The following is a 57,671-nucleotide window of genomic DNA, read 5'->3' on the forward strand; positions in this document are numbered from 1 at the left end:
GGCCTCGGTGTTGATTGCAAATTGCAAAATGAACACTGAAAAATGTAAATTGACCAGCAAATACCGCTTCCCAAGAATTTTCAGTTTGCAATGTTCATTTTGCAATTTGCAATGTTTAACTGGTTCGCGAATACCATCACCCACCGCATTTTCATCAGCCCAGGCGATACCCTCGCGGTTAAACAGTTTAAAAACCCTTCACGGCGTTGCGGAACGCCCCTAACCACCACGGAATTTTGGATGGACGCCAACCTGTTAACCGATCAAGTCGCTGAGCCAACCAGGGTTCGTCAGGCACGGCCGACGTCGGCGTCGCCGGTTCGCGTTCGCTGGGATTACGTGATCGTTTTTGGCGTCACGCATGTCTTTGCTCTGCTGATCTTTTTGCCGTACTTCTTTAGCTGGACCGGCGTCGCGTGTTTTGCGATCAGCGTTTTTGTGTTTGGCTTGTTGGGGATTCCGATCGCCTTCCATCGCATGTTGGCTCACAAGAGTTTTAAGTCACCAAAATGGTTTGAGCGAACGTTGGTGACGTTGGCGATGTGTACGGCTCAGGAAACGCCGGCCCGCTGGGTCGCCTGGCATCGCAAGCATCACAACCACAGTGACGAACGCGAGGATCCGCATTCGCCGCGAGTCAGTTTTTTCTGGTCGCATTTGGATTGGTTGTTCCACGAAAACATTTCGCCGCTGGCAACGTTTTCGTTGTACCAAAAGTACAGCAAGGACATTTTGGCTGACCCGTATTATTTGTGGATCGAACGTTTGCCGCAGGCCGCCGGGATCATCTTTTTTGTTCACGCAATGTTGTACGCGTTGATCGCGGGCATCGGATCGGTGATCGCGTTTGGGTTCACGCCCGAAGCGGTTCAGATGACGGCCAGCATTTTTGTCTGGGGTGTGATCGCGCGAACGGTTTACGTTTGGCATATCACTTGGGCTGTCAATTCAGTGACCCATTTGTTCGGCTACCGCACGTATGACACCAGTGATGACAGTCGCAATTGTTGGCCCGTCGCAATTTTGACGTTGGGCGAAGGCTGGCACAACAATCACCACGCCGACCCTGCCGCCGCAACGGTGCAACACCGATGGTGGGAATTTGACCCGAACTATTACATCATCAAAGTGTTCAGTTGGTTCGGTTTAGCGTACGACATCATCGAACTCCGACACGTCCGCAAGGCGCGGGCAAGTCGTTAGATTTCCTCGGCAAAGTCCACTCGGCGTCTTGCTTTGCCGTTGCCGATCATTGCGTACGCCCATTCACTTTGCATCGTTTCGTCGCCGCCTGCGAATTCGCGGATCAGCCAACCTCGACGGGCGGCGGGTGAACCGGCGGGTGGCGATTTGCGGCGGCGTGCGATTTGTTTGTCATCGACCAAACTCAATTCTGGACGGCTTTCCATCAGCATGTAGTAGTAGCCTTCGTCGGAAAGTTCGTGATACCGCAGGTCCACTTTCTTGCGAGCCGCCCAGTGGTTCGTTGATGACTCGCTGGCGGATGGCGGGTCATGTTCAGAGAGCGTTTCCGGGTCCAGCGAATCCATCAGGTGCCGCTTGGTCAACCAATCGATCCGGCCGATCGCCAGTCCCGTGTCGGTCGCGTTTTTGCGAAAGCGGGCCGCGCCGTCGTAGAGTTCCTGCCACCGATACAGCACCAATTTGGCTTCGCCACGCAAGTTTGCTGGAACCGAATCCACGAACGCTCGGGCCGTCGATAGATACAGCTTTTGAATCTGCAGCGCCGACATCGGCCCCTGGTTCGTTGGCACTTTGGTCACCAGGTTCCAATCGGAAGCTAACCGATGAAGCGAATCGACAGGCTTTTGGACGATCGGTAAACCATGAGTGAAATTGGCCTCGATCATGTCCAGCAACAACGACACTGAACCGACTTTGACGTATTCGGCCAAGTCCGACATGTTGGAATCCGACAACGCGATCTGCATCCGCTGGCGACGGCGGAACATCTGCTTGGTTGACCCGAGCGAGAAGAATGACTTCGCACAAAACTGACTAAGCCAATGACCAAAAACGTAGATCGGTCGCTCGCCGCGAAAGCCGCCCATGTGAGCGATCGAGTCGACCGCCATCGCCTTGGCACTGGTTTGATAACAACCATCGGGGCTAAGGTTTCCCGCACCGCACAACGCGACACGTGAAATCAACATCGCGGTCAAGTACTTACGTTGCCGGCGAAACGCGATGTGCTGGGCCACAAACGTCAACGTGATCACGGTCGGCAAATGAACCAGACGCAACAGCCCAACTAATGTGACCGACAACCATCCTGGCATCGCTTCGTAGAACTCTTCGGACTGGCTGGCGTTTGCGTCAGTGCTGTCGCGGCCAAAATCGCTCTCATCAAAAAAGGAACCCGATTCAGTTTCATCTGCCGCACTTTTGTTTTTCGATTTCCTCAGCCGCGACAATCCCATCATGCCCAAGACAATCATCATCAACGGCATCGCCACCAGCAAGCTGATTGTCTGGATCAACCACAACAACAAAACGAAGCAGCGATAGACCAACAGCATCACCCCGCTGCCGACTTCGGTTTCGTAGTTTTCGTGGCAGCCGTAAACATGCCCCATCGCATCGCTGCTGTTTTTCAGAATTCGCAGATCGAACGATGTTTCAGAATCGGCGGTCGCTTCGGCTGCCAATTCATCGATCGAACGCTGGCACGCCAACAGTTCACTTGGGCTGCGGACTTCCGGCGTCGCGATTTCGACCAAACCACCCGGTTGCGACGACACCGACGGATGCGATTCAAAGCTGACCGCGCCGCCGTTGGCCAGAAACATTTGTTCGCGATCAAAAACACCGGCAACCGTCGGTTGTTCTCGCCGGATCGCTTCGCAGATTTGTTGGTAAACGAATCTGGCCGACGGCAAATCTTCGATTTCCAACATTTGCGGGTCGGCCACCATGGTGGCGTATTCGGTTTCCAGGCCGATTAATCGCGAAACCAGCGGCCGGCGTGGCTGGACATGCAGCCGACGCCTCGCACGCAGATTTCTTTCGTTTCGACGTTTCTCCGCCAAAATCGTTTGCCTGGGAAAAATAAGCTGTTAAACCGCGAGGGCATCGCCCAACGCCGTGAAGGGTTTCTGGACTGTTTAACCGCGTGGGCATCGCCCCGCGCGTCCATGCGGGGCGAAACGCGCGGGGCGATGCCCACGCGGCTAAACGAGCATTCCTTCACCGCGGTGCATTGTAGACGCATTCCAAGCAAGGGGCATCACGGGATATCATCTGTTTGAAAATGAAATGAATCCTTCGACAATCCCTCGCCCGCTTTTGCAATCCAGCGAACATGAAAACTGACGAACTACGCGAAAAGTACCTCGACTTCTTCCAATCCAAAGGCTGCACCCGCTGCCCCAGCGACGTGCTGGTGCCTGCCTGGGACCCATCGGTCCTGTTCACGCCCGCGGGGATGAATCAGTTCAAAGACCACTTTTTGGGCAAGGTAAAACTGGACTTCACCAAGGCCACGACCTGCCAAAAATGTCTCCGCACCGGTGACATCGACAATGTTGGCCGGACCGCGTTCCACCACACGTTCTTTGAAATGCTGGGTAATTTTTCGTTCGGCGATTATTTCAAAGAAGAAGCGATCCATTGGGCGTGGGAGTTTCTGACGGACAAAAAATGGCTCGGCATTCCAGGCGAACGGCTCAGCGTGACCGTTTACAAGGACGACGACGAAGCCCACGGCATTTGGCATAACAAGATCGGACTGCCTGACGCTCGCATCGTTCGCATGGACGAAGACGAAAACTTTTGGCCAGCGTCCGCGCCCAGCGAAGGGCCCGACGGCGTTTGCGGTCCCTGCAGCGAGATTTATTACCAGCTCGAAGGCGGCGGCGAAGTCGAAATCTGGAACCTGGTCTTCACCCAGTTCAACCGCATCGGCGACCCCGTCAAAGGCGACCCGGCGGGCAACCTGCATCCGTTGCCCAGCAAGAACATTGACACTGGGATGGGGTTGGAACGGACCGCCAGTGTGCTGCAGGGCGTGCCGACGAATTTTCATATCGATTCGTTGTTTCCGATCGTCGAAGCGGCCGCGGAAGTCTGCGGAGTCAAGTACGAATACCAGTCCGACAACGGCCGCCGCCTGCGCCGCATCACCGATCACGCTCGTGCCAGCGTTTTCACGATTCACGAAAACGTTTACCCCGGTGCCAAGGACGCGCGTTACGTCATTCGTCGTCTGATCCGACGCGCGGTGTTGGACGGTTACCAAATGAATTTGCGAGAACCGTTTCTGTACAAGTTGACCGAAGCGGTTGCCCAGTCGGCAAAGGTTCCCTATCCCGAATTGTCGCAAACAACGGCGCGGGTTGCCGAAGCGATCCAGGCCGAAGAAAAAGCGTTCTTCGACACGATCGATGGCGGGATGAAGCGAATCGAAAAACTGTTCACGCAGATGAAGTCGGATTCGCAAGTCATGGTGCCCGGCATCGAAGCGGCCGATTTGCAAAAGACTTATGGCGTACCACCAGAATTGGTGCAAACGCTGGCCGCCGAACAAAACTTTACGTTCGATTGGAACGGCTACGGCGAAGCGATGGATCAACACGCCAAAGACAGCGGTGCGGGGCAAGTCGTGCTGTTCCAAACCGGACCGCTGGAAACGCTGAAGGAAGCTCTGCGCGAAACGCCGTTTGTCGGTTACGAGAAAACTCAATCCGATGCGGTCGTCAAAGGCATCATCACGGGCGAGAGCGAAAAGGGCGACGAAGGCAAGTTGTTGTCGCACGTGGGCCGACCGAGTGACACGCCGTTGCGATTGGTGCTGAATCAGTCGCCGTTTTACGGTGAATCGGGCGGCCAAGTCGGCGACGTGGGCGTGATCGAAAGCGATGGGTTCACGTTCCAGGTCACCGATACTCAGCGTCACGCGGCCCTGATCGTTCACCACGGCACTCTGGTCCGCGGCGCGATCCGCGAAGGCGACGAAGTGACGGCGAAAGTCGATATCGATCACCGAACGGCACTCGCACGAGCCCACTCGGCCACGCACATTCTGCATCACGCGTTGCACAACCACGTTGGCCGTCACGCGGAACAGCAAGGCAGTAAGGTCGAAGCCGATCGTTTGCGTTTCGACTTCACCAACCCCAAAGCGATCCCGGACCCAACGCTGGCGTTGATCGAGACTGATGTGTTGGCGATGGTCAATGATTCCAAAGAGATTCGTTGGGACACGGTTTCGCTTGCGGACGCTCGCGAGGCCGGTGCGATGATGTTGTTTGGCGAAAAGTATCCTGATCCGTGTCGCATGGTTTCGATGGGCGATTTCAGCCGCGAACTTTGCGGTGGTACGCACCTGACCAACACGTCGCAGGTCGAAGCGTTCGAGGTCGTCGTCGAAGAATCAGTCTCGACCGGCACACGACGCATCGAAGCCCTGACCGGCAAGCGAGCGTTGGAACATCGCAAGCAAACCCAGGAATTGCTGGCCTCGGTCGCCAAACGAATCGGTTGTGATCCGTCGCAGGCGGAAGCGGCAGTGGTTCAATTGACCACCGAAGTGCGGGCTTTGAAAAAAGAGGTATCGGCTGGCAAGTCGGCGGAACATCCCAATGAGTTCACAGTCAGCAAGTCAGAATCGTCCACGGACACTTCCGATTACCAAGCCGTTCGCGGCAGCGTGCGTGCGATCACTCGTCGTTTGAATGTGTCGATCAGCGATGTGGTCGAACGCATTGATTCGTTGCTGGCCGATCGAAAGCGTTTGATCGAAGAATTAAAGACCGCGACTGCCGGCGGCCAATTGTCAGCCGATGACCTGATCGCCGGTGGCGAAACGATCGGTGATACTTTGGTCGTCGTCGCCGAAACGCCCGGTGCGAACCCGAATATCATGCGAGGTTGGATCGATCAGATTCGCAAAAAGAGCGACGGCGGGTCGGCGGTGTTGTTGGCGTCAGTGGCCGGCGAAAAAGTCGTCCTGGTCGGCGGCCTGAGCAAATCACTGGTCGCTCAAGGCCTAAAAGCAGGCGATTGGGTCGGAGCGGCCGCGTCCGCAGTCGGCGGCGGAGGCGGAGGCCGTCCCGACATGGCCCAAGCCGGAGGAAAAGACCCATCAAAGCTACCGCAAGCGTTAGAACAAGCGAAAGCAACAATGCGAAAAAATCTCGGCTAGGCAAATCTTCAAGTAGCCAAGTAGGCCGTAGCGAGCCAAAGCGAGTTACGGCATTGCGCATTGCCGTAACTCGCTTTGGCTCGCTACGGCCTACATTTGCTACGTCGTGTATTCCGAATTAAACCGGACATAATCACACGTCAAATCACTGGACCAATACTTCGCTTGTCCGGGGCCCGTTCCGACTCGCAATTCGATCTCCACTTCTGGGTTCGACTTCATCGACTCACTTAGCGACTTCGCATCAAACGGTTCGGGTGATCCGTCGCGATAGATCGTGACGCTACAAATTTTCAGCGACGTCTTGGTCGGATCAATTTTCGGTCCGGCGTAACCGGTTGCCGAAACGATTCGGCCCCAATTCGGGTCTCCGCCGGTGATAGCCGTTTTGACTAGCGGGCTGGCGGCGACCGTTTTTGCGATCAGCTCTGCGTCGGCTTCGTTCGCTGCTCCGGTGACGTTGATCGCCATCACATGCGTGGCTCCTTCACCGTCAGCGACCAATTTTTTCGCTAGGTCAATGCAGACTTCATTCACGCGGTATTGAAATTGGTCCAACTCATCGCCGTCCAGGAATTCTCCTTCGCCGCTGGAAAGCAGCAACAGCGTGTCGTTGGTGCTGGTGTGACCGTCCACGCTGACTCGGTTAAAACTCAAATTCGCAGCCGTCTTCAAAACGTCCGCTGCAACGTTGGCTGATAAAGGCGCGTCGGTCAGCACGACGCCCAGCATGGTTGCCATGTTGGGCGCGATCATTCCGGCTCCCTTTGCCATCGCTGCGATCGTGTAGGTTTGGCCGTCGATCTTGATCTGGGTCGAGACGACTTTTCGATCGACGTCGGTTGTTAGAATTCCGTCCGCCGCCGAAAGGAACGACGACTCGGAATCTGACAGAGCCTCAGTGGCCGCGTCGATGCCGGCGGTGACCTTTTCCATCGGCAAAGCGTGCCCGATGATGCCGGTGGACATGACCAACACGCCGTCTGGATCGCAACCGATTTTGTTGGCGACTTGAGCGGTCATTGCGAGGGCATCTTGCGTCCCTTGGTCGCCGGTGCAAGCATTCGCGTTGCCGCTGTTGGTCACGATCGCTCGAATTTCCGATGACGGCGTTCGGCTTTGCGAGATCAAGACCGGAGCCGCGACAATTTGGTTGGTTGTGTAGACGCCGGCACCGCGGACTGGACGGTCGGCGACAATGAGTGACAAATCGAGCTTGCCGCTTTTTTTGATGCCGCAGGCGGTGGCAGCGAAACGGAAACCGCTTGGAATAAACACGGGAAGCGATGGCTTTTGCATGGTAAATGATCAGAATTTGGAAAAGAATCAAATGACGCCCGATATCGTAGTGACTGAAGGTCTAACCAAGCGATATGGGGACTTTACCGCTTTGTCGGATTGTTCGATGTCCGTCGTTCGCGGAGAAGTGTTCGGATTGCTGGGGCCCAACGGAGCTGGCAAAACCACGTTGATTCGCCTGTTGCTGGGCCATTTGCAGCCGACATCGGGACAGCTTTCCATCGACGGCATCGACCCTCGCGTTGACGGCGTCGAACTGAGAAAACGGGTCGCGTACTTGCCTGGCGATGCACGGTTGCCGCGACACATGAAAGGCGGCGCGGTGCTGCGGTTCTTTGCCGACATGCACCCCAGCGGAAATCTGGACCGCAGTTTGGAAGTCGCCGAGATTCTGGAATTGAACACTCGAACCAGAGTCGCATTTATGTCCACCGGAATGCGGCAAAAATTGGCGTTGGCCGTCGTGTTTGGCGTCGATACTCCGCTGTTGATTCTGGACGAACCGACCGCCAACTTGGATCCAACGGTTCGCGGGAACGTGCTGAACCTGGTCATGGACGCGAAACGTGTCGGGCGAACGGTGATGTTTTCGTCGCATGTGTTGAGCGAGATCGAAGACACCTGTGATCGAGTCGCGTTCTTGCGAAAAGGAAAGTTGGCACATCGGCTGGCAATGAAAGATCTGTACCAGCGACATCGGATTACCGCGTTGGTCGATCAGGCTCATGCGAACATGGAAGCACCTGAAACGATCGCCAGCCGAATTCACACAACGATCGACGGCCAATCGGTTGCCATCGTGACCGACGGAGACCTGGCACCGATGTTGTCCTGGGTGGACTCGTTGGCGTTGTCGCAGGTTCGCATTGAACCGCTAGGTTTACGAGCGGTTTACGACGCGGTTCATACCGGTCAGGCGGTGGCGCTATGATCAGTGGCACCTTGATCGATCGAGTGTTAATCCGAAAGTACATCGGTCAGTCTTCGTTGTTGTTTCTGTCCTGCGGCGCGGCGATGTTTGCGTTCGCTTGGGTTCGCGTTTGGGTGGTCAGCTTGCTGGACATGGGACAGTTCCAAACGATCCTGGAACAGTTTCGCGACTTTGAAAAGTTCGCACCGATCAGTTTCGACGCACTGTTCACCTACGTCGGCCGCGTCGGAATGACCTACGACGAACCGATCGTGATTTTGTGTACGGTGATTTGGTGCGTTGCACGCGGCAGCGATGTGGTCAGCGGTGAACTTGGCCGCGGCACGTTGGAAATGATTTTGTCGCAGCCGATCACGCGGAAGACATTGCTGCTGTCGCACGCGACGGTTTCGGTCGTCGGTTTGGCGTTGTTGTGTTTGTGCGTTTGGGCGGGCATCGGGGCAGGCGTTTATGCGACGACGTTGGAAGAGTCGATTGAACAGCCCAGTTTCCGAATTCCGATCATCAACATCGACGTACCGCTGACCACCGATTCGCCTGAAACACAAACGATCCGCTTGCGTGACCGCGTTGAGGTTGAAACGTACGCCAGTTCGACGTTTCATTTGTTCGCGTTCGGTTTTTTCTTGCTGGGATTGGCGACATTGCTTAGCAGTATGGATCGTTACCGATGGCGAACGGTCGGCACGGTCGTCGCGATCTATGTCGCTCAATTGGTGATGTTTGGACTCGGGAAAGCGGCACCGACGTTGGAATGGTTGTTGTCGATGAGTTTTTTCAGTTGCTATAAGCCTCAAAAAATGACGTCGATGGTGGTCAGCGACGGTTTGGCGGCTCCGTGGAGTGTGACATCGATCCCGCCGGACTGTGCGTTACCAGCATTGTTCTATCCCATGATCTTGATCGGATTGGGGTTAAGCTTTTACATTGCAGCCACCATCATTTTCACCCGGCGTGACCTGCCAGCTCCGTTGTAAGGATCGTGGGGAAATTGATAGTCGCCTTTCGCTCCGCGAAAGTGTGAATCGACACACTTTCGCGGAGCGAAAGGCGACTATTAATGAACGCTCTTTTCTAAGGCTAACTTTCCAATGAACATTGATCCTGATTCCATTTCTGCTGGCCGTATGTACCGATGGATAGTCGCCTTTCGCTCCGCGAAAGTGTGAATCGACACACTTTCGCGGAGCGAAAGGCGACTATTAATAAACGCTCTTTTCTGAGGCTAACTTTTCCAATGAACATTGATCCTGATTCCATTTCTGCCGGCCGTATGTACCGATGGATAGTCGCCTTTTGCTCCGCGACAGTGTGATCCGACACACTTTCGCGGAGCGAAAGGCGACTATTAATAAACGCTCTTTTCTAAGGCTAACTTTTCCAATGAACATTGATCCTAATTCCATTTCTGCTGGCCGTATGTACCGATGGATGGTGGGATTAATCACGCCGCGGCCGATCGCTTGGGTTTCGACGCAAGATGATCAGGGTGTTTGTAATCTGGCACCGTTTAGTTTCTTTAACGGTGTCGGTGCCAACCCACCAACGGTGATGTTTTGTCCGGCCAACCGAGGCGATGGGACGCCGAAGGATTCACACGCGAACGTGCTTCGCAATGGCGAGTTCGTGGTCAACATCGTGACCGAAGATTTGGCGGCGGCGATGAACAAGACGTCAGAAGAGCTGAAGCCTGACGAGGATGAATTCGACTGGGCAGGTCTTGCGAAGGCGGATTCGACGATCGTGAAACCACCACGAGTCGCGGTCGCGGCGGCGGCGATGGAGTGCGTTCTGCATTCGTCGATCACGCTGGGCACGGGACCGGGCGGATCAAACTTGATCATCGGCCGAGTGGTACACATGCACGTCGATGATCAATACATCGACGGCGAAGTTCTGGCGGCGGAACGATTGCACACCGTCGGACGAATGGGCGGCGCGGATTACAGTCGAACGACCGATCGGTTCAGGCTGGATCGACCTGGGTAGATGCGATTTTGGTCAACTTCTCTGGCTCCCCTCTCCCCATCATAAAAACGCACGCCGGAACTGCGCTTCGCTTGTTCCGGCCTACTTTTAACTAGCGTTACGCAACTTTTAACTAGTATTCCGCGTCACCTCAATTTTCGGGTAGCGGAACTCGCCAAGAGTTTCGGCTACGAGGGGGACGCCGAAAGTCTACGCGACTTCCGCTACCTCCTAACCGAAGATTGAGCTGACATGGACTACTAGCCTTACGCGGCCGCCAACAGCATGCTGCGTTTCTGTTCGATGTTGTCGATCACTTCGCAAACGTGTTCGACGCCGATTGCTCGCATCGCTGAATTGTCGGCTCGGCGACGTTGTTTACGCGAGCCCTTTTGGTACTGGTTCTGGATCGCGGTGTGTCCGTAGGGGCCTGAATCGCCAGGCTTGGTTGAACCGTACAGGCCGATCGTGTCGGTGCCGACGGCGACCGCCATGTGCAACGGTCCGGTATCGCCGCTGATGAACAGGTGCGATGTTTCGATCAACGCACCGAGATGATGCAAGTCGGTGTCGGGTGCCAGCGATACTGCGCCACCGGATCGGGCAACAATTTGCTCGGCCATCAAACGTTCCTCGAACGTGCCCCAAACCGCGACGCTGTGATAGGCGTATCGATCACGAAGGTACATCGCGGTGGCGGCGAAGCGATCGACTTCCCACAGCTTCGACGCCCAAGTTGCACCGGGGTTCATCACGGCAATTTTGTTGGACCGGATTCCACGTCGCCAACGAACCGCCCACGCTCTTGCGGCCGACGTCAGCGGAAGTTGCCAACGCACTTTTGGCGAATGAATTTCGAGTGGGATCAGTAATTCCAGGCTGCGATCGGTGACGTGATTAAAGACCGGTGTGACTTTGGTGTTGTTGAGCAACTTGGACAGTTCGCCGCCGGCTGGACCTTTGAAACCGATCCGTTGTTTGGCACCGGACAAGTATCCCGCCAGAGCTGATTTGGTCAGCCCTTGGCAATCGATTGAGATATCGAAGTTATGTTCTTGAAGTGTTTGACTGGTGGATTTGATTCCGGAGGGCGATGTGAACCAACCCCGCTCGATTTCGATCACGGCATCGAGTGCTTGATGGCCGCGGACCATCGGTGCAGCCTTCTTTTCGACGACCCAACCGATGTAGGCGTTCGGGAATTGCTCGCGAAGGGCACACGCAACCGGCAGCGTCAAAATGCAATCGCCAATCGCACTCATGCGCGAGATCAGAATACGCGGTTGGTCTGGATCGTGCGTTTTGAGATTCTGGTTCATCGAAAGCGGTCCGTGGGATAATGGGTTCAGTCGCTGGCCGCACGTTACCGAATTGGGAATCGCAATCGCTAGGTCGAAACCGGTGCTGACGATGGATGTTTCACGGTGTTATGATTGTGGATGGCATCGCACTGGCCGGGTGAGGCAGCGATTGCAAGCTGCAATGATCTTCTTGCAAGTTGCAACAAAAACCGGGTTCGCCACCAAACCTTCACGACTTCCTCAACTAACAATCCTGACACCATGAGAGCATTTCGCTTCCTATCACTGATCATGTTTCACACCGTTTTCGCATTTTCTTCGTCATTGTCGCCGCTGGTCGCATCGGGTGACGAAGGCATGTACTTGTTCAACGATCTGCCGACACAGCAATTGAAGGCTGATCACGACTTTGAACCCAGCGAGGATTGGGCGGACCATTTGCGGTTGTCTTCGGTTCGTTTCAACAGCGGAGGATCGGGGTCGTTTATTTCGTCCGACGGCTTGGTGCTGACCAACCACCACGTCGCCAGCGATACGCTGCATAAGCTCAGCACGCCTGAGCGGAATTTGATCGACGATGGTTTTCTGGCGACCAGCACGGACCAGGAATTGAAGGCACCCGATCTGGAATTGAACCAGTTGGTTTCGATCGAAGATGTGACCAAGCAAGTCAACGACGCCGTCGATTCAGACGCATCCGCCGAAGACGCAGCCGAACAGCGACGGGCGGTGATCGCAAGGATTGAAAAAGCGTCGAAGGATGAAACCGGACTTCGCAGCGATGTGGTGACTCTGTTCGGTGGCGGCAAATACCACCTCTACCGCTACAAAAAATACACCGACGTCCGTTTGGTTTGGGCTCCTGAAACCGCGGCGGCGTTTTTTGGTGGCGACGCGGATAACTTTGAATACCCGCGATACAACTTGGACGCGACGATCATGCGTGTCTACGAAGACGGCAAACCGGCCAAGCTGGATCACTTTCTGAAATGGTCTCGCGACGAACTGACCGAAGGCGAATTGGTTTTCGTCAGCGGTAACCCTGGACGGACGCAGCGAATCTTTACCGTCGCGGCGCTGAAGTTCCTGCGCGACGATCGGATGCCGTATGTACTCGATTACCTGCGCCGCAAAGAAATCCTGATGCAACAGTTTGGTCTGGAAGGTGGCGAACAGGAACGTCGGGCTCGTGATGAATTGTTCGGCATTCAGAATTCTCGCAAGGCCTACACCGGGATGCTGGCGGGTCTGCAAAACCCCAAAACGATCGCCACCAAACGCGGGCGCGAAGACCGGTTGTTGCAGGCGATCAGCGAAGATGAATCGATGCAGGCATTGGCGTCCGCATGGGAAGACATCGAACGGATCCAGGCGGAGAATCGCGAAATGCTGGGCAAGACCGTGTCGCTGCGGAGCACGTTGTTCGAGATCGCGATGCAGATCGTGTTGCTGACGGCCGAAGATGCGAAGCCGGATGAAGAACGATTGAAGGGCTACACCGATTCGGCAAGAGAATCGTTGCTGCAGCGGTTGTTGAGTCCGGCACCGGTCTATGCCGACTTGGAACAGGTCAAGCTGGCTGATGAGTTGTCGCGGCAGATCGAAAGTCGTGGTGCGGAAGACGCGTTGATCGTGGAGATCCTGCGAGGTCGCGGGCCGCGTGAGCGTGCGGCTGAATTGGTGACCGGAACTCAGCTTGCCGACGTTGCTGCTCGTCAAGCATTGATCGACGGCGGGCTGGCTGCGGTTTTGGCCAGCGATGATGCGATGATTGAATTGGCCCGAACGGTTGAGAGCGAATACAGGCGGCTGAGAAAACGGAACGAAGAAATCGAAGAGCGAGAACGGCAAGCTTACGCCAAGATCACGCAGGCCACGACCGCAATCGAGGGCACCGGCGGATATCCGGATGCTACGTTTACTTTGCGTTTGGCGTTTGGAACGGTCAAGGGTTACCAGGAAGGCGGGCAGTACGTCGAACCGTTTACGAATTTCGCTGGTGCGTATCAACATGGAATGGATCATGCCGGCCAAAAAGATTTTGATCTGCCCAAATCATGGATGGAAAACAAAGCGGCCGTTGACTTGGACACTCAATTGAACTTCGTCTGCACCGCCGACATCATCGGCGGCAACAGCGGTTCGCCGGTCGTCAATCGCGACGGTGAACTGGTGGGCCTGATCTTTGACGGAAACATCCAAAGCCTGACCAGCGACTACGTCTATTCCGACGAACAAGGCCGAGCCGTCAGCGTGTCGGGCGTCGGAATTCTGGAAGCCCTGCGTTCGATCTACGGTGCCGGCGATCTAGCTGATTCAATCGGCAAGTAGTTTCGGCTGGCTTTCAACGCAGAACGGAATGAATTGCGTTCTACGAGTGAAGGCGTAAAGTCTGCCCAGTTTGCCCCTTCAGCCCGTGGGGGCAAAAGGCTGTTGAAGGGTCGTCTGAAACGCCGATCGTCCTCAATGGTGAACGGCTGTATGTGGCCGCAATGCGACTTCTTTCTCCTCTGTTACGCAAGCGATCGTCGCCATTTGTATTGAGCCACATCTGTCGTCAGTCCTTCCTCGCAGTCCGCAAATGCGGACCCAGCGGCGGTTCGTTAATTGGTGCGGATTGCGGAGACTGTGCGTCGCGGTTGTCTTGCTGTGTGTCACCGGTGCGGATTCTTTCGCTGAGTTTCACGAGCAGTTGCAAAACAGTTTTGTTCAGCGGGATTTGGTCAGCGATTCGATGATGCTGGAAAGTCCCATCATCGATTTCGATTCGGCTTGTGAATCTTGCGAGCCGATCGTTGGCAGCCAAGTTATTGGCAGCCAAGTTATTGGCAGCCAAGTTATTCACGGCCATGACGTACCTACTCAACAACATTGCCGCAACGCAGCCTGCCGCAACGAAGCTTGGGATTGGCATCTGTTGCCCGACGGCTTGCTGTGGCATTCCTACTTGGCCGATCCGCACGACTCGCGAATGTCGTTGACGGTGTTTCAGGATGACAATGACGGCCGGTTCTGGGACGCGGTGTTGGGTGGTCGCTTTGGATTGCTGCGCTATGGAACTGGCGGTGCATCGAACCCACGCGGCGTGCAATGGGATTTGCAAGGCGCGGTGCTGACGCGGTTGGACATGGACCATTCGCAAGACGTCGAATCGATGGACTATCGTTTCGGTACCGAGATCACGGCTGCCGACGGACCTTGGGCGATGAAGCTGGGTTACTTTCACGTCAGCTCTCATGTGGGCGACGAATACATCGAACGCAACCCAACGTTCCAGCGAATCAATTACGTGACAGAATCGTTGATCGTCGGTGGCAGTTTCCGGCCCACCAACGCGACTCGGTTGTACGCGGAATTCGCTAACGCATTCATCATTGCGGGCGGAGCGAAGCGGTATCAATTTCAAACCGGAGCCGAGTACGCGCCGATTGCCAAAGTGGCGATGAAGGGAGCCCCGTTTGCGGCGATCAACCTGAACTTCCGCGAAGCCGTCGACTATGACGTCTCAACGACCGTGCAAGCCGGTTGGTCGTTTTGGAGTCCCGAATCGGAGCGACGTTTGCGTTTCGGCGTTCAGTTCGGTGACGGTCCCACCAGCCAATTTCAATTCTTCGATCGCCGAGAAACCTACCTCGGCCTGGGCATCTGGTACGACTATTAAATAGGACGTAGGTCCGGTTCCCAGTTTAACCGCGTGGGCATCGCCCCGCGCGTCCACGCGGGATGAAACGCGCGGGGCGATGGCTGGGCTGACGAAAACGTTAGCGCGGAGGAAAGTTGGACGGCTCTGGGGGGGTGTGGCTGACCGGCCTCGGTGTTGATTGCAAATTGCAAAATGAACACTGAAAAATGTAAATTGACCAGCAAATACCGCTTCCCAAGAATTTTCAATTTGCAATGTTCATTTTGCAATTTGCAATGTTTGACTGGTTCGCGAAAAACATCACCCACCGCATTTTCATCAGCCCAGGCATCGCCCCGCGCGTTCGGGGCCGCACGACGCGCGGGGCGATGCCCAACGCGGTTAAACGAAAAACAATGCCTCGCGGTGTTCTATGGGGGTGCTGCGAAACCGCCGTAACTCGCTTCTCTCGCTACGGCCTACAAACAAATGGCCGTTTAGGGGGCCCTGACCTCCGTAAATGGGCACTGTGTTCTTCATGCTGTTTTTCGTGCTTCACGAGATCGCCCTTGGTCGCTATAGTGCGGAGCCAGAAAAAACTCAATTCAACACACATCATCTAATTCGGATCAGCTCCATGGCACGCCAATGCGAGATTTGCGCCAAAAAAGTCCAAATGGGCAACCGCATCGAAACACGCGGTAAGGCGAAGTATTTGGGCGGCGTTGGTACCAAAATCACCGGTATCACTCGACGCAAATTTGTTCCCAACCTGCAAAAGATTCACGTCACGTTGCCTAACGGCACCAACAAATCGATGCGGGTCTGCGTTCAATGCATCCGCAGCGGCGTGGTTCGCAAAACGGTCAAAACGAAGCCGTTCGACGTCAGTGGCGCATCAAAGTAGTCGTCATCCAGTAGCTCTCGAAAGCTCTTATGTCACTTTCTGATGACGATGTCCGAAAACTGGCCCTCTTGGCTAGGCTTGAACTGTCCGACGACGAGGTCACTTCGATCCGTCCTCAATTGGAAAGCATTTTCGGATTCGTACAAACGCTATCGGAACTCGATACCGATGGCGTCGAGCCGATGACGATGGCGTTGGAAGTCGACAATTGTTGGCGTCCCGACGCACCAGTCGCCAGTCTGCCCCGCGATGCGGCACTGCGAAATTCTCCCTCCACCGATGGCCAGTATTTCTTGGTGCCACCGGTTCTGGGGTCAAAGTAGACCTACGGGTTAGAAACTGTCTTGAAACGACCTAGGAGGTTGCTGGCAACCTGTCCGTCGCTGATCCCGCCGGGGTTCAGTCGAGCTTCATCCGATCGTGGACTGAACCCTGGCGGGATCAGCTACGCTTTAAAACAGTCTCTTAGAACGATTCATCATGACTAGCGGAGCTGAAAGTTTGCTGCCGCCGCTGGTCGCGATCGTCTTGGCAATTCTCTTTCGCCGAGTCGTGCTGCCGCTTGCTGCGGGCGTCTTTGTCGGCGCGGTTTTGATCGCTTGGAAAATCGATCTTGCTTGGCATGGTTCGCTGACGGTTTTTTACGATGAGATTTACGAAGCGGTGTTTTCATCGTCTCACTTGCAAGCCTTAGCGTTCAGCTTGCTGTTGGGAGCCATGGTCGGCGTCCTGGAAAGCGGCCGATCGATGCATTCGCTGATTCGAATTTTCTCGCGACGAATCCGATCACGCCAAGGCGGCCAGACATTGATCGCGGCATCCGGCTTGGCGATCTTCTTTGACGATTACGCCAACACGTTACTGGTCGGCGGCACGATGCGTTCCAGTGCAGATCGCTACGGAATCTCACGCGAGAAACTGGCCTACCTAGTCGATTCAACAGCGGCACCGATCGCGGGTTTGTCCGTCGTCAGCACCTGGGCGGCGATCGAGATCAGCTACATGGCCGACGGACTTCGCGCCGCCGGGATCACCGAATCGTCGGCCGCGTTCGAGATGTTTCTGCAATCGATCCCGTACCGTTTTTATCCGTGGGTCGCGTTGGCAACGGTGTTTATGATTGCCATCAGCGGACGCGACTTTGGCCCCATGCGAATCGCTGAACAGAAAGCGAGTCGAGGCCATCGGGAATCCGAATTGAACAGTGTCGGTTCGAATCCGGTTGCGGAAGAAGACACGAACGATTATCCCCAGCGTCGATTATGGATCGCCGCTGTCTTGCCGGTCGCGTTTTGTTTGATTGCGGTGGCGGTGGTCCTCGTTCAAACAGGTCTTCAGGCGATCAACTCAACCGCGACGTCGCAGGAGTTGTCAGCCACAAGCGAGGTGTCTCGGTTGCAATGGTTCAGTGATGTGCTGGGCAACGGAGATTCCTATCTGGCGTTGATTGCCGGTGGCGTTGTGGGATTAGCCACGGCGATTTTGTTGCACTTTCTGATTGCCAAGATGTCGGTAAAGCGTCTCGGTTTGGCCAGCGCCAAAGGCGCAGCCCAGATGATGCCCGCGATGTTGATCTTGTGGTTTGCATGGGCGTTGTCGTCGATGACCGAGCCCGATCGTTTGGACACCGGCGGTTATTTGTCGGCTCTGCTTTCTGATCGCATTGCCACCGAGATGTTGCCAACGGTCGTCTTTTTGCTTGCCGGAGCGATGGCGTTTTCGACGGGAACCAGTTGGGGCACGATGGGAATCTTGACGCCGCTTTCGGTTTCCCTTGCCATCAAGCTTGACCCAGTCGGTGGTGCTGGCGGAGCGATCGCGTTGTCAACTTGCGGCGCTGTTTTGGCGGGAGCGATCTTTGGCGATCACTGTTCGCCCATTTCTGACACGACGGTGTTATCAAGTCGAGCAAGCGAGTGTGATCATTTGGCTCACGTCAAAACACAATTACCCTACGCGCTGACCGTGGCATTGGTCTGCATCTTTGCCGGAACGATCCCAACCGCATTTGGAATCTCGCCCTGGTTGTGTTTACTCACCCAAGTTCTGTTGATGGCATTGGTGCTATGGAGATTCGGTCAGCGCCCAGACGACCTACCACTTTCGTGAGCCACGACGCGTAAGCGGCCGGCCCTACTCTGGGCTGATGAAAATCATTGCAACGCAGCAAATTGGGCAAGCGGCACCATGGCAGACAACACAAATTGCAGCGCTGTAAAGCATAGTGGCCACGGCACATTTCCCTATTCGCCAGCATGTAGGCCGTAGCGAGCCATAGCGAGTTACGGCGTTGCGCACATTGCCGTAACTCGCTATGGCTCGCTACGGCCTACTTTCAAGGGGCGTGACAAGTTGACAACAACACATTTTCATCAGGCCAGGCCCTACCTCTTTACCGGGCAACGCGTGCTAACCCGGCCGCTCACGCGTCGCGGCTCACCATTATCGCTGGGATATCGACAAATCGACCGGCCGCCGGGCAACTGGTCATGGAGTGAAGATCTTTCGTGATCTTGTAAGATGTTCAACTCGTACAAGCCAGTTGTGTCACGGCAAGATCGCACTTTGCGGTCACTCGCTTCACTCGCTACGGCCTACTTTTGAACTCGCCGATGAACGTGCCTGAACCAAAATCAACTTCGGCATCAATCTTGCATTGGTAGACGTCCAACGATTACGCCTGTCACAAGAGGCGGTACTTACCTAGGAAGGATATGTGATGAATCGACCTGAGAAATGGATGTTCGCGATTGTTGGATCGGTTGCGATCATGACCAGCAGTACCGCGTTTGCGCAAAACTACTCCCGGCCAAACGATTCACCCGCCGCTCGGATGCGTCCGATCGGATCGGCCAGCGTGGTTGACCAATACCGAAATTCGGCAAAAGCCTCGCCCGCGATCCTGCGTGAAACTGGTTACCAACCATACGGCTCTGGATCGGGATCGGTGCGTCAAACGGCGATGCAGTTTGCGTTTCCCGGTGGTCCAGTTCCCAGTGGTCCAGTTCCCGGTGGTCCGGGGGCCAACGTGGGGCCTCCGGTGACAACACCTGCGCCGAACTTCAATCCACCCAGCGGAACAACGGTCACGCCGATGCCGCCAGGCCCTCTTTCGGCTGGCCCCGTTCCGCAACAACCCGTGCCGCAACAACCGCTACCGCAACAACCTGCCACCCTGCCCTTCCCCGGAACCTCCAGCGCTGTCCCATTGCCGCCTCGGTCTGACTACGCGCCGATGAACGCACCCTCGCTGGGTGATTCAAGACTGGGTGGCGGTTCAATTGCGAACATTAACAATTGTGCAAACGTGACAGGCCCAAGCGGTTACTCGGCCGCATTCTCATCGCCATGTGGCGGTTGTGCGCCGGTCGGCTATCAGGCTCCGGTGCCGCAAGGATTCCAGGCTCCGCAGAACTTTCAAGCTCCGCAGAATTTCCAAGCTCCGCTGGCACAAATCCCAGCGCCGGCCATCATGCCCGCCGCACCTGCCACAGGTCCATCGGCGGCATTGAATCCTGCGCCGGTTGGTTCCTTGCTAAGCTTTGGTCAAGAACGTTACCCAGTCCAAGTCGGACAAGGATTGCTCGGACAGCCGAAAGCCTATGTGCCCGGACAAACGTTTCGCAACTGGCTTCGCTACTTCACTCCGTAGTTCAGAATCGAATGCAAATCACGACGTCTCTGTCGCCTCATGATCCGCTGCCGTCGTTGTCCGTCGATGTTGCGATCGTCATTGATGTGCTTCGCGCGACGACGGTGATGACGACCGCAATGGCGTCAGGTGCAAATCAAATCACAACGGTCGCTGAAATCAGCGAAGCGTTTGCGATCGCCCAGAACGCGCAAACGAGACCGCTGTTGTGCGGCGAACGTCACTGCAAACCAATCGATGGATTTGATTTTGGCAATTCGCCATCGGACTATGTTCGATCAACGGTTGGCGATCGAAATCTTGTTTTGACCACCACCAATGGCACGCAAGCGATTGTGCGAAACGAGTCGGCAAGGCAGATGTTAGCGGTCAGCTTTTTGAATTTGTCCGCAACCGCGATGGAAGTTGCCCACGCCAATACCGTTCACCTAGTTTGTGCTGGGACCAACGGCTCAATCAGCGGTGAAGATGTTTTATTGGCGGGCGCGGTTGTCGAAAAGTTGATGTCAAAGCAGCCTTCGGCACAGGCGTGCGATAGTTCTCGTATTGCCCAAGCGTTTTGGAACAACAATCCAAAACGAATGCCTCTGGAAGATCGTTTAAGAGAGTCGCTAGGAGCACGCAACCTGATTCGGCTGGGAATGACATCGGACATTGGTCTCTGTGCGGCGGTCGATCAAGCCAGTGTAATCGTTCGGCGTGTTCGCCGCGTTCCCGCGACCTTTGTGGGTGAGATGATCAGATAGGCCTCGGGTAAGCCGCTGCCGTAACTCGTTTCACTCGCTACGGCCTACTTTACGGCCTACTTTTGCGTGAAACTGATCTCGACTGCACTCTGATCTTGCCTGGTTTGCCAGCCTCTGGTACTGACCCGTTGTACGCATTGAAGGGCAAACCAACGTGGCTGAACCAGACGACCAACAATCCAACGACATCCCGGCATCCCAGCGGGATCGGTTTACCAATATCGCTTTGGCGTTGACCGCGATCATTGCGGTGGCCGGGTTCGGTGCGATGTTTTCGCGTTGGTGGCAAAGTAGCATCAGCGATCCGCAAGAGATCCTACGAATCGCATCTCAGGAATTTATTGCCGGAAACCCGATCGTTGCTGGTGACCTTGCCGAAACAGTGACGTTTGATTTGGACCCCGAAATGGTTCCAGACAATCCTGATGATCCGGTCACCCCAGAAGAAGATAATCCGCCCGAAGAGAACGCGGCCGACTCAGACGAATCGGCCGATTTGGATTCTGATGAAAACGCCCCAAAAACGGAAGCTGCAAAAGAACTTGCAAAGCAGGCTGAAAAGGAATCGTGGATTCGGTTGCGAGACTTCTTGGTGGGCGCGGGCCTTTTCGCACAGGCTGAAGATGAAAACGAACCGCGTGCCAGACGTGGCTTGTTTCTTGATGCAGCCGAACCGCTGCAGAAATCCGCTATCGGTGGTTTCCCCGACGGCCAAGTGACTCGCGGTCACCAGATGCTTGGCGAAGTGCTCTATGAACTCGGCCGCCATGACGACGCGATCGGTCCACTGACCGATGCCACGCGGCGAGATCCGACACTCCAGCGGCGTCTGCTGCCCAAAACCGCGGATGCCCAACTGCGTTTGCTCTCTCCCATGGCGGGCGAAGCTCTGAAAACAATCGATCGTTACTTGGCCATTCCCGGCCTGCAGGACACCGATCGATGGCTCGGAGAATTGATCCGCATTCGCGCGTTGACTGAACTGCAGCGATACAAAGACGTGGACCAATTCGTCGATCAAATTCGTTCTCGACCGCGATTAAGCAACGCGATGTTAGAGGGAGCGGAGATTGGATTTCGGCATCAAGTGGATCTGCTGGCGGCGATTCGCATCGTCAAACAGGTCATTGCGCGTCAGCCGCGATCCGCGGTTTCGGATTTTGGTCCAACCTATTCCAATTCCCCGGATGTTGGAAACGAAGATTCAGAAAAGCCCGACGTTGACCCTGAACTGCAGCGGGCCATCAGCATCCTTGGCGAACTAGGACGCGAGGCATCGCCACGAACTTCATCGCGCGCCCGTCTTTGGCAGGCGCGAGCGTTGCAGGTTGCCGGTCAAGACGACGAAGCCCTGATTCAATTGACCACGGTTCGTCAACAGCGTCCTTTCAGTGCCGAAGCGATCATTTCTGGCTTGGAAGAAATCGAATGGTTGGCCAAGCGAGGTCGCGGTCGCGAAGTCTTGCAAACAGCTCGCTACATGATTCGTGAACTCGGTGATCAGAGTGGCTTTGATGCCGAACTGGTTAGCTTCGAAGAGTTTCAACGTCGCATGCTTGAAGCCATCGCGGCGCTTCGCGTTGCCGAGGAATATGAAAATGCCATCGATACCGCTCGTAGTCTTCCACCCGTCTTCGAGATTTTCGATGCGTTGACTCAAGAAGGAATTTCGTATCAGCAATGGGCGGAATCGACCCTGAAGGATGGCACGGACATCAATGGCGAAGTTTCTCGTGGATCGTCGGTGCTAGCGCGTTCACGTTTTCGTGCTTCAGGCGACGCGTTCGCCGCGGCCGCCAAAGCGAACTTCAACACCGAGGATTTCTTGCCGGCGCAGTGGGCCGCGATCGAAGCTTATCAAAAAGGCCGACACTTCCGCCGCAGCATCGCATTGCTAAAAGAGTACTTGCGATACGAACGTCGCGGCAGGTTGCCTCGCGGGCTGGTTGCCTATGGACGAGCTCTGTTGGCCGAGGGCAAAGAAGAGGAAGCGATGAAAGCGCTCGTCAGTTGCATTGTCGAATATCCGCGTGACCCGCTCCGCTATGACGCACGGTTGATGGTCGCGATGGCCAAGATCGAAGACAAGAAACCGGACGAAGCGATCGAGTATTTGATGGAGAACCTGCAGGACGGCGAACTCACCCCGGCTAGTCCCGCCTGGAAGAATTCGCTGTTTACGATTGGCGAATTGCATTACGAATTAGCGCTTCAAAAGCAACTGGAAGCCAAAGAGATGCCGGCGGAAGACCGCAGCAAGCTGTTTCTGGAAAACCAAGCGGTGTTGGAACAAGCGATTCGATTCTTGGATCAAGCAGTCGCTCGTTACTGGCCCGAATCGCGTGCCGAAGCAGCGGCCTACATGTCCGCCAGGTCACATGTGCTGGCGGCCCAATTGCCAGAAGCGGAATCTGAATCGCCAGGAATTTTAGAGGCCGCCCGTCGTTCGCTTCGCACTCAGGTTGACCAGGAATTGCAAATCGCGATGGACGGATTTTCAAACCTGAAACGCCATCTGCTTGCCCGTGAAGACGAAGTGCGATTGTCGCCCAAGGAAAAAGCGATGCTGCGAAACTGTTTCATGTCCGAAGCTGAAATGCTTCGCGAAATGGATCGGTTGGAGGAAGCCGCGCAAGCGTACCGAACGGTCGAACTGCGGTACATGAATCAACCCATTGCATTGGAAGCGATCTTGCATCGTGCAAATTGTGTTCGGCAATTGGGGCGAAGCGAAGAAGCTGACTTATTGGTTCGTCAAGCGAGCGTCGTGTTGGATCGAATCCCTGAAAGCTGGAACGGCCGCTTTCAAGAAATTACCCGCTTTGATCGAAACGGGTGGCAACAATATCTGACCTGGATGAACGGCCGCGCCGCCGCTCGCGGGGCTTAGGAAATAACAGGATAACCATTCAATGGACTCTACTACTCTTGCCGATCTGATCAGCGAACGTCACGCGACGCTGGTTGAACTGCTTGACCTTAGCAAAGATCAAGTTGCAGCCATCAAGTCAGGTCGAATGACGGACTTGATGAGCATTTTGTCCACCAAGCAACGGCCGATTAAGAAGCTATCGCAAATCACCGAAAGCCTTCGTCCAGCACTGGCCGACAAACCCGATTCAAGGGCCTGGCCCGATCCGTCACGACGCGAACGTTGCCGGGAACAGCAGAATCAATGCGAAATGATGCATGCGAAATTATTGGAAATCGAAGCGGCTTGCGAAGCGTTGTTGGAAGAAAACCGAACGGACATGACTCAGCGATTGGAACGGCTCAGCAGCGGCACCGATGCAACCTCTGGTTATTCACGAGCCCAAAGCTTTTCACCGCAATCATCCACGCCTTCAAGTTCCGGAAGCCAGTTGGATCTTTCGAGTAATTAGTTTTTAACAACCACCGATCCGTAGGCCGTAGCGAGTGGAGCGAGTTACGGCAGGGATGCAAAATGCCGTAACTCGCTCCACTCGCTACGGCCTACAACTGATTGGCACCGCGGACTCTCCGGGGACTCTCCGTGAAACTCGGATTCCCCTTGCGTTTCGGCTGCTCTTTGGACTATGCGAACGGGTATGACGTTTGTTCGTATTCAATTTGTCGCTGTTCTCATGCTGGTGGTTTCATCAGCGACGAGCGAAGAGCCCGCTGCAACGCCGTTTCGTTTGCCCGAGACTAGCGGTGGACAATTGCTGCCCGCCGGTGAAGAGGATTTGCCATCCTGGTTGCAGGTCGCGGACACGCCGTCGTGGTCTGCCAGTACGGATGACAGTGATTCTGAAACGGACCCGCTGCCCATCACTCAAGCGATCGCCAACGTTGATCCGCAGGCTCCGTCTGCTGTCACGCTGATACCGAGCTATTCGATCAACCAGACGCATAGCAACCGAGTCGTTCGATACGAAGTGCCGCTTGATGATACGCAATCGCATGCCGACTTTGCCTCGCTTGGGGTTCAAGGCAAGCTGATGAGCATTGAAAAAGAGGATCCGAGCGATCGCAGTTCAGGTGAGCGGTGGCGAGGATTCTTGAGTCCGATGTGGCGTCAACGCGAAGCCGAGATGATTCAAGTGGTTCGCTACGAAGTTCCCGCCGACCAAATCAACTTTCATGCTCAAATGCAATCATCTGGCGGTCGTCGGTTGACAGGCGAAATCGTCAATCACGGGTTCATGCCGATGCCCGAGGTGCGGTTTTTTCAGCCCAAGGCTCGCGTCTTCATGGATCTGAAAAGTGGCAACGATAGCGAGTTCGATCTTTTCGCTGACGGTGCAATTTTAGCTTCGCTCGACGTGATCGAATTGCACTTTCCAATGCCGCTGATCAGCGAACGATTCGGTGAACTGCTGGGCACCCCATCCCAGCTTTCTAATCTGGGTTGGCGAGTCGGTGGAACGGTGGGGCTGGGAATTGCAACGGCACTGAACAACGGAACTGAAAACGGAAGCGCACCCGTGACGACGCTCTCGTCAGGCATCCGCTATGAATTTCCGTTGGGACGTCCGTCTCGCGAAGTGCTGGAAACCGGCGACTTACGACTGGACCAAAGAACACGAGTTGGCATTGAATTGGGCATTCAAGGCGGAATTTCGACCCGCGAATCGCTGAGCGATAAAACGGATGTTGGGATGTACTTTGGTTTCCAGGTCGATACGCCCTGGGGCGGGTAGCAGTGCATTATTTTTGTTGGCGGGGTCAGTGTCGCTTTGGCAATTGACTTTTCGCGTATAATCCAACGACCGAATCGGCATGTTGTCCGCATTCGTCCGACTACCCGTCTACTACTGACCCAAGAGACCAACATGACTCGACAAATCACTTCTTTGCTTGCATTGGCACTATTCGTATCGCCGACTTTTGCTGACACAGGCGTTGAGGAAGCTGTATCGACCGAAACGGGCAAGTCTTGCTCGGCAGAATCCTGTTCCATGAGCAGTTGTTCGGGCGGTGTCTGTCCCATCGAATCGGCCATGGCAAAGCTGCCGAAGATGACTTACCTGATCGGGACCGAATCGACTTGCTGCAGTGCATCCGCGGAAACCCTTGCGACCAAGCACGACGCACCGATTCAATTCGTCGTCGATGAAGAGACTTACGATTCCAAAGAAGACGCGATGGTTGCGCTTGCTGAATCGACCGAAACATTTGTCAGCACCTTTGCATCGACTCACAAGTGCGAAGCAAGCGGCACCATGACCGTCGCTGGCATGTCCACCAGTTGCAGTGTAACGGCCGGCAAGCGAGCCGCCGTGGCCAAGAAGGCAATGGACAGCGTTGACATGACTTACCTGGTCGGCACTGAATCTTGCTCGTGCCCCATGCAAGCCGCATCGATGGCAAAGACATCGGGCGAAAAGCAACAGTTCATGATCGCTGGCGAAACAACCTGCTGCAGCATCGACGCCCGCGTCCGCTTGGCTCACGCCAAGTACAAGGCCGCAGTCGAAGCATTGGCCAAAGCCGACGCAGGCACCGAAGCTGACGTCCAAATGTAGTTCAGCAAATTCTCGGCTTTGTCCGAGATAGATGACCTCAACAAACAACGCAGTTTGCAAAACCAGCAAGCTGCGTTTTTTTGTGCGCTAACAGCATCCCAGGACAGCACCGCTGGGTGTGTCAATGATACAAACCGGGGGTGGCTGGAAATGATGCCATAACCTTTTCTGTTGCGATGCTATTCGCCATCAACGCGGAGCTCGCATTTTGAAGGAGCATCGTTTTCCGTTCTCCATCAACTCGGCATCCGTATGAAAGACGCTCAGGCGAATCGTTTTGTTTGGCAGCCCAAATCTGGTTCCAAGAAAAAACGGTCTGGTAAGGGCAAACGCTCACGCTCCGAACTTCGCACTCGATTGAGCTGCGAGCGTTTGGAAGATCGACGGATGTTGGCATCGGTGACGTTGCTGACGCCGTCGTCTGGTATCGGTGATGGAACGTGGACGCAAGAGCAACGCAGCGGTCAGAGCGTCTTCGTGGGCCCAGTGTATCTGTATTACGACGTGGATCTTGCGTCCGATTTTCCTGACTTTCAGGTCGGCGATTCGTTGTTTGCTAAGGTGAACTATTTCGACGAAGGCTCCGGGATTTTGCGGTTGCAGTATGACAGCGTCATCGGAAATTTTGATCAGACCGAATTCAATTCTCGGTCCAGTCGCGTCGATTCCCAGCAGTTTGTTAGTTCGTTTCATATTCTAAACGATGTTGAATTTGCCGACGGCACGAATGGTCGTGACTTTCGAGTGGCTGCGGACGGTGCGCCGATTTCGAGTGTCGAGATTTCAGATCAGCCTTTCCCGGCGAGCGGTTTAGAATGGGTGAACAACATTCCTTGGGAATCTGCCTACGTCGGACCTAGTCGCGATGATGTCGACGCGACCACAATTTCAGGAAAAGTGCTGGCGGGTTATCAGGGTTGGTTCGACACTCCCAACGATGCGCAAGGCGGCGGATATCGTCACTGGGGTGAACCCGGCGATTGGAGCGTCGATGCTTGGCCCGACCCAAATGACTACGACGCGACTGAGTTGTTCGCTGTTCCCGGGGCGACGACGGCCAGCGGCGAACCGGCGTATCTAATTTCATCGAACAACCAAGATGTGGTTCGGCGTCACTTTCAGTGGATGCGGCAACACGACATCGACGGTGTGTTGCTGCAACGGTTTTCGGAATCCTTCATGTCGCCGAATCCTGATGGAAGCTATTCCGGCGAAAAGCAATGGGCGCTGGTGAACGCCCGCAGCTCGGCTCATCTCGAAGGTCGTACCTGGGCGGTCGAGTATGACATTCAGATGAGCGATGTCACCGCGGAGCAACGAGAAACCCGGATCCAACAAGTGAAGGACGACTGGGATTTTTTAACCAACTCGAACGGCTTTGATCTGCTGTCCGATACACGCTACCTGCGACAAGACGGCAAGCCGGTCGTGGCGATCTTTGGTTTGTACATTAGTGGCAACAACTCCTACACGACCGCGCAGCAAACCGATCTTACGGATTTCTTTCGGTCACGCGGAGTCTATTTGATTGGTGCGGGGCGTCACAGTGAATCCGCCAATCACGTTGCCGACGCGGGCCTCAATGACGCCTACATTCCCTGGATGGGCTACTTCAGCGGCGGATCGTCCTTCACACCTGCCGATGATGCGTTGGATGGGATTACCGAACACATACCGCACGTGTCGCCAGGTTTTTCGTGGACCCAACTGAAAGAAGATGCCGATTCGGCGTTTCGCGATCGCGAAGACGGAAGCCATTATTGGCAATTGATGCACGACGCGGTCCAAGAGACCGATTCGTCTTGGATCTTCGTTGGCATGTTCGATGAATACGACGAAGCAACTCACATTATGCCTGCCAGCGACGATCCACCGATCCCTGAAACTGATGATGAGGGCAACTCGTATCGCTTCGTCACCAACGGTCCTCGGCCCAACGATTGGTGGCTTGCCCTTACCGGCCAGGGCAAAAAGGCGTTGCAAGGCAAAATCTCAATCACAGACACCCAGCCGACCGAAGCGGAATTGGAAAACCGATCCAACACCGGCGGTGAAGTCCGATGGAGTGTCAACGAAAGCCAACGACTGTCAGCCGTCGAGTTTGCTGACGGCCAAATCGAGACCATCGAAGTCAATCACAATGGCACTACCTTTGACGCCAACTTTTCACTCGATCCCAATCTGTATTTTCAGGTCGACGACGCGTTTGTGTACCAAGAATCAGATGGTCGCGATCTAACGGTCGAAGTCGAGTATCTTGACTCGTCGGTTGGATCGTTCGCTCTTCAGTACGATTCGGTCGATGGAGCGTATGTGCAAACGGCATCCGCGTTGTTGACCGACAGTGGTCAGTGGCGGACGCATCGGTTCGAGCTGTCAGATGCCTACTTTGGCAATCGTCAAAATGCTGCGAGCGATTTTCGACTCGTCAAGAGTAGCGGAAACCTTCTCGTTCGTCGCTTGCGTCTATCAAAGGAAAGCGTGCTCTCGGTCCAAGCGGATCTTGGGGCCACCAACATTAGCGACGGTTTGCGGCATCAAGCTAGCGGTGGTGACGGTCAGAGCTTGTCGACGAATAGCGGCGAGCGCGATAGCAGGATACTGACCGGCGATCCATCATCGCTGTATCTGTACATGCAGCTCGATGACGACTTTGCTCATCAAGTCGCAGCCGGACTCAACGCGATCGTGGAAGTGGTTTACCAAGACGTTGGCAACGGAAACCTGAACATTCAATACGACTCGGTGGATGCAGCGTATCGGTCGGCTGAATCGGTGTCAATGGAGAACACGGGCCAGTGGCGAACGGCGCGGTTCTACCTTGACGATGCCTACTTTGGTAATCGCCAAAACGATGGTTCCGACTTCCGAATTACGGGCAGCAACATCCCGATCGATCAGGTCCGAGTGCTGCGAGATTTCGGTGATTTGCTGGCTCCCGAGTTACAGACAGCTTCCGCTTCGATCAATGTTGCTCCTGACACCACTTCGATTGGCTGGTCATTTAGTGACGACTGGAAAACGGGGTTGATGGACCAATGGACGACGCAAGAAGACAATCGCGTTCGGCTGGAGTGGTCCCGGAGCGGTAACGATGTTTGGAACTTGATTGACGATGTTTTTGAAAACAGTAGCTCTGGTTCGCAAAGCGGTTACGACGTTTCCACCGGCCGCAACACGTGGGCTGGCGAGTACCTATGGGATACGTCGGGGCTTGCGCCGGGGGCTTATCAGGTTCGCGTGACGCCAATAGACGGTCGCGGCAATCTCGGGGAGCCCAACGATTCAACGGAGCTCGATTTGCAGCCTCCGAAACTGTTGGGAATCACTCGCGAGTCACCGCTGCAGCAAAATACTCAATCCAACAGGCTTGTTTTTCGAGCGACCTTCGACGAGCCCATCGTGGAGTTGCAGGCTGCTGACTTCAAGCTTTTTGGCGGTTCGTCCGCAGTCGTTGCTGATGCCAGTGCCGTCGCTGGAACGGGTGAAACGGTCTATCTGCTGACAGTCTCCGGTGGAGGACTCTCAACCTATAAGGGGGTTGTCGGACTTGATCTTGCACCCTCGCATGACATTTCCGACATGGCATTGAATCAACTTGGGATCAGCGAGCCAGCAATCGACGAAGTCTTCGTCGTGGGCGATGCACCGCAAGTGCAAAGCTTAGCTACCGACGGCGGCAACAGCATCGTTCGGTCCATCACGATCGACTTTGACACCGAGGTGATGATTGCAAGTGATGCATTCGAGCTGACCAATTCGCTAGGCGTGCCGGTCTCGGTCATTCACTCTTCGACGACCGTGAACCACAAGACGCGGGCATCCTTGTTTTTTACCGGATCGTTGGTTGATGAAACTGGATCGTTAGTCGATGGGGATTACCAGTTGAAAATCATCGGAACCAAGGTTCAGGATCTTGGTGGAAAGAATTTGGATGGAAACGGTAGCAACGCACATGTCGACGACTTCTTCCGGCTATTTGGTGACAGCAGTGGCGATCGCAGCGTTGGCCTGACGGACTTTGCTGGATTGCGTCAATCGTTTGGTGCGAACGAGTCAGGCAACAATTTCAACTCGGCGTTTGATGCAGATGGAGATGGAACCATTGGCTTGGCCGACTTCGCCGCGTTTCGTGCGAACTTTGGCAAGCAATTGGACCCGTAGTGTGTAGGCCGTAGCGAGCTTCCAGCGAGTTAGGGCATTGGGCATGTTGCCGTAACTCGCTAAAGCTCGCTACGGCCTACTTTTTTCTACCTTTCTTCAAATTCAATCCAGGACCGGCAAACTTTCGGTCAAGGGAATTTCGCCACGCAACAACTTCCCTGCCGCACCGACGATTTTTAGATAGTGGTCAGTCGGTACGCCTTCGATCCCGATAAACTTGGCACCATCATTGACGGGTGGATCGTCGGTGCATTTAAAGATGGCTGTGCCTTCGTCCACTTCGTCAAACATCGCGACGTAGATCATGTCACAGCCGATCTTTTTGGCACTGCTGATCTGTGACCACAGAAACTCACCTTTCAAACGCGGGATCGCGGCGTCCTGATTTCCCTTTAGGTTGTACCAACTGAAACCTGGGAAAACGACGGGCAAGTAGTCTAGGTTTCGCTTCTTGCACCAAGCTAGATCTTTTGCTGAAACTTCGGTCGCATGCCGGCGTGCTTGTTTCGGAGTTCGGTAACGACCTACCGTCCATGGCGAAACAATGTCGGCCGAGGCAATCGTTTCGTGCAGTGCTTCGTCTTCCATCGTGTCGCGTGTTTGCGTTCGCCAGTAAGTTGGAATGCCAATCATCACAGTGCAACCTTGTGATTTGAACCATTTGATCAGGTTGTGACAGTACTCCAGCGAATACTTGCGACCGTCGTTAAATCCGATTCCCCAAATCGATACGACCGGTTTACCGTCGTGATGCAGGTAAGCTTCGTTGCCCGCGATTGCTTGCTGTTTTTGAAGGGCCAGCCAATCTCGCTGAACCAAATTTGCGTCATCAGATTTTATCCCCGACAAATCGTACATCACTGCGAACGTTCGACCGTGTTGGTTGGCGCCTTTGGCCGCGTTGGCGAGGACGCTGTTTTTGTGAGCGCGATGTTTGGGGTTTTTTAGTCCATTCGCAAATCGTTGAACGAAGGCACCATCAATTCCATATTGCTGCATCCATTGGAAGTGTCTTAGAACCGTTTTTTCATTCGCACTACTGAACACCTCCGCCGTCCGTCCGTCGGCGTGTTTGAACTTGGTTTCATAGAGTTCGTCGTCATCGTATTCAGTCAAATCGGGCCACATGTCGACCGTCACGTTGCCAGGTCCAGGTGGTTGGTTTCGCGACCAGTGGATCCAGCCCAAATCGGCACCATCGCCGGGGCAGTTGAACCAACCCTGGTAGCCGCACATGACTTTCCCAGTCAGCGTGGATCGATCAACCACGTCGTTGCGGTTGTTTGTGTCATCGGCGAGGGAAAATCCGCCCATGAGTAACAGGGGCAGGAACGAAAGGAGGGGCCTGTGCATGGGGAATCCTGGTTGGGAGGTAGTGGGCGACTCGTGACACCAGGCACATAGCACCACCCATTTTTTAGTTACTCGGCTTAGAAATTGGATTTCTTTCCTACCTATGGGAAACCGGACGGCGAAATCGTAACCGATTGCATTTACCGGCTATTTCCCTATCAGAGATAAGGCAAACATGGAAAACACAACCACTCAATCAGCGACACCGGATTACCGGCGTCCTTTCATCACGATCACGCTGCTGTTTTTCCTATGGGGATTCATCACGGTGATGAACGATGTGTTGATCCCTTACTTGAAGGAAAGTTTTGAACTGAGCTACTTCCAAGCCGGGTTGGTGCAGTTTGCCTTCTTCGGAGCGTTCTTTTTCGTATCGCTGGTGTATTACTTCGTGTCGCTTTCCAAAGGCGATCCGATCAACCGAATTGGATATAAGCTTAGCATCATTATCGCGTTGTTGATTTGCGGAGCTGGCTGCGCGATGTTCTTTCCTGCGGCTGAATTTCGGTCTTATCCGTTCTTTTTGGCGGCGCTGTTCCTGTTGGCGACCGGTGTGACGCTGTTGCAGATCGCTGCGAATCCTTACGCAGCAATTTTGGGTAAACCGGAAACGGCATCCAGTCGTCTGAACCTTGCGCAGGGTGTGAATTCACTCGGTACGACAATCGCGCCGATCGCTGGCGGCTTGCTGCTTTACAAAGTCTTTGCACCCGGCGGCGAAGTCACGATCGATTCAATAAAACTGCCGTACTTGATTTATGGCTCACTCTTCGTGCTGCTGGCAATCATTGTTTGGCGAAGTCATCTGCCAAGCTTTTCCAAGGATGACGAAGATACGAACGATCAAGGCGGCGACGGTTCGTTGGGAGCACTGAAGTTTCCGCATCTTCGATTCGGAATGATCGCAATCTTTATGTACGTCGGCGGCGAAGTTGCGATCGGCAGTTATCTGATTAGCTTCATGATGCACGATTCAATCATGGGATTGCCTGAAGCAACTGCCAGCATCTTTTTGGCGTACTACTGGGGCGGTGCGATGATCGGCAGGCTCTGCGGCGCGATCTCGTTAAGCGGGTTGGCCAGCCAGTCACAAAAGTACGGCTACATGGCGATCACTGCGATCGTGGTTCTGCTGGTCGTTTATACGGTCACTGCTATTCGCATCGAAGAAGGTGCGTTTGCGATGGACTTTTTGTCACCGGTGCAGGTGTTGCCGTTCTTGGGATTGATCGCGATCAATTTTGTGGCCTTCATCGCCGGTCGTGGAAATGCGGCTCGAGTGCTATGGGTGTTTTCGATCAGCATGGTGGTCTTGCTTTGCATCGCCTCGTTTACCGGTGGGTCGCTAGCGTTTTGGGCGGCACTAGGCACCGGGCTATTCAATTCAATCATGTGGTCCAACATCTTCACGTTGGCGATCAAGGATTTAAAACAGCACACATCACAGGGATCTTCGCTGCTGGTGATGATGATCGTCGGCGGAGCGATTGTTCCATTAATCATGGGGGCCGCAGCCGATCGTATCGGGATTCAGCTTGCTTTTGCCGTTCCCATCGTGAACTACGTCTACATCGCTTTCTACGGATTGATCGGCCATCGCGTGCAGGAAGCGACGCCTGCGGTCGGCACCTTGGAGACAGCCTGATGCGAGATAAGCGGATCGTTTTAACGTTGGACGCTGGCGGCACCAACTTTGTTTTTTCAGCCGTCGATTCAAGCGGAGAGGTAATCTCGCCGGTGCGTTTGCCTGCTGAAACAAAGGATTTGAACAAGAGTCTGCAAACGATCACGAGCGGTTTTGAGCAAGCGATTGAGAAGTCGCCACGTCCCCCGGTTGCAATCAGCTTTGCGTTTCCTGGACCTGCTGATTATCCCAGCGGCATTATCGACAATGTGGGCAACCTGCCTGCCTTTGCCGGTGGAGTCGCTTTGGGGCCCTATCTTCAATGGCAGTTCGGATTGCCAACGTTCATTAACAACGACGGCGATCTGTTTGCCTACGGCGAAGCGATTGCTGGGTTGTTGCCAGATGTGAACAAGCAGCTTGAACTCGCTGGAAGCAAGAAGCGATATCGCACGTTGTTCGCAATCACCCTGGGCACAGGACTGGGCGGAGGTCTGGTCCACAACGGCGAACTTTTTATCGGCGACAATTCCAACGCCAGTGAAGTCTGGTTGCTTCGCAATCGGTTGCGGCCGGAGTGCTTCGCCGAAGAGGGTGCCTGCATTCGTGCGGTCCGAGGTAGCTATGCCAAGCATGCCAACATTTCTTTCGATGATTCGCCAACACCGCAGCAGATCGCGGCAATGGCAAAGGATACGGGCGAAGCAACGAATCAACACGCCGCGATTCAGGCCTACCTTGAACTGGGTCAAGTTGTTGGCGGCGCGCTTGCCAATGCGATCACGTTGCTGGACGGATTGGTTGTGATCGGTGGCGGTATCTCTGGTGCGTACGAACTCTTCATGCAGCCATTGCTCGACGAAATGCAAGGCAAAATCGAAACGTATGACGGCAAGCCAATTTCGCGAATCATGCAACGCGTTTTTAACTTGCAATGTAATCAGCAAAGAGCCGTTTTCATGGAAGGTGCGACAAGGACGCTGACAATTCCAGGTAGCAAAAAAGAGATCACGTACGACCCCATGAAACGCATCGGTATCGGGATTACTCGACTGGGCACCAGTCGGGCGATTTCCATCGGAGCTCACGCATTCGCAATACACCAAATCGACAAGGCCGTGGCATAGGCTTCCAGCCCGTGTTTGACCCTATGTCATATTAAACGAAACCAAGGACTAAACCATTGAAGATTCTATATTCAATCTCACTACTGCTTTTCACTCTTTCAAGTCTCTGGGTGTCGCCATGCGAAGCAGTAGAATCTGTCGCCGTTAATTCACAAACCACTCGTGATTCGCAAACCACTCGCGTTTCTCAAGTCAATCCATTCATCGGGACCGGCGGCCACGGTCATACGTTCCCCGGTGCGACGACTCCCTACGGAATGGTCCAGCTAAGCCCTGATACGCGAACCGAAGGTTGGGATGCTTGTGGAGGATACCATTACAGCGATTCGTCGATCCTAGGTTTCTCGCATACACATTTGAGCGGTACTGGCATTGGCGATTTGGGTGATGTCCTATTCATGCCATTCGTCGGTGATGCACAAACGACGGCTGGTTCAGTCGAAGATCCCGATAGCGGATACCGATCGCGGTTTAGCCACGACGACGAAGATGCCGAACCTGGATACTACCGCGTTCACCTGAATGATGATGATATCGAAGCTGAATTAACTGCGACTCCGCGTGCAGGTTTCCATCGCTACACGTTTCCTGAAAACGCAGCCCCAAGTCTGGTGATCGACCTTGCGCACACGATTCATGGTCATCGCAATCCAGTGACGGAATTGCGTGTCATCAATGATCGCGAAATCGAAGGCTACAAGCGAACCCGCGGCTGGGCATCGAATCACCATGTCTATTTCCACGCCAAGTTTGACCGTCCGTTCAAGTGCGAGCTGTTTGAAAACGGAAAGGCAATGCCGGGACACTGGTCAGTGGCAAGCGGGAATACTCAAGCCGTTTTGCGATTCGATTCAAGCGATCAAACCACGGTGATGGCGAAAGTCGGTATCTCTGCAGTCGACTATGCAGGTGCTCGCAAGAACGTGGAAACTGAAATTGCAGGCTGGGACTTTAATGGTGTTCAGCGTTCGGCGAGTGAAAGCTGGGAACAACAACTTAGCAAGATCTCAGTCGGTGGCGGCACTCTCGATGATCAGACGATTTTCTACACAGCCCTTTATCACACGTCCATCAGCCCCAACGTCTTTACCGATTGCGACGGGCGATATCGAGGGATGGATCAACGGATTCATCAATCAACCGACGGTCCGATGTACACCGTGTTTTCGTTGTGGGACACGTTCCGTGCGTTTCATCCCTTGATCACGATCATTGATCCAGAGCGGGACGAGGAATTTATTCGCACCCTGCTGACTCAATACGATCAAGGCGGGATGCTGCCCAAGTGGGAACTGGCAGGCAACTACACCGGAACCATGATCGGATATCACGCCATCCCCGTCATCGTCGATGCTTACCAAAAGGGAATCAACAGGTTCGATGTCGAGAAAGCGTACGAGGCGATCATCAAATCGGCTCACGCTTGTCCGGATGACTTCCTGTTTCCATCGGAAGTGGTTCGGGAAAAACTAAATCCGAAAGCCAAGCATTACAACGACACTCTAGGGTTTGTCCCCTGTGATTTGGAGAACGAATCGGTTTCGAAAGCACTCGAATACGCCTACAACGATTGGTGCATCGCAGAACTGGCTGAAGCATTGGGGAAAACCGATGACGCAACAAAGTACCGTCAGCAAGCGAAGCGTTATCAGCAGTACTACGATTCCAAGACCGGATTCATGCGAGGGCTTAACCAAGACAAGTCATGGAAGTCACCCTTTAACCCGAAGTTTTCTCAGCATCGCAAAGATGAATATACCGAAGGAAATGCCTGGCAATGGACTTGGTTTGTGCCTCACGATGTACCGGGTTTGGTCGACTTAATGGGCGGCAAGACTGCTTTTCAAACAAAGCTAGACGCGCTGTTCAATGAGGATTCGTCTGTCGATGGGGAAGAGAGCTCCGTCGATATTTCAGGTCTGATCGGTCAGTACGCTCACGGCAATGAACCGAGTCACCACATCACTCATATGTACAACCATGTCGGTCAACCTTGGAAAACACAAAAGCTGGTCGACGAGATCCTGACCACGCTGTACTTCAATGATCCCAATGGATTGTCAGGCAATGAGGACTGCGGCCAAATGTCAGCATGGTACATTCTGAACGCCATGGGCTTCTATTCGTTCTGCCCCGGTGACCCAACGTATTCGATCGGACGACCCATGTTTGACAAGGTTAAAATTGACTTGGCTGACGGAAAGAAGTTCACCGTCCTGGCCGTCAACAACAACGCAGACAACAAGTACATTCAGTCGGCTAAGTTGAATGGCAGTACCTTGAAGTCACCCTTCTTCACCCACCAGCAGTTGATGCAAGGCGGAACGCTAGAACTGGAGATGGGGCCGGAGCCAAACCAAAACGCATTCGATGACTGACTTGGAATGCGAGTCCAATATCCGCCATTGGATCAAGCTCGACTGAATCCTGGTGGAATCAGTGACGGCCAGACGCCAACTACGGTTGTGCCGTTCGGTGGCGTCCATCATTGATGACGTCTTTGAGTTCATGTAGCAAGTCGCCAACAATTTCAGGTTCTGTCGCAAATTGATTGTTGGTTTCGCCTAGATCGATTTCGAGGTCATAGAGTTGCCCGGTCACGCCGTCTGACTTTGCCGAAACCCGAGTGGGTTTGGAAAACCCGCCTGATCCGAGACCGGTGATTAGTTTCCACTTGCCGCGGCGGATGAACTTGACTTGATCATCGCTGCCGGCTTGCATGACGAGTGATTTGCGTGACGGGTAGTCGGAAGATGCCTGCGGTGTCATTGCCTTGATAAAACTAAAACTGTCGGGGCCGTCTTCTTTGGCAAGGCCAGCGTCCCAAAGGTCTGCGAATGTCGCCAAGAAATCAGTGAAACAAACGAGCTGGTTGGATGTTGTGCCAGAGACGACTTGGCCCGGGTATCGCACGATCATCGGCATTCGATGTCCTGCTTCCCATGCATCGGATTTCATGCCACGAAGTCCGCCGGCTGAATCGTGTCCCAATCGATCCACGTCAGCATCAAACCAAACGGGGCCGTTGTCGGAAGTGAAGATTACCAGGGTGTCATCTGTCATCTTTGCCTCGTCAAGCTTTGCGAGCACGCGTCCAATTTCTGCGTCCACCATCATCATGAAATCGCCGTACATTCCGGCTTCGCTTTTGCCCACAAACTCTGGTGAAGGAAGCCAAGGCGTGTGCGGCGCGGGATAGGCCAAGTAAAGAAATAGCGGAACCGACTGCGCGTCACGCCGGTGACGTTCGATGACATCAACGGCTTCATCGGTAAACCGAGGCAATACACTTTTCAGTGTTAGGTCGTCGGCAATTCCGCCGGCCCGCCAAAACTGCCCTTGAATCGGTGACCATCCATTGCTCTGGCTCGCAGTGATCGTTTGTGTCGGCTGCGACACGGCTTGGTCATTGCGGATGTAAAAGTACGGTGGAATGTCAGTGGAGGCTCGGATGCCGAAAAATTGGTCAAAGCCGCAATCCACGGGACCACCGGGTAGCGGACGATCGTAGCCATCTTCCTGAAACCCGAGGTGCCACTTTCCAACCATCGCGGTTTCGTAGCCGACCGATTTAGCCAGCGTCGCAATCGTCGTTTGCTCTGCTGCGATCAACGGTTCGGTAGGCCAACGAGTCACGTCGGTACGAAAGGGATACTTTCCCGTCATCAGTCCATAGCGTGACATGTGGCAAAGTGGACCGGGGGCATGGGCGTCGGTGAAACGCATACCATCGCGGGCCAGTGAATCAATGTTCGGCGTCGCGATTTTTGACTTCGGATTGAAGCAGCCTGGATCGCCATAGCCCATGTCATCGACCAAGATTAGAACGATGTTGGGTGACTTGGCTTGCTCAGGATTCTGGGCTTTTGCAACGTCGCAAAGACAGGCGAGGAAAAGAGTCGTAAGAAGCGGAATCAGGTGTCGCACAGATTAGTCCTTCAAGGCGGGAAAGCCATGTTCGAGCAATTCGTTGAGCCGATTACGGGTTCCCAAGTGTTCGGGCCGATCCGCTAGGTTGTTGTATTCGAGGTGGTCTTGGGTGTGATCGTAGAGTTCGTAACCGCCTTGCCCTTCCCTGCCCCAACGGGTCAACCGCCAATCACCACTGCGGACACTGTAACCCATCCCGACGCCACCGCGGACAACTTGGGTATACGCCGGTTTTTCAATCGTCACTGAAGGAGTTTCGATCACCGCGCGTAAGCTATCGCCAGCATGTTCGTGCGGTGGCGTCAGGCCGAAGTAGTCACACAGCGTTGGATAGACATCCAATAGTTCGACCACTGAATTAGTTTTCTGACCCATTCCCTCACAGCCTGGCACCCACAAGATCATCGGGACGCGAGCGCCGAGTTCAAACACCGTCACCTTGTTCCACCATCGATGTTCGCCAAGATGATACCCATGGTCGCCTACCATCACGACAATCGTGTCGTCCCAGAGCTTCAGCCGATCCATCGCGTCAAACAACTTGCCAACTTGGGCATCTGAAAAAGTCGTGCAGGCTTGGTAGGCTCGCTTAAACTCGCGTTGATCTTGTTCTGTCAATGAATTGAAAAAGTCCTTGTTCGATAACGCATGACGCAGCAGTGGCACTCGATCCTTCGGTTCCTTGGCGAGCTGGATTTCGTCGATCGGATAGTGATCGAAGTATTCCTTGGGCGCGATGAACGGATCATGCGGTTTATGGAAACCAACGCCGATAAAGAACGGTTGGTTTGAGTGTTCTTTCAGCACTCGAACCGCTTCGGCGGCGATCATTCCATCGGGCTGTGCTTCGTCACCGCCCTCTGCTGCCAACCATTTGCACCAGGGAATGCTGCCATCGCCAAGGATGCGGCCTTGGCCCTGTTTTCCGATTTCAGGATTCTTTCTGAGCGCGTCGTAGAAGTAATCGAACGAAACCGAATCACGAAAAAGTGCTGGCGATCCGTTGTCATCCAGGCCCGCATGGAACAGCTTTCCCAGCCCTGCGGTGTAAAAGCCGTTCTCGCGAAACAGTTGCGGCAGTGTGGTCAGATCAGGCCACTTCTTCCGAAGAGCGACCGTGTTGGAAACAATGCCCAATTGATCGGGACGTTTGCCCGTCATCATCGACGAACGGCTCGGGTTGCATACCGGGTACTGGCAGTAAGCACGTTCGAACTTCACGCCTTTTTTCGCCAACCGATCCCAGTTTGGCGTGACCATCGAATCCTGCCCGTACGCGTTAACTTCAGGTCGCAAGTCGTCAATGACGATAAACAACACATTCTTTGGTTTCACTTGGTCGGCGTTCGCAAAGCCTTCAAAATGGCAGGCGAATGCAGCACAGCAAACCAAGGCGATGAAGTTGAGGCGAAACATAGAGAGCCTTCTGGTGGGGTTTGCAGGAGCAGTCGCGCGGCGGCCGACACAACTTTTAATCATCGGCGGGATCGTTTCCATCGATCCAAGGCCCCGCGTATTTCATGTATGACGGGTCGACCAGGGTGCTGCCGTAATCGCCTGCTGTCCAACCAGGGATATGCTTGGGTTGCCCCCGTGATTCAGAAAGTGCTTCCCACTTCTTGGCCCAACCAGGATCCTCCGTTGAAATCTGTCGTTTTTCACCATCGAGGAAAAAGACTTTGCCTTTCCGGTAACTCTGAGCCCCCAAGTTGACCACGGCCATCGCAGCGGCGCCCAGGTCGGGTGGATTGTTGCACATCATCGGTTCGTTGGCTTCGCAAGCGTCAAGCCAGTTGGCAAAGTGCGCCAGCGTTGTGTCTTCCACCTTTTTAGTTTTGATTCGCTCGGCTTTCTGACGAACATGCGTCACGGGACCACGTTCAGGCATGAAATCAAAACCGTCAAACTCTTCGCCGTTACCAAACGTGAAGGTGCCAAAATGTCCTCGGATCAATTGATTGATGCGAGACTTTTCGTTGCACATGGTCGCCGTTACCAAGCCCTGAACTCCTTCGTCGAAATCGGCAACAACCGTTGCGACATCTGGTACATCTCGCCCGTCGTATTCTAGGAAAATTCCTCCCGCGCCCACAACACGGCCGGGCAGTCGCAGCCCGGTGGCTTTCAGCATCGATGTGGTCCGGTGGACGAACAGGTCGGTGAACATCCCGCTTCCATAGGGCCAGAATCGTCGCCACTGAGCGTAGATTTCTCGATCAAACGGCACGTCCGGAGTCAAGCCTTCGTTGCTTCCCAGCCATCGTGCCCAGTCGATCGTTGATGGCTTCATGTCTTGGGACAGTTGATAGTATCGCCATTGGCCCATGTCGCTATTGCGAAAGAACTCGGTTTGGTAGCCCATGACTTTGCCAAGCTTTCCTGCTTGCAGCAACGCACGCACTTCATCCCAAACGGGCAAGCTTGTCGATTGCACGCCGACCTGCATGACCTTGCCACTTTTGTTCCAGCTTCTCTCGACACTGAACGCTTCTTCAACCGTTTTGGTCATCGGTTTTTCACAGTAGACATTCAGTCCCGCGGCAAGCGAGTCGATCGTTTGCTTGTGGTGCCAATGGTCGGGAGTGCCAATGCAAACCGCGTCAAGGTTCTCTTTTTCGATCATCTCGTTGTAGTCAACGTAACGACCTGGGGCGGTACCGGTCTTGTCTTTGATGTGATCGGCAACTTTGTCTCGCTGAGTCTTGTAGACTTCCGCGACACCGACCAATTCAACCTTTCGTCCGGATGCGTGAAGTTTGCACAGAGATTTCACATGCGCACCAAACCCGCGACCACCGGGGCCAATGAATCCAATTCGCATGTGCTCGTTTGATCCACCAAACGCCTGGGCATGTTTGGCGGGCAAGCCAAAAGCAGCGGTCGTCGCAGCAACTTTGGTTGTATGGCTCAGGAATGTTCGACGATCAGAAGATTGCATTTTAAATCACGGGTTGTAGTTAAGGAGAAACCTTCGATTCAATCATCCAGCGGCATGACTTCAACGCTGCGAATCTGCACGGTGCTGCCGGGGTCATGTTGTTGAAACGCAAAGTGCCCCGCAGAGTGCGTTTTGGCGAAATCCATGTACTCGTACAATTCGTTACCGTCGACGGTGATCTTGATCCGCGTCATCTCACGGCCACGCCAAACGTCGTCGCGGACTTCAATTTCGTAGGTAAACCAAGTGTCGGGTTTGACATGTTGTTGGTAAACGTGACAAAACCCATATAACGATCCAGTACGAATTGGATCGGTATGAGTGCTGTCGACTTGGGCTTCATAGCCATCCGAAAAGCTGGGTTTGCGAGTCGTTCGGAAGTAGACACCAGAATTCCCACCGTCGTTAATTTTGACGACGGCGCGGTATTTGAAATTCTTGTAAGTTTGGCCGGTGGACACCAACATGGATTGCGATCCTGAGCCAACAATCACACCCTGATTGATGTTCCAATGACTGTCGTCCTTGCCGACTTTTTCCCAGCCATCAAGCGATTGTCCATCGAATAGGCGCACCCAGTCTTCGCTGTGATTGTCTTCGCTGTGATGTTCGTCGCTGTGATGTTCGTTGGCCGACACTATCACGCACCAGAACAGTGCAACCAAGGTGGAGAAAGCTAGGAACCATGATCGTTGTTTTTTGATGAACATGACGGTGTGTTTGATACTTGGGTGAGGTACAAAAAAAGACCTGGCCACGCGCCATTGAATGGCCGAGCGGTCAGGTCACAGGGTCACCATTGAAAAGAGCTTAAAACTCTCCTTCGATGATCTCTTTGTTAGCCCGTGTCCCAAGTGATCCCCAAAGCCCATAAGGACTGGCGGTTCCACCGGGCAAGAATAACGAAGCATTCCCGAACCGCACTTGCTGGCTATTTTGATTGCCGGCTTCGATTGAGTCGGTAACAAACTTCACTGCTCCATCGGCCATCAGAATGTGGACGCCACCTTGGTGACGGCTGCTTGGCGGATAGATGCCCTCGGCCTGCCCGAATTCGGAACCGCCCCCATTCTGACAAGTCTCACTGTTGGGCGGACGAATGGTGAAGACACCGGAATGGATGGCACGACTGTCGGCCCACTTGAATCCGCGCCGATGCTCGGCTGTGGTAACAAGCGTGGCAGCATTAGGGGCAGGGGCAACGGCCCAAAACTGCGGCCGAAGTGCATCGACACTGTTACTACATGCAAGTGCACCATTGGCAACCATGATGTCCGAACCACCGGATGCCGGTTCAGTTCGGGTGTCACGGTCTCCCAGGTCCGTTGTAATTTCGCCCATGCAGATGGTGTTGGAAAGACCGTCCAAGATGTCACGGAATTTCGCGGTGCGACGAGAAACGAAGACACCGCGGCAAGACGCACGTGCCCACTGCGAGTAAACCGACGAAGGAGATGACGGTGGTTCGATAAAGGTTCCATCTTCTCGGGTGCCCGCATCAAAGCTGCGGTGGATTGCATCGCCCAAGCAGGCTGCGTAGTTTGTTCGCCCCTGTGCCGGTAACCCTGTGCCAGGATCGCTGGGGCAACGGAACGATACAATTTCGGTCAGCCAAGGGTCATACCGGCCGAAAGCAGGTGTGTTGTGGTGTGCGATATTTTTCAGCGTGCGTGGTCCCATTGCGGGGAAAACACCAGCACCGATTGGGTTCTGAAAAGGATTGCTAATCTGTTCCCAAAGTGCTTGTTGCTCGATGAACGGTGTCAGTCCAACCAACATGCTCAGTTCCAACCAGTTGTTACCGGTGCCCACGTCATTGGGTGGACCAGCGCCGGTTGCCTGGGTGCCGGTGCCGTGCTTGGGCAGTCTCTGATAAGCAGAGTGATAGTTGTGAATCCCCAAACCAATCTGTTTGAAATTGTTACTGCAACTCATTCGCCTTGCCGCTTCACGGGCGGCTTGGACCGCAGGCAGTAAGAGTCCGACAAGGACTCCGATAATCGCGATCACCACAAGAAGTTCCACCAAGGTGAAACCTCTCGACCTAGAATGTCTTGACATCTTCACTCTCCTTAGAATTACAAATAAGTACTACCTACAGCCATCAAAAACAGGCCGCAAAGATTTACTATCAGTCGGTCGTAACAGCATCTTTTTCGTAGCTTGGATTAGGGTCAGCCATTTCGGGATGCTCTTCGAGATACCGAGTCATCTCGTCTTGCGTTGCAGTCGTCCCGTTTGATCCATCGCCGCAACCTACGGCGAAGAAAAGCAGGGCCGAGGGCAAACACGCGATCAGGTGGAATAGCTTCATACTTTAGTCCCTGTGAAAATACTGAACCAATCATCGAAGTAGTCAGGCTAGCTAACAATTCGGCGAAAAACCAAAAAGCTACTTAAATTCCTGTCTGAAGGCTAACAGCGGACGGTGAGATGAAGTTACTCTGATTTCCGCGAATTACTGACACTTCTTGGTGAACGCCAGCTACATGCGGCCTACGTTTGTGAATCGCCACGTTCATACGAAAAAAGCCGCAGCGATATCCAATGGACTCGCTGCGGCAATTGTGTATTCGTCAATGCTTCCAGTTAGTCGTTACCGCTGGGGCTATGACTTGCGACGTCGAGCGCAGATTCCGCTGACGCCCAGGCCAAGCAGCAATGCCGCGCTGCCCGGTTCAGGAATGGCAGTGACGGAAACGGTCGTGAATCCTGGATTTGTCGTGTTGAAGTCAATCAGCAGATTTGACACGCCGGCAACGCCATTGCCTGAGAGTTGGTTGGCTTCGGCGTAGCCGGTCAGAGTTCCCACCAGATCGCCAGGCACGGTCAACTGCCCAGTGCCGAGAAGATTGATGCTGGACCCAGCTTGGATCGAGGTACCTGGCGCGATGTTGTTCAACGCCAAGAGTCCACCATCAAGAATGTTGACCACTGCCGTTCCGCCTGATGGAGTGGACGCGTTGGTTGTACCGAGACCAAGAATTCCGCCGGTCTGATTAAGGACACCGCCAATGCTAATGGTCGCTGATCCCAGCGAACCCAACCAAAGGTGATTTCCAACATTGGCCGTGCCGCCACTATTGATTTCGATGACACCCGTTGCGGCGGCATCATTTGCAGCCCAGAGGATATTTTCGACGTTTAGGGTTCCGCCGTTGTTGACTCGAAGCGTTCCCGTGACGGCACCGTTGTTGCCGGCAAAGACATTGCCATTTTGCGAACCAGAGCTATCCGTCGTGACGACGCCACCACTGTTGATCTCAAGCGTGCCACTTTCATCAACGCCAATTTGAATTCTGCCAACATTTGGAACGGTACTTGTTGCCGTCACGGTGGCACCGCCCCAATTCATTCGTGCGGTGTCGTTCACCCCGGGTATAACGCCACCTTGCCAGCCGGATGCAGTTGCCCAGTCGCCGTTGCTAATGTAGCGAATGTCCGCCGCGTCGGACCGTTGCACCATCGTTGCACTAAGCAGGCTGCCAAGCACTGCACAAACCATCATCATTTTTAACTTCATAACTATCTAGCCTTTTGCGATTGCAGTCCGCCTCGTACTCAACAGCGAACCAGGTAAAATGAATACGACGAAGCTCGTTACCAGAGCTTTCCACGTGTTTGCCAAAAGCCAAGCAATGCGTATGGTTACGCTTAATGCGGGTTTTTTTCGCAATTATCTAGCAGACTGCGCCGGAAAGCGGCTTACGAGGGAATCGGCAGGTTTGCGTTTGTCGCTAAGCTGCCATTCAGATTTCCGCGATCTAGATATTCCACGGTTCGCAAGTAACCAAATCACTGTGGTGGCTATCTTTAATCAGACGGATAGAAAGCGGGGCTGGTGGAAGTCACGATTCAAAAACGGTCTGAGACTCATGGCGATTGGCAAGGTTGAGATGAGAACCCCTGAATTCATCCAGCTTTTGACGAGCAATCAGTCTCGGCTGTACGGGTACATCCTCTCGTTGACATTCGACCCAGATCAAGCGAATGACGTTCTGCAGCAGACCAATCAAATTCTGTGGCAGAAGGAAGAGGACTTTGAAATTGGGACCAACTTCATCGCTTGGTCCTTTCGAATCGCCTACTTTCAAGTTCTCGCCCATCGAAAACGAATACAACGTGATCGATTGGTATTCGATGAAGACGTCCTTCGCGATATCGCTGATGTGCCCAGCAGCAGTGACGAGACGTTTGAAATTCGCCAGCGACTCCTTCGTCATTGCCTAGAAAAACTAACTGAACATCAACGTCAATTTGTTCGCCTGCGTTATTCGAAAGGCTTAAAATTGGACGCTATTGCAACGGAAACCGACAGAAACGTGAACGCTGTTAAACAAATACTTTTTCGCGCACGTGCAGCTTTAATGGCCTGCGTCAGCGATTGTCTTCCAGAGGAGGCAAAGTGATGGACGAATCAAAACGTGCTGAATTGCAAGAGCTGATGCAACTTCAACTCGATCAAGGGTTGGAAACGCAGCAACGCGTCAAGCTGTCTGATCTTCTGCGCGACGACCAACAGGCACAAGAATTTTATGTCGAATTTTGCCAACTGCACGCGATGTTGGCGTGGGAACATGGTGTGCTTCCCGAGGTGGCGTTCGATTCGGACCCGACCACTGCTGGATCTAAAACGACTCAGCGAATGGTTTCTTCGCACAACGTAACACGCCGTTGGAAAGGCTTGGCCATCGCCGCGACCACCATTCTTGTCGCATCGACGCTGTACAGTCTCGCTAATCAATCCAAGCTTGGTACGTCGGTAAGTCAGGACGCTTCGCCGCCAATCCAAGCGATCGCAACGCCGTGGGAATCAAGATCGGTGGTTGCCTCTTTGGTCAACAAGGTCGGAGCAAGGTTGACTGTGCCTGGGTTGAAGCTTGATTTGTCGGTGGATGACGAAATACGAAACGGTCGATACGAATTGAGCAATGGACTGGTTGAAATCCGATTCATGAATCGTGTCGAGATGATTGTTGAGTCGCCCGCTTTGTTTGAGATTGAATCCAAGGATCGGGTCGTGCTGCATCGTGGTAAGATTTCTGCAAAAGTCTCGCCCGAAGGCAAAGGCTTTGTTGTTGATACGCCATCGTCCTACGTGACTGACTACGGCACTGAATTTTCTGTTTCTGTATTGTCAGATGATTCAAGCGAAGTGCATGTTCACAGTGGCGAGGTCGATGTGAAACCAAAGCGTGCACCGGAGAATACCGATGCGGTCCGGCTTGTCACCGATCAGGCGACGTTGGTGGAAGGAAACGGAGTCGTTCCGCAGGGAATCGATATTGCGAAGGATCGCTTTATGCGAAGCTTGTCGGAATCTGATTCCGAGAGCGGTCGCTACGAAGAACTTTTTGCTGAACTTGCCCCAAGAGTGTTGTTTCAAATGGCACCCAATCGCGATGGACTGACTTTGGTCGGAAACGGATCCGCGAAGCTGAGGGGACACTTGCATTACGAACAAATGGATACACCGATTTACGCACCTGGACGAGTCGGCAGCGCCATTCGTTTGGATGGGCCGGCACGAGAAGCTTACGCAACCGTGGACGGCTACCCCAAATCTGAAACTGGTCAACTTTCAGTCAGCGCTTGGGTCCGCGCCGATAGTAGGCCGCGCTGGGCCGCGATCGCGAAGCACTGGGCGGTCGAACTGGTGCTGGATGATCAACAGCAAGAAACTTCTGAAAATGAAGGGCTGGGCGGGCAATTTCACTTTGGACTGCACGAAGACGACGGCGATTTGGAAATTCAGGTTCGTGACGAACGAGGCAAAATCGCGAAGATTCGTGAGGGCACCCCGCTGACGCTTCGAGGCTGGCAACACGTCGCTTTCGTTGCTGATGGTCGGACGTTGACTCTTTATCGCAACGGCGAAGCTGTCGGTTCAACGCCCTGTGTCGGCGTTGCCGTGGACGGACCCGATCGAATGGGGATCGGCGTGAAGCTTAACCCCAAGGGAGATCGACCAGACGCCCGCAATCCCGGCTATTGGCACGGCCGAATTGACGAACTCGCAATCTTCCACCAAGCACTCTCCACCGACGATATCAAGCGACTCGCCAAACCAGCAAAGTAACGCTGCTACCAATTGGGGCTATTACCGAACGATTGGCGGAATCTCGCGAAATCAGATCGTTCGGTGCTCAATTACGGCACACTTTGCTACGGCCTACTTTTAAGGATCGCTAAAACATCCTTATGCAAATGCAGGTGATCGCGGAGAAGTGTTGTGTCAATGATTACCAACTGGACTGCAACGGTACGGACTGCAAGCTGTCAGGTACGCTCTTTCGGCAGGGGCCGGCAAGGCCCGGTCGGGCAATGGCTGGGCAATGGCTGGGCAATGGCCTCGCCCGGTTGCCTTGTTTGGCTACTCTTTGGCCTGGGCGTTTTTTAGCTTGCTGATTTGATCAGAGTAATGCTCGATTGCTGCGCGATAGCGTTCCGGAGGATTCTTTTTGTCGCCTTGCAGCATGTCGTCGCCCAATTGTCCAACCAATAAATTCCAACGTTGGTTTTCCTTCGCTAACTTTGGCTGGTTCGATGGGTTTTTAACGCGAGCACGATTCATGGCGTTGCGATAAGCCAAGTTGCTTAGACGCCCCATGCGTTGCTGCAATTGGTTCAGCCGACTCGACATTCCGCCGCGGTAATTGGACCAGTCACCCATGATCCGCAGGTTGCTGGGCCGTCTGCTAATCCCAAGCTCTTCCAGAAAGTCTTGTTCGTTTTCCAATTGAGCAAGAATCTGGTCGAGTGTCGGGTCGCGTAGCAACGATGCGATGGGGTCTTCCGGTGGAATCTTGTCTAGTTCGTCGGCAATCGTTTGCAGGATTTCATCAAATGTTTGTTCGGCTTGATCGAATTTTTGTGTCATGGATTCTTGCTGGCGATTGGCCAGAGTCGAGTCGGCATCCAGCAACGTTTGAGCCGCAAACAATTGCGCCGCAGGAATCTCTACATCCAAAGACTTTTGCAGCTCTTTTGTTTTAGCACCGACACCGACAGGTAATGTCCCGTCTTGGTTCTGCAGTGCGGCCACCAATTGGCTTTCTAGGGAAGCGAGCTTTACGGAATACTGAAGCATCTGTTGCCGCTGGTCTTCCTGTTCAACCGAGTAGACTTCGTGAACAAGACCCTCTTGCAGCAAGTCCAACTTGCCCGTCCATCGCTGCAGTCCCTGCTGAACCTTCTCTAATTCTGGTAACCGTCGCGCCGTGTTGTTGACGACTTCGGGTTGAGTTGAAGAACGATTGAGACGTCTCAAGGCCTGAGCCACGTTGTCTAATTGCTTTTCAACCAGGATTGCCTTCGACAACAACGGTTCAAGTTTTCCAGACGCATCTGACCCCCAGGTTCCGTCCAAGATCATGGTCTCAACGTCCGCCACAACTTCGGTTAAGGCACTGCCCGTTGATCGAAAGTGGGTGACGAGGTCAGCAAACTCATTTTTTTCAGCGTCTTCTTTCAGCGGCAACCACGATAAGAACTCATTGCGAACGTCAGCCAGTTCGTTGGCCAATTTTTCGACTTCAATCAAATGCAGTTCTGTGGCGTTGTTCAGATGGTTTGCTAGTTCGTCAGGCTGATCTGCAGCGGCCGACCACTGTGATACTTGCCTAGACAGCTGACGTTGCTCGCTGGCAAGCAGGGTCAATTGATCGCGGATGCTCCAGGTGCGTTGGTTCATGCGGTTCATGTAACGGCGTAGCAATTTGGGATCGTCAGCCAAGATGCGGGCGAGTTCGGCCATCATGTCCTGCTGCATTTGCAGCACCTCCTTTAGCCGCTTCAGGTACTCTTCGTCCAAATCAAATTCAGCACCCTTACGGTTTTGTCCATTGAGTGAAAAGCTCTCAGGATCAAGCATCGCCAGCGTATTTTCGATGAAGACCCGGTGCATCTTTTTGAATTTTAAAATGTCGTCCGCACGCTTTAGGTTGCGTTTGACTTGATCGAATTGCTCATCAATTTTCGCCAGCGTTGCCAGGGCGCGGCTGATGTGATTCCAGACGGTACGTGCATGCTGCAAACGAGCTTCGTCATGTGTGTTGATGGCTTTTTGAATTTCCGACCACGCCGGGGCGACATCCGCGGAACGGATGGATTCCAATCGCAAGCCAACAAAAGCATAAGGCGTGTTCTTGGTTTTCTCCTTAAGCAAAATGACGGCCTCGGAAGCCGCTTTTAATTTATCGGAAGCGCTTGTGAAAGCTAACTCAGCCGATTGATCGACCGTTGGCCCTGACATGACACTCTTCACGCTCTTTCCAGCGCTGGTCAAGGAATTTCTGAGCAAATCGAGTGTTGGTGAGATCGCAAGCTCTAATTTTTGACGGTCGTCAGAATTGAAACCGCCCGCATACTGGTCGACCTTAATCTGTTGCTGGCCACTGCTGGAGGATTGGCCTCCCACGTCCAAGGAACGCATTGCCATTCTGACCGGATCGCTCGCAGGTTTTGTTGGTTCTTTGTCGATGAGTTCTGGTCGGGATCGCTGCATCTCGGTCGAAGCAGTTTTCTCGCTCGCAGGTTTTGTCGATGAGGTCGATCGTTGTGACGAACTCGTTTGGCTTGAAGGTGCATTTGCATGCGAAGGTGCACTTGCATGCGAAGTTGCATTTGCATGCGAAGTTGATGAAGGCGGTTGATTTGCGTTGGTTGGATTTTTTTTCTGTGTCGATGAGGCTGATTTCCCGATTGCGGATGAAGGTGATGATGGCTTGGTTGTTTCACCTTTCATGGATTTCGGATCTGGCAAACCAGGCGATTCTTTTCGAGTGGTTGCATCGTTTTTCTTTTGTGGCGAGACCGCTTGAACCATTTCGACGTCTTTCATCGGGTGCAATCCAGTCTGCTGGGACGCATCTTGAAGAGGTTGGAAGTTATCCCTAACGCGGATTTCGTAACGAATCTTGTCGCCGTTCTTTAGATCAAACTGAGCTAAATCCAGTTGAACGACGCCTTTGATTCGGCGTCGATCTGTGTTCGGTGCAATCGGGATTGGGACTTCATGTACTTTGGCTTCCAAGTCATCGGCCTGCTGCGTCGTCACTCGCAATGCCATTTCCTGAACGCCGAAATCGTCGGTTGCGACAAAGTGAATGTCGATCGCCTCGTCCGGCAAAAGCACAGCAGTCTTGGTCGGTTTGACAATCTTGATTTTGGGAACTTGGTCTGGCACCACCTGCAAGAAACACTCCGGTGCGCGACGATTGACCAGGCCATGCAGCTCTGTCAATTGGACTTCTACTTTGATTGGCTGTCGCAATTCAAGCGATCCGTCATAGAAACCGCTGGGGGAAAGTGCCATCGAGATCCAGTCCGTTTTCCCCATCACCAGGCGTGCCGTCCGCACCGACGTCTTGGGTTTGACTGCGACTTCTAAACGACTGCCCGCGACCACTCTCAATTTCTTCGGTAAGCGTTGGAAAGTCTGCGTTGGTTTGCCCGTGTATGCCGGCGGGACGATCCGCATGGTCAGATCTTCAATTTTCGGTCGATCGGCCACCGTTACCCGATGCCAATCCGTCTGGCCATCTCCAGCGCGAAACCGATAGTTGAACGATTCGAGTGCTTTGGACGGTCGAAGGCGGGCAACGGAGCTGTCATTCTTGGATGGCCACAGTCGAGTTGTGGAGGGATTTGCACTGTCCAGGCGATTGGAAATGAATGCGACCTCATCAACAGGTCGCCCTGAAAGCGAGGCCGTTAACTTAAACATTTCGTGGCGAGCGACGACATGATCGGCTTCGACTGCCGTCACTTTGGTCGTAGACAAGTTTGACCATGGCGCGAAAAAACGGCCCAACTGAACTAACGTTTTGGGTGTGTCCCAAGCGAACATCCCAAGCAACGTCACCGCAGCCAATGCCAAACACGCCATCGGAAGCTTCAGCATCCGGTACGTGACGATCGGTTTGCTCTCGACACCTTGATGCACCGTCAACGTTTCTTCGGTCAATCGATTCAACATCGCTGGATGAAACAAGTTTTTTGATTCCAGGCGATCTTCGTGGCAGCTCATCAAGGTTGATACTCGCTGCTGATACGCAGGGTAAGTCGCATCAATATCCTTCGCCGCCGTCACCAATCGTTCATTGCTGTGCGTTCCACGTTTCCAAAGCGTCCAGGTGCAAAGGATGGCGGCCACCAGCGACAGAAAGCTCAAACTGAAACGCAGCGTGTAGCTAAACAAGTTCAACTGAGATTCAACAATCATCGCAACCAACATCATGATCGCCAACACTGCAGCACCTACTAGCCAGCTATATCGCCGATCGCGAATTTGCTTGGACCGACGAACCTGGTTCACCTGCCGCAGGATCGTTTCTTGGTTCGGTGTGTGCATGGTTTCTTGAATCATTGCTTCCTCCAAGTTTGGTTGATCATGTCAAACCTTTCATTCTTCGTACGCACCATTCGGTAACCAAACAACCCATCGCCACCCACAAACAAGACCAGCGATTCCAAAGCGGAACCCGTTCGGTTTGCGAGATGGTTTCCGGCATGCCAGCTTGAAGCGTCAACCATTCCGCCAACGCAGTTGGTGGAATCACATACCCACCACTGGCCTGAGCGATTTGTTTCATCAAAGGTCGGTTGCAAGTCGTACTCACACGCTCGATGCCAGGCGACGTGACCACGTTGACAAAGGTTTCCACCTTTGCGCCGATGCCAATTGGATTATCCGGATTGTCTTGCAACGAGACGCGGTAGGCCCCCGCCTGCAAGTCATCAACTTTGGCAACGTACCGCCCAGGTTGCGTTTCGTCGGCTGCCAATTCAAACCCTTGCGGTTGCTGTTGTCCGCCTTGGAATGACACTTGCAATTCAGCGTTCTGGACCGGTTCCCCGGAAGGTTCGGACAGGAACACTGAAACCAGAATAGATTCTCCCACGTCGTAGCTAACCTTGTCGGTTGATAACCTAGCCAGCCCACTGTCGCTGCCTGGGTCGCTTGAAGTGATCCAGCGAAAAAGTTGTGCCCAAAAACGATGATGCAGACGATCCCCACGCCGATAACGCAGTCGGTAGGTGTCCGGTGCCGACAAGAAAACTACTCGTCCAGCACCCAATTGCTGCCAGCACAGCCATGTCGGCTTGGCGTTTGGATCCGTCGCAAGATTCCTGCCATCCGACGTGATTGCATCCGCGGGAACGGCATCCAACAATCGGCGGGCTGACGGACGAGGGACCGAGTACTGCGACAACCATGTGATCGGTTGCTCCTCAAAAACTTGCTTCCATAGCAGTTCTGATTTCGGCTTTGACTCGTCCAGCAAGACCGATTCCAGATCAGTCGCCAATCGGTTGACGCTAACGTGGTATTTGTCTGCCATTGCACCGGATTCAGATTTCTGAACAGGTAACAGACCTGCCAGCGGTTGGTCCTCGAACGCAGCGGGCATTCCGCTGCGCCCGGCGATCAAAATCGCAACGCCTCCTTTTTCTTTGACAAACTCAACCAACGATTCTTGGGATTCGACAGGAAACTGATCCGGCGTCAGGTCGCCAATGACCGCGACGTCGTAGTCATTCCAAGCTTGCGAGGTGACCGGCAAGGCTGATTCGTCTTGAAGCTTGCCAGTCGCACGCAAACGCGGGTCGAACAGAATCATTTCATGTTCCAAGTGCTCATCACGAAAAAGTAATTGATCGAGATAACGGTATTCCCAGCGGCTGATTCGATCAGCAAGCATGACGCGGATCTTTGCTCGCACCACGCCCACGCGAAAAATGGCTCGGTTATTCGTCGTCGATGCCTCGCCCGCAAGCGGTACGATCCTCAGCTCAAATTCGATTGAACCCCGCTGATTTGTCGGCACGGTGAAAGAGTGCCTCAAGTCCATCATTTCAGAATCCACCGAAAGTTGCTTCTGATCAATTAATTCGTCGTCGGCTCGCAATTGCAGGTCAATTGTTTGGCCTTCGAAACCACTCGCAGAAACAAAGGTCTCGATCAAGATTTTGTCACCAAGCATCACCGAACGCGGGTGGCCGACGTGGTAGAGCGACACATCACGGGGACGTTTCAGGCTGCCGATCGGGACAAAACTAATTGACAAATCATTTCGTTTTCTTGCGGCGTCGACTGGACTGGCGGTATCGGGAGCGTTGTGTGCCCCATCGGTCAAGAAAACGACGGACTGGATCGATTGACGGTGGGTGAGTTGCGTGATTTGCGTGATCGCAGCGGTCAGGTTCGTTGGCGAAGGCGTCTGCGTTTCCTGTTCTTTATCAACGTCAAACTCACTCTCGTCACTATCCATGTTTCTAGGTTTCGGCCATTGATGAGGCGATAAAACCGGCTTCAGTTCTTCGTCAAACGTAAATCGTTGAATGCTCACATGCGAATTGTCGGTTCCTGATTCGTTGCTTTCAGTTTGCCGCACCAACTGCATGACATCGGCACGCCGATCGACGCGTTCGGATGACGGCATCGATTGAGAAATCGTATCGCTCACTACTCGAGACCAAGTCTTGGTAAGTCGATTGAGATTCACTAACGCTTGCAGATACTCCAATGAGGTTTGAATTCGATCGCGTGAGTTGGCCTTTGATTCCTTCAAGTCAAGTTCAGTCACGAACTCGGCCAAATCATCACATTGCATGGCAAAGTCCTTGGCCCGTCCTTGGTCGCTCGAATCGTTCCAGTGATCACAAAAACGCTCGCCTAGCAGGATCGACGCGCGATTCAGTGCAAATGCGACTTCGTTAAATCTTTCTCTCAGTGCCGTCGAATTGGAACCTGTTTGCAATTGAGCCTGGGCCAAGGTCCATCGCGATTGGGCAACATCCAGTGCCAAGGTCGCTGAATCGAGTGCGACTTGGGCATCGCGATCATCAGAGTTATCGGTGTTGTCGGATTCCAGGTTCGCCAGTTGCCAACGAACTCCGTGCCCTTCAATTACTGGATCGATGACATTCATGCTGTCGCTGTTGTCGACGACTAACGCAACCGATTTGGGTAACGTTGATCTGGTTTCTGTCATCCGAGCAGGTTGCAGGAACATCCACACCAACACACACAACGCGATCGCCCGCAAGCACCAGAATCCAAGTGCCCAACCCAGCCCGATCGCCTTTCGTTCCCGAACCAACATCCACCCACAAAGCATTAGCAATGCGGTTGCTGGTAAAACGACCGTCGGCGTTTGCAGGCCGCATTCAAAGACGAGTTGTTGGATTGTTTCAGTGTTCATGCTGCTTTTTGGGAACTAGCGATAGCCGGGTGATTGCTGAATCCATTCCAACTGTTTGGCCGCAGTGTTGCTGACTCCACTTCGGCGTTGGCTCACGCGGCCCGCCAACAGCAATTCGAATATCAACAAGGCTACCAGTGACAACAGAATCCATTGCCAGATTGGGAAACCGCCGGTGCTAGATGCCGAAGGGCTGTATTGCAACCAGAATGTTTGGGCATCTTCTTGTAAGTCTTTACTGGAATTTGCTAGATCGAACTGGCCAATGTCTTTTAGCCAAGAACGAGTTTCCGCGAGTAACGGCTGGGCCAATAGTTCTTCGCGAGCGGGTTGGACGTAGAACGGGATTTCAATTGGATCGCTGGACATCGCGGACGCCTTGGCCCGGTACAGTCCTGGCAAACGAGTTTCAAAGAAGCGAAATGTTCCGACAGGCTGATCGACGCCGTGCGATTGCGGGTCTTCGGTAAGATCAATGCTGGTGCCGTTGGGAAAGCGGAGCAAGGCTGGTCGAGAACTGCGATCCGCAAATTTCCAGACCAACGGGGATCCCGCTGACAAGTTCAAATTTGTCGCCGACGGTTGACTTAAGTATGTGATCCATTCATGGACCGTCACGACAAAACTGTTTGTCACCGGCCAATTCGTCGTTTCGATTGCGATCGGAACCGCTTGAAACAGAACTCGTCCCTGACCAATCGAATTTTCGACCACCAAAGGCACATCGTTGCTTGATCGCAGAGGAATTGACACTTCATCCCCCAACAGCAACGGGCGAAACATCGCGTGCTGCTTTATTGTTACCTGATCCAAATCAATGCGTTGCTGGTCGGATAAAACTCGATTCGCCGGATGCTGTTTTGAAGGTGGATGGATGCGTATGGCAGTGGTTTCCACCTCTGCTTCATCGGGGGATTTTTCCTTGGGCGAATCAACGAGCGGCAACGGGCTTAGCCCATTGCCATCTTGAAACCAGCAAGAGTTGAATGCATCAACATCGGGATCTGGACTGATGATGACCCAAACGCCACAACCTCGGCGTACTTCTGGCAACAGGAGGTCGGAAAATTCTGGCGATTCATTGTTGGTGCCGACCACGATGATCGCACTGTATTTCGCCAAGTCTTCGCTGCCGACCTCGGTCGCGGAAATGATCGTTGGTGCAAAAACAGAGTGGTAATCTCCACTCGCTTCCTCGCCTTGATAGCCGAGAGCCAAGGTTAGGAATTTGATCTGCTGAGATTGTAGATCGGTAGTGGCGGACGGGGACTGATTGTCGACAAACAAGATCGGGATCTGCTGAACAACTTCAATGATCTTGGTCGCTGATGAGTCCTCCGGCAAATCGTCTGGTTTTTCCTGTTCCAATCTTCCATCGACCACGACCGGTCCCTCGGTCTTTAACTTTGCCGACCAGAACACTTCGGTCGATTGGCCCGGTTTCAGACCCGTTACGCTGCTGTGACCCGCCACTTCTCCGTCCAGTTGCCACGCCAGTTGACAGGCGTCTGAAGCGACCGTCCCGGTGTTGCGAATCTCGGCACTCATCCGCACCGATTCCTTCACGCCAATTCGATCATTGTCGGAATTTAATTGAATCACCGACAGGTTCCTGAACGAACTGGATGCCGATTCGATTTCCAGCACTTGAATCTGCACTGGCAAGTTGCTTTCATCGATCATCGATCGCAATCGCGCAAGCGTCGCTGGACTTGAACCGAGCCAAGCGGGTGTCGTGCCGTCGGTAACGACAACGATGCGTTGAGCTGGACGCGGACGCGTTGAAGTTTCGCGATCGCCTGCGGCACTGATCGCTTTTTGCACGCAGCCCATCAGATTCGCCGTTCCCAGAGTCGCGTGGTGGTTGGCTAGTTCCGCCAACGCACTTTTTCCTGGCAATGATTCAGCCAATCGCGGCTGATCGCCAACCCAACGCCCACCTCCGCTGGCCAACATCAACTGAAAAGGTAGGTCCTTGGGCGATTGAGAGATCGTTTCCTGTGCAGCGTTACGGATTTGATCAAACACGGGGTTGCCCCCGAATCGCCGAGCGGTCGAGAGGGAGTCATCGACGATTACAATCAGCTCGCGGTTGGAAGAACCACCGCTGCTGCCCCAAAGAACCATTGGGCGAGCGAGCGCGAACACCAAACCGGCGACGAACAAGCAACGAGCCAGCAACAACAGTAACGATTCGGGAAATCGCATGCGTCGTCGATCGTTGACTGCGGCCTGCATGAATCGCATGGCACCCCAGTGCATGGTATTCCGCTGACGCCGCCGCATAAAATGCAACAGCAGCGGGACCGCGATCAACGGAAGAGCAAACAAAAAAAGGCTGCTGAGAAAGGTCATCAATCAAGCGTAAAAAAGGAAGTCGGGCAAGTGACGGTCGCGGCGGTTGGAATCGCTAATTTCCTTTGCCGTGCATGGATTGGCGGCGCAGCAAGTATTTCGACAACACGTCCGCCAACGGTTGATCAGTCGTGATCACGATGTGGTCGCAGCCAGTCTTGCGAATTTCCTCGCCTAAATCATTCATGTGTTGCTGATAGCTGGCTTGGTAAGCATTGCGAATTCTTGCGAAATCGACCTCCATCGACGGTAGCGTTCTCTCAAGATCAATGACTTCACCACCGCCTGGAAGGTCAAGTGTAAGTTCCTCGGGGGCGATGATTTGAAACACGATCACATCGTTGCCTCGCGTCCGCAGGTGTTTCAAACGCGTCACCAACGGCTCGATGTCGCCGTAACAATCCGAGAAAATGATCACCAAACCTTTTCGCCGCATGCGATGCGACAAGGTGTCCAGCGAAGCCTCCACCCCGTTTGCGCCTTCGGGCTGTGTCTGCGTTAAATGTTGCAACAAAGTTTGAAAGTGACTCGATCGCGGTTGAGCGGGAAGGAAGATCGATCGACCTTTGCCCTGCATCGAAAGCCCGACTGAATCTCTTTGTTTTAGCAACAGCCGGGCCAAACAAGCTGCGGCCGTGCGGGCGTAGTCGAATTTGGATACCGTCGCCATGCCGAACTGCATCGAGCCGCTGGTGTCGACCACGATCCATCCTTGCAAATTTGTTTCGTCCCGAAACTGTTTGATGTAGTAACGGTCGCGTCGTGCGAACAGTCGCCAATCAATGTGTCGCAATTCATCTCCATTGACATAAGGACGATGGTCTTCAAATTCGCTGCACCCGCCCTTGTGAGTCGATCGGTGGATGCCTGACATCGTGCCGTCGACCATCATGC

At 53.8% G+C, this 57,671-nt stretch carries 37 protein-coding genes (1 of these 37 running past the window's edge); 22 read left to right on the forward strand and 15 right to left on the reverse strand.

Translation table 11 applies throughout. The annotated features are described in order from the left end of the window. Positions 1-240 precede the first annotated feature (240 nt). Positions 241-1,203: an acyl-CoA desaturase gene (locus RC85_RS07725; protein ID WP_068260755.1), complete on the forward strand. Its 963-nt coding sequence runs from the start codon at positions 241-243 to the stop codon at positions 1,201-1,203. Here RC85_RS07725 and RC85_RS07730 read toward each other — a convergent pair. Then, positions 1,200-3,050 carry a proteasome accessory factor PafA2 family protein gene (locus tag RC85_RS07730; RefSeq protein WP_084422459.1) on the reverse strand — a complete coding sequence of 617 codons (1,851 nt, stop codon included), beginning with the start codon at positions 3,048-3,050 and terminating at the stop codon, positions 1,200-1,202. The two genes, RC85_RS07725 and RC85_RS07730, sit on opposite strands and share 4 nt — an antisense overlap. Positions 3,051-3,322: 272 nt before the next feature. On the opposite strand from RC85_RS07730, the gene alaS reads away from it, so the two are divergent. After that, the gene (gene alaS, locus RC85_RS07735; RefSeq protein ID WP_068260757.1) at positions 3,323-6,163 is read left to right on the forward strand and encodes an alanine--tRNA ligase; all 2,841 of its coding nucleotides are present in this window, start codon (positions 3,323-3,325) and stop codon (positions 6,161-6,163) included. Positions 6,164-6,262: 99 nt separating this feature from the next. Here alaS and argJ read toward each other — a convergent pair whose 3' ends face one another. Next, a complete protein-coding gene (gene argJ, locus RC85_RS07740; protein ID WP_068260762.1) occupies positions 6,263-7,462 on the reverse strand; it encodes a bifunctional glutamate N-acetyltransferase/amino-acid acetyltransferase ArgJ in 1,200 nt (399 codons plus the stop codon). Between argJ and RC85_RS07745 the strand changes: the two genes are divergently transcribed. The 3 genes from RC85_RS07745 to RC85_RS07755 all read left to right on the forward strand — a co-directional run bounded on the left by RC85_RS07745 (position 7,461) and on the right by RC85_RS07755 (position 10,382). Next, positions 7,461-8,393 carry an ABC transporter ATP-binding protein gene (locus tag RC85_RS07745; protein WP_084422460.1) on the forward strand — a complete coding sequence of 311 codons (933 nt, stop codon included), beginning with the start codon at positions 7,461-7,463 and terminating at the stop codon, positions 8,391-8,393. The genes argJ and RC85_RS07745 overlap by 2 nt on opposite strands. After that, positions 8,390-9,370, forward strand: a complete 981-nt coding sequence (locus RC85_RS07750; RefSeq protein WP_068260770.1) for an ABC transporter permease subunit — start codon at positions 8,390-8,392, stop codon at positions 9,368-9,370. The genes RC85_RS07745 and RC85_RS07750 overlap by 4 nt, the downstream gene beginning before the upstream one ends. Positions 9,371-9,776: 406 nt before the next feature. Beyond that, on the forward strand, positions 9,777-10,382 hold the full coding sequence (locus RC85_RS07755; protein ID WP_068260773.1) for a flavin reductase family protein: 606 nt from the start codon (positions 9,777-9,779) through the stop codon (positions 10,380-10,382). Positions 10,383-10,627: 245 nt separating this feature from the next. Here RC85_RS07755 and RC85_RS07760 read toward each other — a convergent pair whose 3' ends face one another. Beyond that, the gene (locus RC85_RS07760; protein WP_068260777.1) at positions 10,628-11,680 is read right to left on the reverse strand and encodes a glycosyltransferase family 9 protein; all 1,053 of its coding nucleotides are present in this window, start codon (positions 11,678-11,680) and stop codon (positions 10,628-10,630) included. 273 nt (positions 11,681-11,953) lie between these two features. Between RC85_RS07760 and RC85_RS07765 the strand changes: the two genes are divergently transcribed. The 12 genes from RC85_RS07765 (at position 11,954) to RC85_RS07825 (ending at position 30,242) form a co-directional block, all read left to right on the forward strand. After that, positions 11,954-13,993: a S46 family peptidase gene (locus RC85_RS07765; RefSeq protein WP_068260860.1), complete on the forward strand. Its 2,040-nt coding sequence runs from the start codon at positions 11,954-11,956 to the stop codon at positions 13,991-13,993. 286 nt (positions 13,994-14,279) lie between these two features. Further along, positions 14,280-15,323 (forward strand): DUF1207 domain-containing protein, encoded by a 1,044-nt coding sequence (locus tag RC85_RS07770; protein WP_068260778.1) that lies wholly within the window; start codon positions 14,280-14,282, stop codon positions 15,321-15,323. Positions 15,324-15,921: 598 nt separating this feature from the next. Then, complete coding sequence (gene rpmB / locus RC85_RS07780) at positions 15,922-16,191, forward strand: 50S ribosomal protein L28 (RefSeq protein ID WP_068260863.1); 270 nt, start codon at positions 15,922-15,924, stop codon at positions 16,189-16,191. Positions 16,192-16,220: 29 nt separating this feature from the next. Beyond that, positions 16,221-16,514 carry an Asp-tRNA(Asn)/Glu-tRNA(Gln) amidotransferase subunit GatC gene (gatC, locus tag RC85_RS07785; RefSeq protein WP_068260780.1) on the forward strand — a complete coding sequence of 98 codons (294 nt, stop codon included), beginning with the start codon at positions 16,221-16,223 and terminating at the stop codon, positions 16,512-16,514. A 157-nt stretch (positions 16,515-16,671) separates the two neighbouring features. After that, positions 16,672-18,300 carry a Na+/H+ antiporter NhaC family protein gene (locus RC85_RS07790; RefSeq protein ID WP_068260781.1) on the forward strand — a complete coding sequence of 543 codons (1,629 nt, stop codon included), beginning with the start codon at positions 16,672-16,674 and terminating at the stop codon, positions 18,298-18,300. 610 nt (positions 18,301-18,910) lie between these two features. Beyond that, positions 18,911-19,843: a hypothetical protein gene (locus RC85_RS27435; RefSeq protein WP_160148131.1), complete on the forward strand. Its 933-nt coding sequence runs from the start codon at positions 18,911-18,913 to the stop codon at positions 19,841-19,843. Between the two features lie 11 nt (positions 19,844-19,854). Then, a complete protein-coding gene (locus RC85_RS07800; protein WP_068260784.1) occupies positions 19,855-20,589 on the forward strand; it encodes a 2-phosphosulfolactate phosphatase in 735 nt (244 codons plus the stop codon). A 154-nt stretch (positions 20,590-20,743) separates the two neighbouring features. After that, positions 20,744-23,479: a tetratricopeptide repeat protein gene (locus RC85_RS07805; protein ID WP_068260786.1), complete on the forward strand. Its 2,736-nt coding sequence runs from the start codon at positions 20,744-20,746 to the stop codon at positions 23,477-23,479. Between the two features lie 22 nt (positions 23,480-23,501). Next, entirely contained in the window at positions 23,502-23,972 is a 471-nt protein-coding gene (gene flgN / locus RC85_RS07810; protein WP_068260788.1) for a flagellar export chaperone FlgN, read from the forward strand. A gap of 186 nt (positions 23,973-24,158) precedes the next feature. After that, positions 24,159-25,253 (forward strand): hypothetical protein, encoded by a 1,095-nt coding sequence (locus RC85_RS07815; RefSeq protein ID WP_068260790.1) that lies wholly within the window; start codon positions 24,159-24,161, stop codon positions 25,251-25,253. A 132-nt stretch (positions 25,254-25,385) separates the two neighbouring features. After that, positions 25,386-26,078, forward strand: coding sequence for a hypothetical protein (locus tag RC85_RS07820; protein WP_068260793.1), 693 nt, complete (start codon positions 25,386-25,388; stop codon positions 26,076-26,078). 252 nt (positions 26,079-26,330) lie between these two features. Then, positions 26,331-30,242, forward strand: coding sequence for a hypothetical protein (locus RC85_RS07825; protein WP_068260796.1), 3,912 nt, complete (start codon positions 26,331-26,333; stop codon positions 30,240-30,242). 102 nt (positions 30,243-30,344) lie between these two features. Here the strand turns inward: RC85_RS07825 and RC85_RS07830 are convergent, their stop codons facing one another. Then, the gene (locus tag RC85_RS07830; RefSeq protein WP_238383104.1) at positions 30,345-31,511 is read right to left on the reverse strand and encodes a glycoside hydrolase family 99 protein; all 1,167 of its coding nucleotides are present in this window, start codon (positions 31,509-31,511) and stop codon (positions 30,345-30,347) included. Positions 31,512-31,770: 259 nt separating this feature from the next. Here RC85_RS07830 and RC85_RS07835 point away from each other — a divergent pair, with 259 nt between their 5' ends. Genes RC85_RS07835 through RC85_RS07845 form a run of 3 tightly spaced genes read left to right on the forward strand, consistent with a single transcriptional unit; the run spans position 31,771 to position 36,724 of the window. Next, entirely contained in the window at positions 31,771-33,240 is a 1,470-nt protein-coding gene (locus RC85_RS07835; protein ID WP_068260802.1) for a sugar MFS transporter, read from the forward strand. Beyond that, positions 33,240-34,346, forward strand: a complete 1,107-nt coding sequence (locus RC85_RS07840) for an ROK family protein (protein ID WP_068260803.1) — start codon at positions 33,240-33,242, stop codon at positions 34,344-34,346. The genes RC85_RS07835 and RC85_RS07840 overlap by 1 nt, the downstream gene beginning before the upstream one ends. A gap of 56 nt (positions 34,347-34,402) precedes the next feature. Beyond that, positions 34,403-36,724, forward strand: a complete 2,322-nt coding sequence (locus RC85_RS07845) for a GH92 family glycosyl hydrolase (protein WP_149752788.1) — start codon at positions 34,403-34,405, stop codon at positions 36,722-36,724. Positions 36,725-36,803: 79 nt separating this feature from the next. On the opposite strand, the gene RC85_RS07850 is transcribed toward RC85_RS07845, so the two are convergent. From RC85_RS07850 to RC85_RS07880, 7 genes are all read right to left on the reverse strand, one after another. After that, complete coding sequence (locus RC85_RS07850; RefSeq protein ID WP_235033304.1) at positions 36,804-38,273, reverse strand: sulfatase family protein; 1,470 nt, start codon at positions 38,271-38,273, stop codon at positions 36,804-36,806. A 3-nt stretch (positions 38,274-38,276) separates the two neighbouring features. After that, positions 38,277-39,692 (reverse strand): sulfatase, encoded by a 1,416-nt coding sequence (locus RC85_RS07855; protein WP_068260804.1) that lies wholly within the window; start codon positions 39,690-39,692, stop codon positions 38,277-38,279. 55 nt (positions 39,693-39,747) lie between these two features. After that, positions 39,748-41,214: a Gfo/Idh/MocA family protein gene (locus RC85_RS07860; RefSeq protein ID WP_068260807.1), complete on the reverse strand. Its 1,467-nt coding sequence runs from the start codon at positions 41,212-41,214 to the stop codon at positions 39,748-39,750. 38 nt (positions 41,215-41,252) lie between these two features. Further along, the gene (locus tag RC85_RS07865) at positions 41,253-41,924 is read right to left on the reverse strand and encodes a 3-keto-disaccharide hydrolase (RefSeq protein ID WP_068260810.1); all 672 of its coding nucleotides are present in this window, start codon (positions 41,922-41,924) and stop codon (positions 41,253-41,255) included. 100 nt (positions 41,925-42,024) lie between these two features. Next, positions 42,025-43,275 (reverse strand): DUF1559 domain-containing protein, encoded by a 1,251-nt coding sequence (locus tag RC85_RS07870; protein WP_068260814.1) that lies wholly within the window; start codon positions 43,273-43,275, stop codon positions 42,025-42,027. Positions 43,276-43,345: 70 nt separating this feature from the next. Further along, positions 43,346-43,528, reverse strand: a complete 183-nt coding sequence (locus tag RC85_RS07875) for a hypothetical protein (RefSeq protein WP_068260816.1) — start codon at positions 43,526-43,528, stop codon at positions 43,346-43,348. A 294-nt stretch (positions 43,529-43,822) separates the two neighbouring features. Continuing rightward, positions 43,823-44,737, reverse strand: coding sequence for a PEP-CTERM sorting domain-containing protein (locus RC85_RS07880; RefSeq protein WP_068260818.1), 915 nt, complete (start codon positions 44,735-44,737; stop codon positions 43,823-43,825). A gap of 58 nt (positions 44,738-44,795) precedes the next feature. Here RC85_RS07880 and RC85_RS28410 point away from each other — a divergent pair, with 58 nt between their 5' ends. Together RC85_RS28410 and RC85_RS07890 are read left to right on the forward strand one after the other, a co-directional pair. Then, positions 44,796-45,623: a sigma-70 family RNA polymerase sigma factor gene (locus RC85_RS28410; RefSeq protein ID WP_235033303.1), complete on the forward strand. Its 828-nt coding sequence runs from the start codon at positions 44,796-44,798 to the stop codon at positions 45,621-45,623. Next, complete coding sequence (locus RC85_RS07890) at positions 45,623-47,293, forward strand: LamG domain-containing protein (RefSeq protein WP_068260823.1); 1,671 nt, start codon at positions 45,623-45,625, stop codon at positions 47,291-47,293. Before RC85_RS28410 ends, RC85_RS07890 begins: the two co-directional genes overlap by 1 nt. A gap of 294 nt (positions 47,294-47,587) precedes the next feature. On the opposite strand, the gene RC85_RS07895 is transcribed toward RC85_RS07890, so the two are convergent. The 4 genes in view from RC85_RS07895 to RC85_RS07910 are tightly spaced (at most 55 nt apart) and all read right to left on the reverse strand, a layout consistent with a single transcriptional unit that may run on beyond the window. After that, positions 47,588-51,583: a hypothetical protein gene (locus RC85_RS07895; protein ID WP_068260826.1), complete on the reverse strand. Its 3,996-nt coding sequence runs from the start codon at positions 51,581-51,583 to the stop codon at positions 47,588-47,590. A gap of 22 nt (positions 51,584-51,605) precedes the next feature. Then, the gene (locus RC85_RS07900; protein WP_068260832.1) at positions 51,606-54,422 is read right to left on the reverse strand and encodes a hypothetical protein; all 2,817 of its coding nucleotides are present in this window, start codon (positions 54,420-54,422) and stop codon (positions 51,606-51,608) included. 15 nt (positions 54,423-54,437) lie between these two features. Further along, the gene (locus RC85_RS07905; protein ID WP_068260833.1) at positions 54,438-56,777 is read right to left on the reverse strand and encodes a BatA domain-containing protein; all 2,340 of its coding nucleotides are present in this window, start codon (positions 56,775-56,777) and stop codon (positions 54,438-54,440) included. 55 nt (positions 56,778-56,832) lie between these two features. Then, on the reverse strand, positions 56,833-57,671 hold the 3' portion of the coding sequence (locus RC85_RS07910; protein WP_084422466.1) for a DUF58 domain-containing protein. 163 nt of this gene lie beyond the right edge of the window; 839 of the gene's 1,002 nt are visible here — the last part of the coding sequence; the start codon falls outside the window, past its right edge — the gene reads right to left on this strand; it ends in the stop codon at positions 56,833-56,835.

The sequence above is a fragment of the Rubripirellula obstinata genome, assembly GCF_001642955.1.
Lineage (GTDB): Bacteria > Planctomycetota > Planctomycetia > Pirellulales > Pirellulaceae > Rubripirellula > Rubripirellula obstinata.

Excerpts from the sequence above, each read along its gene's own strand:
- RC85_RS07725 (WP_068260755.1), top strand. The coding sequence starts at position 241 with ATGGACGCCAACCTGTTAACCGATCAAGTCGCTGAGCCAACCAGGGTT.
- alaS (WP_068260757.1), top strand. The coding sequence starts at position 3,323 with ATGAAAACTGACGAACTACGCGAAAAGTACCTCGACTTCTTCCAATCC.
- RC85_RS07745 (WP_084422460.1), top strand. The coding sequence starts at position 7,461 with ATGGTAAATGATCAGAATTTGGAAAAGAATCAAATGACGCCCGATATC.
- argJ (WP_068260762.1), bottom strand. The coding sequence starts at position 7,462 with ATGCAAAAGCCATCGCTTCCCGTGTTTATTCCAAGCGGTTTCCGTTTC.
- RC85_RS07750 (WP_068260770.1), top strand. The coding sequence starts at position 8,390 with ATGATCAGTGGCACCTTGATCGATCGAGTGTTAATCCGAAAGTACATC.
- RC85_RS07755 (WP_068260773.1), top strand. The coding sequence starts at position 9,777 with ATGAACATTGATCCTAATTCCATTTCTGCTGGCCGTATGTACCGATGG.
- RC85_RS07760 (WP_068260777.1), bottom strand. The coding sequence starts at position 11,680 with ATGAACCAGAATCTCAAAACGCACGATCCAGACCAACCGCGTATTCTG.
- RC85_RS07765 (WP_068260860.1), top strand. The coding sequence starts at position 11,954 with ATGTTTCACACCGTTTTCGCATTTTCTTCGTCATTGTCGCCGCTGGTC.
- rpmB (WP_068260863.1), top strand. The coding sequence starts at position 15,922 with ATGGCACGCCAATGCGAGATTTGCGCCAAAAAAGTCCAAATGGGCAAC.
- gatC (WP_068260780.1), top strand. The coding sequence starts at position 16,221 with ATGTCACTTTCTGATGACGATGTCCGAAAACTGGCCCTCTTGGCTAGG.
- RC85_RS07790 (WP_068260781.1), top strand. The coding sequence starts at position 16,672 with ATGACTAGCGGAGCTGAAAGTTTGCTGCCGCCGCTGGTCGCGATCGTC.
- RC85_RS27435 (WP_160148131.1), top strand. The coding sequence starts at position 18,911 with ATGAATCGACCTGAGAAATGGATGTTCGCGATTGTTGGATCGGTTGCG.
- RC85_RS07800 (WP_068260784.1), top strand. The coding sequence starts at position 19,855 with ATGCAAATCACGACGTCTCTGTCGCCTCATGATCCGCTGCCGTCGTTG.
- flgN (WP_068260788.1), top strand. The coding sequence starts at position 23,502 with ATGGACTCTACTACTCTTGCCGATCTGATCAGCGAACGTCACGCGACG.
- RC85_RS07815 (WP_068260790.1), top strand. The coding sequence starts at position 24,159 with ATGACGTTTGTTCGTATTCAATTTGTCGCTGTTCTCATGCTGGTGGTT.
- RC85_RS07820 (WP_068260793.1), top strand. The coding sequence starts at position 25,386 with ATGACTCGACAAATCACTTCTTTGCTTGCATTGGCACTATTCGTATCG.
- RC85_RS07825 (WP_068260796.1), top strand. The coding sequence starts at position 26,331 with ATGAAAGACGCTCAGGCGAATCGTTTTGTTTGGCAGCCCAAATCTGGT.
- RC85_RS07835 (WP_068260802.1), top strand. The coding sequence starts at position 31,771 with ATGGAAAACACAACCACTCAATCAGCGACACCGGATTACCGGCGTCCT.
- RC85_RS07840 (WP_068260803.1), top strand. The coding sequence starts at position 33,240 with ATGCGAGATAAGCGGATCGTTTTAACGTTGGACGCTGGCGGCACCAAC.
- RC85_RS07855 (WP_068260804.1), bottom strand. The coding sequence starts at position 39,692 with ATGTTTCGCCTCAACTTCATCGCCTTGGTTTGCTGTGCTGCATTCGCC.
- RC85_RS07860 (WP_068260807.1), bottom strand. The coding sequence starts at position 41,214 with ATGCAATCTTCTGATCGTCGAACATTCCTGAGCCATACAACCAAAGTT.
- RC85_RS07865 (WP_068260810.1), bottom strand. The coding sequence starts at position 41,924 with ATGTTCATCAAAAAACAACGATCATGGTTCCTAGCTTTCTCCACCTTG.
- RC85_RS07870 (WP_068260814.1), bottom strand. The coding sequence starts at position 43,275 with ATGTCAAGACATTCTAGGTCGAGAGGTTTCACCTTGGTGGAACTTCTT.
- RC85_RS07875 (WP_068260816.1), bottom strand. The coding sequence starts at position 43,528 with ATGAAGCTATTCCACCTGATCGCGTGTTTGCCCTCGGCCCTGCTTTTC.
- RC85_RS07880 (WP_068260818.1), bottom strand. The coding sequence starts at position 44,737 with ATGAAGTTAAAAATGATGATGGTTTGTGCAGTGCTTGGCAGCCTGCTT.
- RC85_RS28410 (WP_235033303.1), top strand. The coding sequence starts at position 44,796 with ATGAATACGACGAAGCTCGTTACCAGAGCTTTCCACGTGTTTGCCAAA.
- RC85_RS07890 (WP_068260823.1), top strand. The coding sequence starts at position 45,623 with ATGGACGAATCAAAACGTGCTGAATTGCAAGAGCTGATGCAACTTCAA.
- RC85_RS07895 (WP_068260826.1), bottom strand. The coding sequence starts at position 51,583 with ATGATTCAAGAAACCATGCACACACCGAACCAAGAAACGATCCTGCGG.
- RC85_RS07900 (WP_068260832.1), bottom strand. The coding sequence starts at position 54,422 with ATGAACACTGAAACAATCCAACAACTCGTCTTTGAATGCGGCCTGCAA.
- RC85_RS07905 (WP_068260833.1), bottom strand. The coding sequence starts at position 56,777 with ATGACCTTTCTCAGCAGCCTTTTTTTGTTTGCTCTTCCGTTGATCGCG.